Source organism: Companilactobacillus paralimentarius (genome assembly GCF_963227125.1).
Taxonomy (GTDB): Bacteria; Bacillota; Bacilli; order Lactobacillales; family Lactobacillaceae; genus Companilactobacillus; species Companilactobacillus paralimentarius.
Window position 1 is genome coordinate 2303493 of the sequence record NZ_OY724131.1, and the last position, 57671, is coordinate 2361163.

The 57671-nt window shown below is 34.5% G+C and carries 53 protein-coding genes (2 of these 53 cut by a window edge); 12 read left to right on the plus strand and 41 right to left on the minus strand.

Going from position 1 to position 57671, the window contains the following annotated elements; all coding sequences use genetic code 11:
* The 6 genes from ACI6PB_RS11390 to ACI6PB_RS11415 form a co-directional block, all read right to left on the minus strand.
* Nucleotides 1–463, minus strand: the 5' portion of a protein-coding gene (locus ACI6PB_RS11390; RefSeq protein ID WP_309510693.1) for an aldo/keto reductase. The gene continues 455 nt to the left of window position 1, outside the view; 463 of the gene's 918 nt are visible here — the first part of the coding sequence; its start codon is at nucleotides 461–463; the stop codon falls past the left edge of the window.
* A gap of 108 nt (nucleotides 464–571) precedes the next feature.
* Nucleotides 572–1678, minus strand: a complete 1107-nt coding sequence (locus ACI6PB_RS11395) for a DMT family transporter (protein WP_025085651.1) — start codon at nucleotides 1676–1678, stop codon at nucleotides 572–574.
* A 125-nt stretch (nucleotides 1679–1803) separates the two neighbouring features.
* The gene (locus ACI6PB_RS11400; RefSeq protein ID WP_309510692.1) at nucleotides 1804–3681 is read right to left on the minus strand and encodes an LTA synthase family protein; all 1878 of its coding nucleotides are present in this window, start codon (nucleotides 3679–3681) and stop codon (nucleotides 1804–1806) included.
* Between the two features lie 167 nt (nucleotides 3682–3848).
* Entirely contained in the window at nucleotides 3849–5726 is a 1878-nt protein-coding gene (locus ACI6PB_RS11405) for an LTA synthase family protein (protein ID WP_309510691.1), read from the minus strand.
* A gap of 196 nt (nucleotides 5727–5922) precedes the next feature.
* Nucleotides 5923–6510, minus strand: a complete 588-nt coding sequence (locus ACI6PB_RS11410) for an NAD(P)H-dependent oxidoreductase (protein WP_025085649.1) — start codon at nucleotides 6508–6510, stop codon at nucleotides 5923–5925.
* 104 nt (nucleotides 6511–6614) lie between these two features.
* Nucleotides 6615–7466 carry a YitT family protein gene (locus ACI6PB_RS11415; protein ID WP_025085648.1) on the minus strand — a complete coding sequence of 284 codons (852 nt, stop codon included), beginning with the start codon at nucleotides 7464–7466 and terminating at the stop codon, nucleotides 6615–6617.
* Between the two features lie 149 nt (nucleotides 7467–7615).
* On the opposite strand from ACI6PB_RS11415, the gene ACI6PB_RS11420 reads away from it, so the two are divergent.
* Entirely contained in the window at nucleotides 7616–8479 is an 864-nt protein-coding gene (locus ACI6PB_RS11420; protein ID WP_025085647.1) for an NAD(P)-dependent oxidoreductase, read from the plus strand.
* A 148-nt stretch (nucleotides 8480–8627) separates the two neighbouring features.
* Here the strand turns inward: ACI6PB_RS11420 and ACI6PB_RS11425 are convergent, their stop codons facing one another.
* From ACI6PB_RS11425 to ACI6PB_RS11435, 3 genes are read right to left on the minus strand one after another with little or no spacing between them, the layout of a single operon-like run.
* Nucleotides 8628–9542 carry a sce7725 family protein gene (locus ACI6PB_RS11425; protein ID WP_404327441.1) on the minus strand — a complete coding sequence of 305 codons (915 nt, stop codon included), beginning with the start codon at nucleotides 9540–9542 and terminating at the stop codon, nucleotides 8628–8630.
* Nucleotides 9539–10255 (minus strand): hypothetical protein, encoded by a 717-nt coding sequence (locus ACI6PB_RS11430; protein WP_025085645.1) that lies wholly within the window; start codon nucleotides 10253–10255, stop codon nucleotides 9539–9541. The genes ACI6PB_RS11425 and ACI6PB_RS11430 overlap by 4 nt, the downstream gene beginning before the upstream one ends.
* Nucleotides 10245–12614 carry an ATP-dependent DNA helicase gene (locus ACI6PB_RS11435; RefSeq protein ID WP_404327442.1) on the minus strand — a complete coding sequence of 790 codons (2370 nt, stop codon included), beginning with the start codon at nucleotides 12612–12614 and terminating at the stop codon, nucleotides 10245–10247. Before ACI6PB_RS11435 ends, ACI6PB_RS11430 begins: the two co-directional genes overlap by 11 nt.
* Nucleotides 12615–12779: 165 nt before the next feature.
* On the opposite strand from ACI6PB_RS11435, the gene ACI6PB_RS11440 reads away from it, so the two are divergent.
* Nucleotides 12780–13334: a TetR/AcrR family transcriptional regulator gene (locus ACI6PB_RS11440; RefSeq protein WP_404278433.1), complete on the plus strand. Its 555-nt coding sequence runs from the start codon at nucleotides 12780–12782 to the stop codon at nucleotides 13332–13334.
* A 132-nt stretch (nucleotides 13335–13466) separates the two neighbouring features.
* On the plus strand, nucleotides 13467–15266 hold the full coding sequence (locus ACI6PB_RS11445) for an oleate hydratase (RefSeq protein ID WP_404327443.1): 1800 nt from the start codon (nucleotides 13467–13469) through the stop codon (nucleotides 15264–15266).
* 102 nt (nucleotides 15267–15368) lie between these two features.
* Here the strand turns inward: ACI6PB_RS11445 and ACI6PB_RS11450 are convergent, their stop codons facing one another.
* The 7 genes from ACI6PB_RS11450 to ACI6PB_RS11480 all read right to left on the minus strand — a co-directional run bounded on the left by ACI6PB_RS11450 (nucleotide 15369) and on the right by ACI6PB_RS11480 (nucleotide 19929).
* A complete protein-coding gene (locus tag ACI6PB_RS11450; RefSeq protein WP_404327444.1) occupies nucleotides 15369–16199 on the minus strand; it encodes a methyltransferase domain-containing protein in 831 nt (276 codons plus the stop codon).
* A gap of 9 nt (nucleotides 16200–16208) precedes the next feature.
* Complete coding sequence (locus tag ACI6PB_RS11455; RefSeq protein ID WP_034544251.1) at nucleotides 16209–16775, minus strand: SOS response-associated peptidase family protein; 567 nt, start codon at nucleotides 16773–16775, stop codon at nucleotides 16209–16211.
* An 87-nt stretch (nucleotides 16776–16862) separates the two neighbouring features.
* Nucleotides 16863–17279, minus strand: a complete 417-nt coding sequence (locus ACI6PB_RS11460; protein ID WP_309510684.1) for a DUF805 domain-containing protein — start codon at nucleotides 17277–17279, stop codon at nucleotides 16863–16865.
* Between the two features lie 16 nt (nucleotides 17280–17295).
* Nucleotides 17296–17637: a CrcB family protein gene (locus ACI6PB_RS11465; RefSeq protein ID WP_025085802.1), complete on the minus strand. Its 342-nt coding sequence runs from the start codon at nucleotides 17635–17637 to the stop codon at nucleotides 17296–17298.
* Complete coding sequence (locus tag ACI6PB_RS11470) at nucleotides 17634–18050, minus strand: CrcB family protein (protein WP_034544312.1); 417 nt, start codon at nucleotides 18048–18050, stop codon at nucleotides 17634–17636. The genes ACI6PB_RS11465 and ACI6PB_RS11470 overlap by 4 nt, the downstream gene beginning before the upstream one ends.
* Before the next feature lie 279 nt (nucleotides 18051–18329).
* On the minus strand, nucleotides 18330–19229 hold the full coding sequence (gnd, locus tag ACI6PB_RS11475; protein ID WP_025085800.1) for a phosphogluconate dehydrogenase (NAD(+)-dependent, decarboxylating): 900 nt from the start codon (nucleotides 19227–19229) through the stop codon (nucleotides 18330–18332).
* Between the two features lie 121 nt (nucleotides 19230–19350).
* Nucleotides 19351–19929, minus strand: a complete 579-nt coding sequence (locus tag ACI6PB_RS11480) for a hypothetical protein (RefSeq protein WP_025085799.1) — start codon at nucleotides 19927–19929, stop codon at nucleotides 19351–19353.
* A gap of 225 nt (nucleotides 19930–20154) precedes the next feature.
* On the opposite strand from ACI6PB_RS11480, the gene ACI6PB_RS11485 reads away from it, so the two are divergent.
* Nucleotides 20155–21543 (plus strand): hemolysin family protein, encoded by a 1389-nt coding sequence (locus ACI6PB_RS11485; RefSeq protein ID WP_025085798.1) that lies wholly within the window; start codon nucleotides 20155–20157, stop codon nucleotides 21541–21543.
* A gap of 84 nt (nucleotides 21544–21627) precedes the next feature.
* Here the strand turns inward: ACI6PB_RS11485 and ACI6PB_RS11490 are convergent, their stop codons facing one another.
* The 4 genes from ACI6PB_RS11490 to ACI6PB_RS11505 all read right to left on the minus strand — a co-directional run bounded on the left by ACI6PB_RS11490 (nucleotide 21628) and on the right by ACI6PB_RS11505 (nucleotide 25900).
* Complete coding sequence (locus ACI6PB_RS11490; RefSeq protein WP_404327445.1) at nucleotides 21628–21882, minus strand: methyltransferase; 255 nt, start codon at nucleotides 21880–21882, stop codon at nucleotides 21628–21630.
* Entirely contained in the window at nucleotides 21818–22369 is a 552-nt protein-coding gene (locus ACI6PB_RS11495; RefSeq protein ID WP_404327446.1) for a class I SAM-dependent methyltransferase, read from the minus strand. Before ACI6PB_RS11495 ends, ACI6PB_RS11490 begins: the two co-directional genes overlap by 65 nt.
* Nucleotides 22370–22473: 104 nt before the next feature.
* A complete protein-coding gene (locus ACI6PB_RS11500) occupies nucleotides 22474–24183 on the minus strand; it encodes a hypothetical protein (protein WP_404327447.1) in 1710 nt (569 codons plus the stop codon).
* A 76-nt stretch (nucleotides 24184–24259) separates the two neighbouring features.
* On the minus strand, nucleotides 24260–25900 hold the full coding sequence (locus tag ACI6PB_RS11505) for a hypothetical protein (protein WP_404327448.1): 1641 nt from the start codon (nucleotides 25898–25900) through the stop codon (nucleotides 24260–24262).
* Between the two features lie 218 nt (nucleotides 25901–26118).
* On the opposite strand from ACI6PB_RS11505, the gene ACI6PB_RS11510 reads away from it, so the two are divergent.
* Nucleotides 26119–27351, plus strand: a complete 1233-nt coding sequence (locus tag ACI6PB_RS11510; protein WP_227005137.1) for an ISL3 family transposase — start codon at nucleotides 26119–26121, stop codon at nucleotides 27349–27351.
* A 121-nt stretch (nucleotides 27352–27472) separates the two neighbouring features.
* Here the strand turns inward: ACI6PB_RS11510 and ACI6PB_RS11515 are convergent, their stop codons facing one another.
* The 3 genes from ACI6PB_RS11515 to ACI6PB_RS11525 are packed head-to-tail and all read right to left on the minus strand — an operon-like array spanning nucleotide 27473 to nucleotide 29309.
* Nucleotides 27473–27820 carry an iron-sulfur cluster biosynthesis family protein gene (locus ACI6PB_RS11515; protein ID WP_025085794.1) on the minus strand — a complete coding sequence of 116 codons (348 nt, stop codon included), beginning with the start codon at nucleotides 27818–27820 and terminating at the stop codon, nucleotides 27473–27475.
* Nucleotides 27821–27828: 8 nt separating this feature from the next.
* A complete protein-coding gene (locus tag ACI6PB_RS11520; RefSeq protein ID WP_025085793.1) occupies nucleotides 27829–28644 on the minus strand; it encodes a hypothetical protein in 816 nt (271 codons plus the stop codon).
* 2 nt (nucleotides 28645–28646) lie between these two features.
* The gene (locus tag ACI6PB_RS11525) at nucleotides 28647–29309 is read right to left on the minus strand and encodes an HAD hydrolase-like protein (protein ID WP_025085792.1); all 663 of its coding nucleotides are present in this window, start codon (nucleotides 29307–29309) and stop codon (nucleotides 28647–28649) included.
* 87 nt (nucleotides 29310–29396) lie between these two features.
* Here ACI6PB_RS11525 and ACI6PB_RS11530 point away from each other — a divergent pair, with 87 nt between their 5' ends.
* The gene (locus tag ACI6PB_RS11530; protein ID WP_056955881.1) at nucleotides 29397–31733 is read left to right on the plus strand and encodes an HAD-IC family P-type ATPase; all 2337 of its coding nucleotides are present in this window, start codon (nucleotides 29397–29399) and stop codon (nucleotides 31731–31733) included.
* 32 nt (nucleotides 31734–31765) lie between these two features.
* Here ACI6PB_RS11530 and ACI6PB_RS11535 read toward each other — a convergent pair whose 3' ends face one another.
* The 5 genes from ACI6PB_RS11535 to ACI6PB_RS11555 form a co-directional block, all read right to left on the minus strand.
* Nucleotides 31766–33988 (minus strand): SLAP domain-containing protein, encoded by a 2223-nt coding sequence (locus ACI6PB_RS11535; protein WP_404327449.1) that lies wholly within the window; start codon nucleotides 33986–33988, stop codon nucleotides 31766–31768.
* A 129-nt stretch (nucleotides 33989–34117) separates the two neighbouring features.
* Nucleotides 34118–34312: a hypothetical protein gene (locus ACI6PB_RS11540; protein ID WP_025086191.1), complete on the minus strand. Its 195-nt coding sequence runs from the start codon at nucleotides 34310–34312 to the stop codon at nucleotides 34118–34120.
* Nucleotides 34313–34384: 72 nt separating this feature from the next.
* A complete protein-coding gene (locus ACI6PB_RS11545; protein ID WP_025086192.1) occupies nucleotides 34385–35833 on the minus strand; it encodes a glycoside hydrolase family 1 protein in 1449 nt (482 codons plus the stop codon).
* Between the two features lie 64 nt (nucleotides 35834–35897).
* Nucleotides 35898–37901, minus strand: a complete 2004-nt coding sequence (locus ACI6PB_RS11550; RefSeq protein ID WP_404327450.1) for a beta-glucoside-specific PTS transporter subunit IIABC — start codon at nucleotides 37899–37901, stop codon at nucleotides 35898–35900.
* A gap of 114 nt (nucleotides 37902–38015) precedes the next feature.
* Complete coding sequence (locus ACI6PB_RS11555) at nucleotides 38016–38852, minus strand: PRD domain-containing protein (protein WP_025086194.1); 837 nt, start codon at nucleotides 38850–38852, stop codon at nucleotides 38016–38018.
* A gap of 435 nt (nucleotides 38853–39287) precedes the next feature.
* On the opposite strand from ACI6PB_RS11555, the gene ACI6PB_RS11560 reads away from it, so the two are divergent.
* Complete coding sequence (locus tag ACI6PB_RS11560) at nucleotides 39288–39650, plus strand: hypothetical protein (RefSeq protein WP_025086195.1); 363 nt, start codon at nucleotides 39288–39290, stop codon at nucleotides 39648–39650.
* Between the two features lie 50 nt (nucleotides 39651–39700).
* On the opposite strand, the gene ACI6PB_RS11565 is transcribed toward ACI6PB_RS11560, so the two are convergent.
* The 6 genes from ACI6PB_RS11565 to ACI6PB_RS11590 form a co-directional block, all read right to left on the minus strand.
* Nucleotides 39701–40342 (minus strand): SDR family oxidoreductase, encoded by a 642-nt coding sequence (locus tag ACI6PB_RS11565; RefSeq protein ID WP_025086196.1) that lies wholly within the window; start codon nucleotides 40340–40342, stop codon nucleotides 39701–39703.
* A 113-nt stretch (nucleotides 40343–40455) separates the two neighbouring features.
* The gene (locus ACI6PB_RS11570; RefSeq protein ID WP_025086289.1) at nucleotides 40456–42774 is read right to left on the minus strand and encodes a glycosyl hydrolase family 65 protein; all 2319 of its coding nucleotides are present in this window, start codon (nucleotides 42772–42774) and stop codon (nucleotides 40456–40458) included.
* Between the two features lie 10 nt (nucleotides 42775–42784).
* Nucleotides 42785–44302 (minus strand): PTS transporter subunit EIIC, encoded by a 1518-nt coding sequence (locus ACI6PB_RS11575; protein ID WP_309510676.1) that lies wholly within the window; start codon nucleotides 44300–44302, stop codon nucleotides 42785–42787.
* A 41-nt stretch (nucleotides 44303–44343) separates the two neighbouring features.
* On the minus strand, nucleotides 44344–45048 hold the full coding sequence (gene treR, locus ACI6PB_RS11580) for a trehalose operon repressor (RefSeq protein ID WP_025086287.1): 705 nt from the start codon (nucleotides 45046–45048) through the stop codon (nucleotides 44344–44346).
* Nucleotides 45049–45332: 284 nt separating this feature from the next.
* Nucleotides 45333–46313 (minus strand): ribose-phosphate pyrophosphokinase, encoded by a 981-nt coding sequence (locus ACI6PB_RS11585; RefSeq protein WP_054642828.1) that lies wholly within the window; start codon nucleotides 46311–46313, stop codon nucleotides 45333–45335.
* 17 nt (nucleotides 46314–46330) lie between these two features.
* On the minus strand, nucleotides 46331–46711 hold the full coding sequence (locus tag ACI6PB_RS11590) for a YueI family protein (RefSeq protein WP_025086316.1): 381 nt from the start codon (nucleotides 46709–46711) through the stop codon (nucleotides 46331–46333).
* Between the two features lie 117 nt (nucleotides 46712–46828).
* Here ACI6PB_RS11590 and ACI6PB_RS11595 point away from each other — a divergent pair, with 117 nt between their 5' ends.
* Nucleotides 46829–47068: a hypothetical protein gene (locus tag ACI6PB_RS11595; RefSeq protein WP_025086317.1), complete on the plus strand. Its 240-nt coding sequence runs from the start codon at nucleotides 46829–46831 to the stop codon at nucleotides 47066–47068.
* A gap of 42 nt (nucleotides 47069–47110) precedes the next feature.
* Here ACI6PB_RS11595 and ACI6PB_RS11600 read toward each other — a convergent pair whose 3' ends face one another.
* The gene (locus ACI6PB_RS11600; protein ID WP_404327451.1) at nucleotides 47111–47710 is read right to left on the minus strand and encodes an alpha/beta hydrolase; all 600 of its coding nucleotides are present in this window, start codon (nucleotides 47708–47710) and stop codon (nucleotides 47111–47113) included.
* Nucleotides 47711–47723: 13 nt separating this feature from the next.
* Nucleotides 47724–48389, minus strand: a complete 666-nt coding sequence (locus ACI6PB_RS11605; protein ID WP_404327452.1) for a type 1 glutamine amidotransferase — start codon at nucleotides 48387–48389, stop codon at nucleotides 47724–47726.
* A 213-nt stretch (nucleotides 48390–48602) separates the two neighbouring features.
* Between ACI6PB_RS11605 and ACI6PB_RS11610 the strand changes: the two genes are divergently transcribed.
* Nucleotides 48603–49187 carry a hypothetical protein gene (locus ACI6PB_RS11610; protein WP_025086320.1) on the plus strand — a complete coding sequence of 195 codons (585 nt, stop codon included), beginning with the start codon at nucleotides 48603–48605 and terminating at the stop codon, nucleotides 49185–49187.
* Nucleotides 49188–49289: 102 nt separating this feature from the next.
* On the opposite strand, the gene ACI6PB_RS11615 is transcribed toward ACI6PB_RS11610, so the two are convergent.
* From ACI6PB_RS11615 to ACI6PB_RS11625, 3 genes are all read right to left on the minus strand, one after another.
* Nucleotides 49290–50498: an oligosaccharide MFS transporter gene (locus ACI6PB_RS11615; RefSeq protein WP_404327453.1), complete on the minus strand. Its 1209-nt coding sequence runs from the start codon at nucleotides 50496–50498 to the stop codon at nucleotides 49290–49292.
* A 13-nt stretch (nucleotides 50499–50511) separates the two neighbouring features.
* Nucleotides 50512–51474 carry a helix-turn-helix transcriptional regulator gene (locus tag ACI6PB_RS11620; protein ID WP_404327454.1) on the minus strand — a complete coding sequence of 321 codons (963 nt, stop codon included), beginning with the start codon at nucleotides 51472–51474 and terminating at the stop codon, nucleotides 50512–50514.
* A 193-nt stretch (nucleotides 51475–51667) separates the two neighbouring features.
* The gene (locus ACI6PB_RS11625) at nucleotides 51668–52324 is read right to left on the minus strand and encodes a transcriptional regulator (RefSeq protein ID WP_404351078.1); all 657 of its coding nucleotides are present in this window, start codon (nucleotides 52322–52324) and stop codon (nucleotides 51668–51670) included.
* A 227-nt stretch (nucleotides 52325–52551) separates the two neighbouring features.
* On the opposite strand from ACI6PB_RS11625, the gene ACI6PB_RS11630 reads away from it, so the two are divergent.
* Nucleotides 52552–53586 (plus strand): IS30 family transposase, encoded by a 1035-nt coding sequence (locus tag ACI6PB_RS11630; protein WP_059075255.1) that lies wholly within the window; start codon nucleotides 52552–52554, stop codon nucleotides 53584–53586.
* Nucleotides 53587–53648: 62 nt separating this feature from the next.
* Here the strand turns inward: ACI6PB_RS11630 and ACI6PB_RS11635 are convergent, their stop codons facing one another.
* Nucleotides 53649–53825, minus strand: coding sequence for a hypothetical protein (locus ACI6PB_RS11635; RefSeq protein WP_404327456.1), 177 nt, complete (start codon nucleotides 53823–53825; stop codon nucleotides 53649–53651).
* 373 nt (nucleotides 53826–54198) lie between these two features.
* Between ACI6PB_RS11635 and ACI6PB_RS11640 the strand changes: the two genes are divergently transcribed.
* A complete protein-coding gene (locus ACI6PB_RS11640; RefSeq protein ID WP_404327457.1) occupies nucleotides 54199–56115 on the plus strand; it encodes an ATP-binding cassette domain-containing protein in 1917 nt (638 codons plus the stop codon).
* A 199-nt stretch (nucleotides 56116–56314) separates the two neighbouring features.
* Here the strand turns inward: ACI6PB_RS11640 and ACI6PB_RS11645 are convergent, their stop codons facing one another.
* Nucleotides 56315–57076 (minus strand): glycosyltransferase family 2 protein, encoded by a 762-nt coding sequence (locus ACI6PB_RS11645; RefSeq protein ID WP_025086084.1) that lies wholly within the window; start codon nucleotides 57074–57076, stop codon nucleotides 56315–56317.
* Nucleotides 57077–57146: 70 nt separating this feature from the next.
* Here ACI6PB_RS11645 and ACI6PB_RS11650 point away from each other — a divergent pair, with 70 nt between their 5' ends.
* On the plus strand, nucleotides 57147–57671 hold the 5' portion of the coding sequence (locus ACI6PB_RS11650; RefSeq protein ID WP_051564303.1) for a tyrosine-protein phosphatase. It continues 228 nt past the right edge of the window; the window shows 525 of its 753 coding nt (coding positions 1–525); the start codon lies at nucleotides 57147–57149; its stop codon lies off the right edge, out of view.

Genomic DNA, 57671 nt, shown 5'->3' on the forward strand with positions numbered 1-57671 from the left:
TAGAAACACCAATAGCTCTGATTTTGCCACTCTTTTTGAGCTCATTCAAAGCTCTTACAGCTTGATCCTTAGGTGTTTTCTCATCTGGAAAGTGAATATAAAAAATATCAATATAGTCTGTTTTCAATCGTTTTAATGCTTCATCGACAGACTTTTTCAAAAATTCTGGACTATTATCAACTTTATTATTGCTAGAATCTTGAGCTGCCTTTGTAGCGATAACTAATTTACTGCGGTCATAATCCTGAATAACATCGCCAATAATTTCCTCTGAACGTCCTAAACCATACATGTAGGCTGTATCCAAAGTAGTAATGCCACTTTCAATAGCTTCTTTAACTACCGCATAACCGTCTTCATCTTTTAAACCAGTAAAAATATTATGGCCACCGACTTTATTCGTCCCTAAGCCTAATTTTTTACTTACTACATCCGTGTTACCAATCTTTACTAAATCAGTCATACGTTCACCTCACTATTTTTGAAACCGTTACCTTTATAATAGCTCAATTATGACAAAAAAAATAAGATTACGTCTAATTCGTAATCTTAATTTTAATAAATAATTATTTTAATTTTCAGATGGTAATTCATGTGCTTGACGTTTTTCTTCAATCGATTGACGAACAGCTTCTTCAGTAGCACGTCCACGTTTAGCAAGTTCACCATTTTCAAGTTCTTCTTTAACTTTAGCTAACTCATCAACCTCTTGATGTGCTTCAGGGTTATTACGTCTAAAAATAGCCATAACACTGTAAGCAATTTTTTCACCCATAAGAGTGACGAATGAACCAAGTAGGATAACAACGATACCAATAATAGTGTTAACCTTCATAGCCTCGCCTAAAACAATCAAAGCCAAGACTGGAGCCAAAGCTGGTTTAACTAGGAAAATCAATGAAGCCTGAAGAATACCAACTTTCTCCATTGAAAGGAAGTACAATCCAAAGGCTACACCAGTAACCAAGACAGAAATGTAAAGAATCAATGGTAATGTTTGTAAGGTAATTCCCTTGAAGAAAGGAATATTAATAAATTCAGAATAGTTACTTGGAATATTTTGAGCAATTGGTAAGTGACTTAGACCCATCAAAACACCCAATTCAGCTGAACCAAACAAGAATGATAGACAAGTCATTGAAAGACCATTTAATCCAATTTTGCCACCATTAACACGTGACATAACACCATAAACACCGAAAAGAATTGATGAAAGCAATCCTAACATGATACCCATAGCACCACTCAAGTGGAACGGATTAATAATAATCAAAAGACCGATCAAAGTTAAAACTAGAGCCAAGACATTAGTTCTAGATAATTTTTCTTTTAAGAATACGAAACCAATAATTAAACCAAAGATAGGATTAGCACTCAACATAATAGCGATAACTGAAGCAGTAGCCATCCCGATAGATAATTGATACAACGTCATACTCAAAACCACGATAACAAAGCCGGTTAAAGCAATACGTCCAAAGTCAGATCTAGATAATCTGACACTGTGCTTTCTAATGTACATCATAGTGAAAGGCAAAAGAGCCAAACCACCAATCAAGAATCTGACAAAGTTCAATTCAATTGGATTAAATTGGCCACCAGCAATCTTCAAGGCAATTTCCATAGAACTGAAAAGAAACGTTGGTATCAATATATAAAAGAAACTCTTTAAATTCAAAACTTAATTTCATCCCCATTTTTTGTAAGTCAATATTCTTAGTGTACTCCTGATTTTGGGGTCTATTTGAATGAAAGTGTTTCCAATTTTAAAAAAGAGAAGTCCAAGACTTCCCCTCCTAAAAACTACTTATTAATAATATTTCGAGAATAACCCTTACCAGCAGTCAAATCATACTGAACCAGACGATAATCATGAATAATTTGTTTCTGCTTCTTATTTAATCTATCCGTGGAAACCTGTTTTTCCCTATTATTAACATAAAGATTTTCATTCCCACCAACACTATTACGAGCCATAGCGGGAACATCCTCTTGAACTCGTGTCAACAAAGCATAGTAAGGCGTAACCTGTTGCTTCATTTGTCTCAAAGCTAAAGGTATAAAACCATTTGGATCAGTTACCTTGGTAGACTTAGACAACTTCTTCGTCCCATAATTATGTTCCAAAGCATAACGATTACTGTAAACAAAGTAATCAGTTGCATGTTGTTGAACATTGTATTGTGACATCTTATTGCCATCATAAATTCCTGGTAAGTGATCACCATACCAAACAATCGTAATTGGTTTAGAAATCTTATCAATCTCATTTAAAAAGGTTTGAGTAGTTTCATCAGTCATATTTAACCCTTTGGAAAAATTAGCAACCTGTTGTAAGTTTTTACCCGCACCTTTACCAGTAGCCTTGAATTGATTACCAGCATAATTAGTCGTATAAGGCATGTGATTTTGCATCGTTACGAGATTAATGAATTGCCCACCCTTTCTTTGATTAATTTGCCATAGAACTTCTTTATAGGCTGAGTCGTCACTAATGTATTGACCTCCGTCAGCCGTTGCTGTGTAATGTAGTCCTAATTTACCGGAAGTATTAATATTTCTAAAAGTTTGCATACCAAATTTCTGATAAACCGTATTACGATCATAAAAATTACCATAATAAGGATGGATTGCTGCAGTAGTTTTGAAACTATTGGCAATATTGAGCGGATGTTTTTGTTTAATAACCAGCTGCGTAAATGGTGAATTCAAGGATTTCGAGAATTGATTATAAGCTAATCCCGTTAAAGTCATATATTCAATATTTGCAGTTCCTCCTCCATAACCAGAGCTCATCATCAAGCCTGAAGTATTATCCTGTTTAACTTTTTTAATATTAGGGATTACCTCTTGATTCAACTTAATATTGGGAACACGACTAGGATCAGAGAAACTCTCACTCAAAATAAAAATTAAGGTCTGTTTTTGTAAATTATTATTAGGACGATTCTGATTAATTTCATTTGCTTCGTTACGATATTTTGTAACGATACGTTGCATAGTAGTTTTATTGTAATCAGTTGGTTTATTCATAACGTCGATATGCATGTTAGTTAAAAACGTTAGTAGTGGGCCGTTACTATTAGCTGACCAATTAATATTAGCCGCAAAATCCGAGTACCCTGCTTTGTTGAGTACAAAGTGATTAAAAGTTCCTTCACGACTGGAAGTATAAAAGCTTCCCAAACTTAAAACCATTAACAACACCAATAGAAATCTAGAAATCGGTTTAAAATGTAGAAAATTGTTACTGTACTGCTTTTCTAAGACAAAACATAATGCGGCCAGAATTAGAATTATAGCAACGACCCAAACAATCAAACCGAGCTTAACCATTGAGAGTAATTCCTTAATATTACCTAAGAACATCAAGTCACTAGGCAAAATTGGTTCCGAGCGATACTGCACTTTTAGATGATCTGCTAATCCATAGATTCCAAAAAAAACATAAAAGATCATTGTCGAAACAAAGAAGTGATTCGTTAAACCATACAATCCCCAATAAACAATTAATAGCAGCACTACTGTTATCAAATAGACCGGAAGATTATCTTTAAAAACCATCTGAGCACTATAAGAAATTGATGTTAGTTGAGCATAATCTAATAAGTATCCCATCAAGAAAGCTGACAGAACAGTAAACAACCCTTGTCCTAAATAAACAACTCTTTTTCTCTGCATAATCAAAGCATCCTTTAGCATATATATCATTACATTAATAATAACTCTTTTGTTTTTTTAGAAAGTAAAAAAATAATGTTCATATCAACTAATATATATCGTTAATATGAACACTTTTTTCATTTTGATAAGATTATATAATTTAGAGTAAAAATTTAAAGACATTTTTACTTATTGATTGTTGCTTTCGAATATCCTTTACCAGCAGTCAAATCATACTGAACCATCCGATAATCATCAATAATCTGCTGTTGTTTCTTAGTTAGTTTGTCAACACTCTTGCTATCTTGATTTACATACAAGTTATTAGTACCCTCATCAATACTCTTAGCCATAGCTGGAGCATCTTGTTGAACTTTAGTTAACAGTGCATAGTAAGGCGTTACCTTTTGATCCATTTGTTCCAACGCCAATGGAATAAATCCATTAGGATCAGTTACTTTTGTAGCATTATTTAGCTTAGTTGTGCCTTCACCATGATCTCTGGCGTACTTATTACTGTAAATAAAGTAATCTGTTTGATGTTCCTCAACATTATATTTATAAATATCAACGCCATCGTATATACCTGGCAAATGATCACCATACCAAACAACTGTAATTGGTTTATTTACTTTATCCAACTCTGCTAAAAACTCTTTAGTTGAATTATCAGTGGTATTAATACTTTTAGCAAAGTTTTCAATTTGTGTACGTGAACTATCAGTAACACCTGAACCACTAGCTTTGAATGGATTATTGGTGTAATTATTGGTATAAGGCATATGATTTTGCATTGTGACTAAATTGATAAATTGGCCACCTTTAGCCTGATTAATTTGCCACAAAGTATCCTTATAAGCTGATTCATCACTGACATATTCCATTTCTGGCAATGTGTCAGCATATTTCAAAGGTTCCGTCTTAGATGTGTCGAGGTTTCTGAATGTCTGAATTCCAAAGTTCTTGTAAACTGAATTACGATTATAAAAGTTCCCATGGAATGGATGAATGGCGGCACTCGTCTTAAAGCTGTTGGAAATGTTGATTGGATCTTCTTGCTTATTAACTAGCTGCGTATAAGGTGATTGCAAAGAATCGGAGAATTGGTTCATGGCTAGACCGGTTAAGGTCATATATTCCATATTGGCAGTTCCCCCACCATAGCCAGAACTCATCATCAAACCAGAAGTAGTGTTCTCTTTGATTTTTTCAATGCTAGGAATTGGATCTTGATTGAGCTTTACACCAGGAACTCTATTTGGATTAGAGAAACTCTCACTCAAAACGAAAATCAAAGTTTGCTTGCTCAAGTTATTATTAGAACGATCTTGGTTAATATCGTCAGCGACGCCTTGATATTTTTTAACCAATTTTTCCATTTTTTGTTTACTATAGCCCTTGGGCTTATCCATCACGTCAACGTACATATTACCTAAGAAGGTCAGCATTGGACCGTTACTATTTGCTGATTGATTGATATTAGAAGCATAGTTAGTATAACCAGCTTTAGCCAAAACTTTATAAGTAAAAGAATTGTTATCACTGGCTGTGTAGAAACTACCAATGCTAATAACTGCTAGAGCAATAAAAATCAATCTAACAATGTAATTAAGGTGCAATGCATATTTGCCAAAAAAATGTTCTAGTAGGATAGCTGCTGCTATCAAAATTATTAGTAGAACTACCATAAAAATAACTATTTTTGGTGTAACCATTGACAAAAGTCCCTTAACATTCTTCAAAAGGCTCAAATCACTAGGTAAGATCGGTTCTGACCGATAATTAACCTTCAAACGATCGGCGACCGCGTAAATAGCAAAAAATACGTAGAAAATTGCCGAAGCGTAGAAAAAGCGGTTACATAAACCGTACAAGCCTAAATAGATCAAAAGTAGGATCAACACCGTCAATAAATAAGTGTTCAAATTTGATTGAAAAACAATCTGTTTGGAAAAGACAATATCGCCTGTTTGAGCGTAATTCAAAATAAAGCCGACTAAAAAAGCCGATGCAATAATGAAAATGAATTGCACTATCCTCAATATTTTAATTTTTTTTTGCATTAGTAAAACGTCCTCATTAATATCCCTTAATATAATTAATATATTAAACCAAATTCCGTTAATATCTAGTTTTATCGTAGATTAATTTTGGAAAAAGTTTATTAGTCATAGTTTTTCCTCTTTATTTGGTTTAATAATTAAGCATAATCTTAAAATCAAATTAGGATTATTTGATACAAAAAGTACAAATTCATTTTTATGAATTTGTGCTTTCGTATTCTTTAATCAAATCAATCAAAAATTTTTGACGATTCTCATCGGTTGTTACATTAACCTGCCCAAAATGAATCCAGGTCGTATTTTTAGGATTTAAGCCAATATCAGCCAAAGTACGATCAATGAAAACTGATTGGATGGGGTCTCCACAATTATTCACTAAATAATCTTTCGTTGTCGTTGAAGTAGTTACAACTGTGACCTTTTTTATTTGTGTTAATAGACCCTTCCAACCGTCACTTTCATCATAAGCAAAACCACTTAGTAAGACACGATCGAAGAATCCCTTTAACATAGCTGGTAAATTGTGCCACCAAATCGGAAAGATAAAAATCAATTCATCAGAATTGTTTATTCGACGTTGATATTTTCTTACCAACTCGTCACTAGTTCGTCCTTGACTGTATACCTTCAATTCCTTTGCCGAAAGAACCGGGTTGAAATTATCCGCATACAAATTGATCACTTCAAATTCCTCATCATTTCGATTAAAATAGTTCGACAATGTATTTAGAATCTCATGATTGAAACTACTGGTATTGGGATGAGTATAAATAATTGTTTTCATATCTAGAATCTCCTCGTGAATCATTGGCTTTAGTATATTATCTTTGAGGAAATTTTTGACATCAATATGTGCTTAATTTTATTTTCTAATTTGATTTAGGATATTTAATTGTCGTTAAACTTACCAGCAATTGACATTGTAGGTTGAATATTAATAAAAGCACTAGGATCAACATCTAAAATAATCTTTTTGGCAAAGAATAATTGATACTTGGTTAAGACCATCGTGATTGATCCAATCTCTTCTCCAGAATAAGCACCCTTCAAATGATAATCCAATGTCAAACCACGATTGAGTGATTTGAGTAATTCCTGAGAAATCTGATCAATTTTATGTGTATAAACTGTGACAGTAATCTTCTGTTGTTGAATATACATTTTATCAATCACCATATTGGTAATATAAATTGAAATAATTGTATACAGAGCTAATTCCCAGCCAAAGGTAAAGCCAGCAATCGTAATGATAATCGCATTAACCGCAAAGCTAACTTGTCCAACGGTTCTACCCGTACTTCTTTGCACGATCAAGGCAATAATATCAGTTCCACCAGTTGAAAAACCGTAACGGAAACAAAGTCCAATACCTGATCCAGACAAGATACCACCAAAGACAGCTGACAACAATGGATCTTTGGTCAACGGATGCAATGGAACAATTAAAATAAATAACGATGCTGAAACGATAGAAATAATCGACAGAATCGTAAACTTCTTGCCTAACTTAAACCAGGCTAAAATTACCAATGGTAAATTTAATAATGCATACCAGAAGTAAACTGGTGTACTCGTTTGTGCAAATTCATTGAGCAAGTTAACGATCAACTGTGCCGCACCAGTCACACCACTGGTATAAAGCTTTGCCGGCTGTAGCAATAATTGAATTCCTAGAGCCGAGGTTATTCCATAGAAAAGAGCTGCAAAAATACTTTTATAATAGTCTCTAATAAATTTCATGAAATCGCCCCTCCTTTTACTGTAAATATATATTCATATCATATGAATTATAGCAAACCTCATCATATATAAAACAGTTCAAATGTATCATTACTGACAAATTTTTTGTATATATTATAATTAAACCAATGATTGGAGGATATTTAATGATGCAAAAAATTGGTTTCATCGGTACTGGCGTCATGGGCAGTGGCGTTATAAACAATTTATTAAAAGCGGGTTATGCTGTTGATATCTACACAAGAACAGAATCAAAAGCTGAACCGCTAATTAATCAAGGTGCTAAATGGTACGCTGACCCTAAAGATGTGGCTGAAAGTGCCGATATAATCTTTTCAATGGTCGGTTTTCCACAGGATGTTGAAGATGTCTACTTCAAAGATAATGGTATCTTTGCCGGTCTATCAGCTGGTAAAATTATCGTTGATATGACAACTAGCACACCCACACTTGCTAAAAAGATTGGTCAAAAAGCTGAAACAATTGGCGTTCAATCTTTAGACGCCCCTGTTTCTGGTGGTGATGTTGGTGCTCGTGATGGTAAATTAACTATCATGGTCGGTGGTTCCAAAGAAGCCTACCAAGCACTTCTTCCCATTTTTGAAATTATCGGTAAAGCCAATCACTACTTCGGATCTTACGGTGCTGGTCAACATGCCAAAATGGCTAATCAAATCATGATTGCCGGTACGATGACTGGTCTAACAGAAATGTTCGTTTATGCTAAGGCTGCCGGTCTCGATTTACAATCAGTCTTAGAAACTGTTGAAGGTGGTAGTGGTGACAACTGGAGTTTAGAAAACTATGGACCTCGTATTTTAAACGGTGACTTCAAACCAGGTTTCTATTCCAAACATTTCCTTAAAGACTTACGCATTGCACTTGATGAAAGCGAAAAAATGAACCTTGACCTTCCTGCTACTAAACAAGCTAAGAAATTATATGAAACATTAGTCGATGATAAAGGTTTGGGCAACGATGGTACTCAAGGACTTATCAAACTTTGGTGGTAATATGTCACTAAAGTTTGATGGAGTGAAAGATACCCTCTTTTTTCCTTAAACAATAACTCAAAAATCTAAAACAGTACCTATTTAGGATTACCGTACATTACGGATATTCAAATAGGTACTGTTTTTTAATTTAAAAATCAAAAGGCGACTATTTATACTCAGACAAACGACTCATCAACTCCAAATGATGTTTAATTGAGAGTTTTTTTACGACTCCTAAACCAGGAAACTTATCCCCATGACCATATTCTAATAGTGTTTCTAATGCGGGAGTTAGATTAAGCCCATTAATATTTTTATGAACCCAAGGTGCCAATTTGTTCATAGCTTCAAAGAATTTTTGCTTTTGTCCACGCATAGACTCATTACTGTCAGAAACAAAATGATGCACACGTAAACTACCATCCGCAGTCACATAGATAATATGAATTGCAATTGCCCTTGATGGCATACCTTTATCAAAATAAATATGACCTAACATTGAATAATCACCGAAGCCACTGAATCCATCAACTTGTCGATACCAATCTGGACCCTCAAAAAATTCATCATCTAATTGAGCGTAGTCTTCTACATGGTGATGAAATGAGAACGGATCAGTCAAACTAGCAGCTTTAATTCCAATTAACTTATGCATCCTGGCGACATTTGGAATTAACAATTTATTCACTTTTTTCAAAACGGTAGTATCACGGTATGCTTTAAGCAGTTCATAATTGTTTACAATTAAAATCGACTTTTGTTGCGGTAAGGTTCTTAAGAAATCACTTCGAAAATCAGCCGTCAAAATAGCACTTGGCACGTAAAAATCTAAGTTATACACATCCGGTAGTGGATAAAGTTTCGTATCATTCAAACCATATACGCTGACCTGTGGATTAGCAATTACACTGAACGGCTGCTTTTTATCGACAAAAGTTTGAACCGTTCTTTGCAACTCCTTAGAATCACGAACTGGTTCAATTATTGGAATAATCTGTGAATTAAACCAGCCTTCTTCACATAATTCCTTCAATGCCAATAAATCGTACATTCGTCCACGAAAATAAGGATAATAGATCATATTTTATCCTCCAAATTGGGTTGTTGTAATCTCTGCAGCTGTAACTTCAATTCTTGATATTCGGCATTTCTGGCATCTAATTCATCCTGTAACGCTGTTATAGCATCATTTTGCGTTTCTTCAATAAAACGATCATAAAGATTATTGTCAGGATTATAAACATCGTAACCAGCTTTTTGGCGTTTCTTCAGTTCTTTAAAGAGCCTATCTTCAGAATATAGCTGCAAACCTTTCTCAACTTTCTTGGCTTTATCAACTTCTCTAAAGAGTGAGGCTACAAAATGACTTGTTAACTGTTTTTCATCAACCTGAAGTTCTTGAAATTGAGCTTTTTTAGCGATAGTTAAAAATCCTGGTGCGACTAATGTCTGCGGTGAAGCTTCCATTGCTTTTTTATCAAAAGCTCGATAAATCAAAACACCAATATGACTAGGAATTTCATCAGCCACTTCTTCGAACAGTTTCTGTGGCAAGACGAAGTAATTGTAATTACCAATAAAAGACAATTTGGCCTTAGAGTGAAAATCTGATTTTGTTACTTTCAATTCATAGCAACGCCATTCAATTTGATCATTTCGTAATTGCTGGTAACTCAGCGTATCAACAATTCCTTTATCATCTGGCATTGAAACCTCTTCAACAACATACGATCCCTGTTCTTTACAATATTGATAAAGTGTACTCTCTAGATTCTTAGTTAACTTAGTTTTCATCTTGTTCCTTCCAAAAGTTATCCACCGTGCCTGTTAATTGTTGTAGCGATGAAATACGACGATAATTCTGCCAATGTTGTGGAAAAAGTCTGGTATAACGCATACTGCCAAAACGCTGATCCACTAATAAAACAATTCCCTTATCGTGACTGCTTCTGATCAAACGCCCTGCGGCCTGTAAAACGTTATTCATTCCTGGCATTTGATAAGCATATTCAAATCCATGTCCATTTTTATTATCATAATAATCTCGAATCAAATTATTCTCGGCACTCAATCCTGGTAACCCAACACTAACGATAGCGACACCAATTAATTTATCACCTCTTAAATCAATTCCTTCGGAGAAAATACCACCTAAAACACAAAAGCCAACTAGCGTTTCCTCACTATCATTGTCGAATCGATCCAAGAATTCTTGTCGAGTCACACTGTCCATCTCAGATGTCTGAGTAATTGTATTAACATGTGGATAACTTTTTTCAAAACTAGTTTTTACTTGTTCTAAATACCCATATGACGGAAAAAAGAATAAATAATTACCTTTTTTACTATCGATTAAAGTTTTTAAGCTCTTAACAATCTTTTCTTGATTAAATTCTCGTTGTCGATAAGTTGTTTGAATATACTGTGTTATCAAAATGGCTTGATGATTAATTGGGAATGGTGATGGTAATTGATACGCCAAACTATTAGCGCTCCCACCTAAAACGCTTTGGTAATAATCCATCGGCGACAAAGTGGCTGAAAATAACACTGCTCCTAAGCCAAGATCCAATGACTGATCAATAAAATGACTGGGATCGAGACATAGCTGTTTAACAATAAGATGTTTATTATCTATAACAATCCGGGTCTTGTACGTATCGTTATACAACGCTCCAATTTTGACAAAAGTCAGACAATCGAAGAAATAGTCTTTGGCACTATCCAAAAAGTCGGATGGCTTTTGATCTTGCATCCATTCACCCATAAAGTCATCAAACTTACCTAAAATTTTCAAAAGTTCATCAGGTGCATCTGAAGTTATCTTTTCTTCTAAATCATCGGTCTGTAGTTGTTTCTTTATTTGATTGAAGACGCGTCGAACTTTTTTCAACTGTTTCTGAAAATCTTTACTTGTTTTAGTTTCAATCTTTTTAGCCATCTTCAATAATGAAGTAATCTTAAAATCACTTATTTCCGCTGAATACATTGACCGTGAACGACTGACCAAATTATGAGCCTCATCAATTAGGAAAAAATTATCCGTATCTTTTTCGACAAAAAAGCGTTGTAAATAGACTAGCGGATCAAACAAATAATTGTAATCACAAATAATAACATCACAAAATAATGATGCATCCAGTGAAAACTCAAAGGGATCAACGGTATGCTTCCTTGCATATTTCTCTACAATTTCACGCGTAATGGCATCCTCATTAGTTAATAAATCAGCTAAGGCTGGCTTCAACCGATCATAATAACCAATCATGTATGGATCTTTTTCTGGTGGCACATCTTGTTCTTTAAAACGTATTTTATCTTTAGCCGTCAAGGTAATACTCTTCAACTGGAGTCCTTTTTTTGACATCAAATCAATTGTTTCTTCAGCAACTCGCCTGGTACTCTGTTTGGCGGTTAAATAGAATAATCGTTGAATTCTTTCCTCTCCCATTGATTTAATGGCCGGAAACAAAGTTGAGATAGTCTTGCCAGTTCCAGTTGGTGCTTCGACAAAAAGACGCTTTTGATAGTAAACCGTTTTGTAAACAGCCGCCGCCAACTCATGTTGACCAGTTCGAAATTTATCAAACGGAAAAGATAATTGTTGAATCGATTGATTACGAGTTTTTCGTAATTTAGCTCTTAGAACTAACCAATACTCGTATTCTTCTATTAAATTTTGAAAAAAATCATTCAATTGATCACGTTCAAAAGTTTTGTCATCGCTTGTTATTGTTTCAGTACTGACTTGAAAATAGGTCAGTCGTAAATCAACGTGTTTTAACTCTGGATGTTCCTTCAAAATAATATAACCATAAACCTTAACCTGTCCCCAATAGAGTTCCAATGTGTTGTCACTTAATTCGTCGAAGGGTTGGTCCGAAGTTTTGATCTCTTCTATTAGAATACTTTTATCTGTCGTAGTTATTCCATCGGCACGTCCTGAAATGACGTACTCAGTATCGTTCATGGTTACTTCAGTCTTTAGATAGACTTCACTTTCGTAATCGGTATTCTTTGAACGTGTTTTTTGTAGTCTACGATGGATTCGGGAACCGTTTTGAGCCGTATTTTGACTATTCTTATTTTCCATTAAGTCACCGCTACGCAGTACAAACTCAACTAACTGTCGAATTCCAATTTTAGTTGCCATAGACTACCTCCTCAAATTACTATTTAACATTGTAAAACATACGTTCGATTTTGTCTGTAGACAATTTATTGTAAAAGTTAGTTCAATCCTACTCATTTCTCAGCTACTTTTTATAATAAAAAAACCATATAATTAATATTATTAATTCAGTTAGGGATGTATTTCATGCAGATTAGTACCGAGGATGTTTTAATCGATTCACTAAATAAGCTTTTAGAACGCAAATCAGTTGATAAAATCACCGTTAAGGATATCGTCTCTGAATGTGATCTAACTAGACAAACATTTTACAATCATTTCTCCGATATTTATGCACTGGTGGAATACTCTGCCTGCCAAAACGCTAAAAAATATTTGGATGACGCTTCTGACTATGACAATTGGCAAGAAGGTTTTTACAATATCATGGTCAAAATAAAAGAAAATAAGACCATTGCTCAAAATGTTTATCATTCCATTTATCGTGACTTAATGGAAAAATATATCTATGACGTACTTTACGGTTATATCATTCAAATCGTCGAAAAACAGGCCGAAGGTATGTCCGTTTCACAAAATCATAAAGATTTCATTGCTCATTTCTATAGTCTTGCTTTCATCGCCGTTATTTTCGAATGGATCAGTGACGATATGAAGGGTGATCCTGAGGAAATTGTCGAGCAAATTGGCGTTTTAATCCATGGTGATTTCAAAAAGGCTTTAAATAAATACGCTAAATAATTTTACAGATATTGGGAAGTGTAAATAATATTTACACTTCTATTTTTTTGTCAATTGTTCATTACTGGAGTTTATTTTATCTTGAATGCAAGGACAAAGTTCCTTTGACATTTTCGAAAGAAGGCAACAACAATGAACATTTATAAAACAATGTATCATCCCCACAAACCAGCCGGTATTGATGACCGCAAAGCCAATATTATTGGTGGAGGAATCGCCGGATTGGCAACGGCAGCATTCTTAATTGATGATGCTAAAATGCCTTCTCGTAATATTACTATTTACGAGAAGAAGCCTGTTATGGGTGGTTCTATGGACGGAACTAAAGGTAATGAAGGTTATCTTTGCCGTGCTGAACGTGAACTAGAACCTTATATGGAATGTCTCTGGTATCTCTGCAGCAAGATCCCTTCACTTGAAAATGAAGGCAGAACTGTACTTGATGATGTCGTTGACTTCAACCGTGATGAACCAATTCACACTGAGGCCAGAGTTATCGTTAACCAAGGAGAAATTGACGGACAATATCATAATTATAAGATGCCTCAACGTTATGTTACCGCTATGGCTAAAATTGTTTCTTCAACTGAAGAAGAATTAGCTGACAAACGCATCGATGAATTTTTTGACAAAGATTTCTTCAAAACTAATTTCTGGACTTGCTTCCACAGTCAACTAGCCTTCAAACACTACCACAGTGCCATCGAATGTCGTCGTTACTGGCAAAGATTTACTTTCATCAACCGTCATGAATACCTTGAAGGTTTCATTCATACTAAATATAACGAATATGATGCAATTATTTTACCTATCGAAAGATGGTTGATTGATCATGGAGTTCACTTCGTTAACAACTTCTCAGTTTACGACCTAACTCTTGATACAAAGAACGACACTGTTGAAGCAATTCTTGCCCACCAAAACGGTCAAGATGTCACTATTCCCGTAAGCAATAAAGATTTAGTCTTCGTTACTAGCGGTTCAATCAGTGAAAATAGTTGCTTTGGTGATAACCACACTGTTGCTAAGACTAATACTGATACTGAAGATATGGGTACTTTCACCATTTGGAAGAACATAGCCAAGAAGGATGACAAATTTGGACATCCCGATAAATTCTTGGGCCAAATCGACCAAACAAAGTGGATTTCCTTCTTCCCTACTGTCAAAGGCTATCCTGAATTCTTCAGACGTATCGAAGAATTATCCGGAAGTAAAGCCGGTACTGGTGGTTTAATGACTTTCAAGGATTCAAATTGGGATATGTCATTTGAAATTCACCACAAACCATTCTTCCCTTATCAAGCTGACGATGAAGAAGTTGGTTGGGGATATGGTCTTTACGGCGAAAACGTTGGTAACTATATTAAGAAACGTATGTGGGATTGTACCGGTGACGAAATTATGACTGAACTTCTTTATCATTTAGGTATGTTGGACATCAAAGATGAAGTTCTAAAACATACTTACATGTCAACAGCCATGATGCCTTACGCAACCAGCCAATTCATGCCTCGTAAATTAGGCGATCGTCCTAAAGTAGTTCCCGACGGCTGTACTAACCTAGCTTTCTTAGGTCAATTCGTTGAAGTCGATGACGATGTTGTCTTCACTGTTGAAACTTCAGTTAGAACTGGTTTGGAAAGTGTCTATGAATTACTTGATGTCGATAAAGATGTTCTTGAAGTTAACCCTTCAAGATACGATATCAGATACTTGTTAGAAAGAGTTAAACGTTTCAACGGTATCAAGGGTAAGATTACACCTGATATGTTGCCACAATTAACTCCGGATCAACTCCCTGCTGTGACTCAAGAACTATTGCACTACGTAAATAATATTCCACCATATTATACGATGTACCTTGGACGCGACAAGACTGTTCCATACAAGGAATCAATCTTGCATCCCAAAGCACCACACAGTAAATAAACTCTAACAAGCAAATAGCCAGTAACTCGATTTTGAGTTGCTGGCTATTTTTAATATCTATTGAAATTTAAATTAGATTAAACCGCCTTCGACGTCTTTACTTTATTTAATTTGTCCAACTAAAATTGTTGATCCAACTGTTATTTGCTTTACTTGGTTCCAATCTATCAAACTACTATCAATATTGAACAATAACGGCGTCATATTGATAAAAGCACTCCGTTCTTCTTCAGAGACGTTATACGTCCTTGTAGCGTCGATTTGATCCACTAGCGTACAATGTTCCTCAAAGTAATCTAAAACCTTCTGATTGGAGTATTTCTCCTGCTTCAATTGGTCTTTAGCTTGCTGACGTAATTCCTGAACGTGATACTCATTGGGAATAACCTTCAAAACATATCCTGCTGGCTTTAAAATCCTACTAAACTCACCATAGTTAGCGGGAGAAAAGATATCAATGATTCCATCGATCCTTTGAGCTTGTATTGGTAAATGGGCTAAATCTCCGATAAACCATTCAACTGGAGTGTTAGGTCCCTTAGCTGCTAATTGAATCGAATCTTTAGAAATATCAAAAGCAAAGACATCCTTATTTTCTAATTCAGCAATTTTTTTCGAATAGTAACCTTCACCACAACCAACATCGAGTGTACTTTGAATATTAAGATCCTGAATCAATTTCACAATTTTATCGGCAATATGATCGTACATTCCATGCTCCAAAATCAAATGACGATTTTCAAAAGATTCCAAATCATAATTTTTCTGTTGTTTACTATTTAACACAAAATCGACGAAACCCTTTTTGGAAATATCGAAGGTATGATTTTGATTACAAGTTAAACTGTTCCCTACTAAATTCAATTTTTCTCCACAAATCGGACATTGAAAATATTCACCGCTGTTATTAAATTTTTGAATCTTATTATTCATTAAAAGCACCTATTCTTCTGCTTTTGATATCAACTGAGGCATCGCACTGTCTAAAAATTTTTGTGCAAAATCATCGTCATATATCCAAGCATTAATTTGATTTTTAGCTAAGATCAACGGCATTCGATCATGAATTTTGACCATTGATTCATTCGGTTTGGTGGTAAAAAGAATGCTTTGAGCCACACCATCAAACTGATTGTAACAACCAGCAATAAAGAGTGTCTCGGGATCATTACTGAAATTAAATTTATATTTCTGTTTTGTTTTATTCCACTCAAAGAAACCAGTTGTTGGATAAACGCAGCGGCGTTTTTTAAATGATTCCGCAAACATTTGTTTTTGTTGAACCGTCTCCGAACGAGCATTGATGATTGATTGTCCCGTTTTAAAACCTGGGAATCCCCATTTCATGCCCACAACTTGTACCATTTTTTCTCCAGCAATAATCAGTGCTGTCTCATCAGTTGGAAAGACTTCACCAACTTTAGGATTGTAACCTGCATCGACTGCCAATTGATAAATTCGTTTTATTTCAGGATTCTGATCTGGTTGAAACATATAACGTCCACACATAATTATCCTCCCGCTTTCACTTATAATTAATTATGCAATAAAAAAAATTCAATTCCAATTAGAATTGAATTTTATATTGAAAGCAAATTAAATATTTTTAGGCCAAGAATTTCCAAAGTCTTTTTGTGGCAAGCACAATAAAACTAGTAACGCTATATCACCTAAGAACGGAATTATCGGTAACAACACCCACCAGCCGTGCATTTTTCTATCGTGCAATCTTCTAATAATGGCCGTAAAAACAGAAATTATATAATATCCGAATGCTATTGCCAAAGCTACGCCAACAATTGAACTCCAATAAAAATCAGTTATAGGCATTTTAGTAATCACGAATCCTAAAATTCCCATGATAATTCCGGCTACAATAGTCATTCCTAAAAAGCCCCACCAGAAATCCTTACGACTCATTCTCTTAGCGCCTACAAATAAATCTTGAAAATATAATTTTGTGGAAGAAATGATTCCTGGATGAAAACTTTCATTCCATACTTGTTCTTTCATTTGCATTTGATTTCTCCTAAATGTGAATTCCAATAATGAATCCTAAAATACCAAAAATGTAAGTTAAAACAAAGTATAACAGACATCTCCATAAGCGGTGTTGGAACCACAACTGACTTAACTCCATACTAAAGGTACCAAAGGTGGTAAAGCCTCCACAGAATCCTGTACCTAATAGTAATAATATCGCACCATTATGAATTTGTGCAGTGAATATTCCCAGCAGCAAGGCACCAAAAATATTGATCAGTAAGGTTATAACGGGAAAATCAACTGGAATCTTGGATTGTAATAAAGTTAGCTCATTTCTTATAAAGGCACCAATAGCAGCACCAAAACCTACAATTAAAAAATTCATTTGTGCTTGCTCCTTATATAGTCATTAAATGCCTGACCAGCTGCCCAATAATTACCCAATAGGGCTAACAAGAAGCCACCGACAAGTGTGAACGTCAGATATATCAGTAAAGATTGCCATTGACCGTTTTCATATAACCGATAAGTATCGGCTGTAAATGTTGAAAAAGTCGTATAGGAACCTAATAGACCTGTACTCAAGGTCAAAACTACTTGCGAGGATAAGTTATATCGATCCTGTAAATAATGAATCAAAAATGGCAATAACAAAGCTCCACTCAAATTGGCTATTAGTGTCCCCAGAGGAAATCCATTACTTGTTTTGAAAATTAAACTCTCGCCATAACGAAGATTACTACCGATAAATGCTCCAATTAAAAGAAGCAAAAATACTTTACCCTTTTCCTTCAACATAAAAAAATCACCCTCAAAAACAAAAGAATTGGATACAATATCCTTTATCATTCACTTCAAATAACCCAGAAATTTAAAACAGCACCTATTTAAAAACGTAATGCATTACGCTTATTCTAAATAGATGCTGTTATTTTTATTTCAAAAATTTAGAAAGAGAACAATAAACGGAATCTTTTACTAGTCTGGAATAAAAGTTAAAAATGCGGTTAGTTTCAAGTTACATCCAGAATATTTTCAACTTCTATGAAAGACAGAATCCAAACTCTTTTTTAATCATTATTTTTTATCAACATCATGTCCACCGAATTCATTTCTCAAGGCAGCCACAACTTTACCGGTAAAAGTATCATCTTCTAAAGAACGATAACGCATCATCAATGATGCTGCAATAACTGGTGTTGGTACTTGTAATTTCAGAGCTTCTTCCAAAGTCCACTTACCTTCACCAGAGGAATGCATTACCCCTTTTATTTCATTCAAATTAGGATCTTTTGAAAATGCTGATTGTGTCAATTCCATCAACCAACTACGAATAACTGATCCGTGTTCCCAAACTTTAGCAACAGCTTCATTATCATAATCAAATTGACTGTGAGACAAGACATCGAATCCTTCAGCAATTGCTTGCATCATTCCGTATTCAATGCCATTGTGAACCATCTTTAGATAATGACCACTACCGGCCTTTCCAGTATACAAGTATCCGTCTGTTTGAGCAATTCCTTTGAAAATTGGTTCAATATATTCAAAAGTTTTTTCATCATCGCCACCAATCATGAAGTTACCATCACGATTAGCACCACTCATACCGCCAGAAGTACCGACATCAAAGAATTTAATTTCTTTATCTTTCAAGATTTGGTTATGTTTCAATGAATTCTCGAAAAATGAATTGCCACCATCAATTACAATATCATTGGGATCAAGAATTTCGCTAAGCTTATCAATTGTTTCATTTGTAGGATTTCCTGCTGGTAACATTACCCAGACAATACGTGGAGCTTGTAATTGCTTAACAGCGTCCTCCAAGGTTTGTTCTACTTGTGCACCTAGTGTTGAGGCATCATTTCTGGCAGCATCGTTTAAATCAAACGCAACTACCTCGTTTCCATTACGAATCAAATTCTCAGTCAAATTGATTCCCATCTTGCCTAACCCAATCATTGCTAATTTCAAAATTAATCCTCCTAAATTGTTATCACAAGGATTAATTATACATAAAAAAACCGCACCAAAAACAACATTTTGGTACGACCCGATTGCTTAAAAGGTTGATATCATCGACTTAATTGGCTGCTTAGCCCATAAATTTGTTCCACCAATGACCCTTTTTATCATTATTAACCTTTTCGTTAACACGTTCTTTGATCTCTTCATTGTCATTGCCACTGTTACTAGAATCCTTACTTTGAACTTTTTCCTCTGCTTGTTGCTTCAAGGTATCTAGTTCAACTTGTAATTCTTCTTTAGCCTTTTGAGCGTCATTAAGTTCATCTTGCAATTCTTTGATTGTAAGTTCGCGCTTTTTGTTTTCAGACTCTAATTTAGCAACGGTTACTTGTAATTCTTTAACCTTTGCTTCTTGTTGTCCATCCTCAGTTTTATCCTTTTTCACTTCAGAAGTTGGATAAATTTGCATTGCGGATGTTTCCAGAGTCATTTTAGGTCCATGGCTCAATTTAACCATTTCTCTAAAATCTTCAATATTTTTTTGCGTGTATAAACGATTATTTTGACTATTACGTTCAAAATATTTACTATTCTCAGTCGTGCGTTCAACGATCAAAGAATATTTACGCAGTGTAGCTACACTTATCCTTAAATCTTTGGCAGCTTGTGCAGGAGTTAATAAATTGTTGCTTTTTACTTTAGTCAAAAGGATTCCCCCAAGGTTGTTTCATTCTCTTCATTATAAAAATAATAATTGTGAAGTTCAACTACAAAATCAATGTAGTCTAAATTAAAATCATCCTTGCTATATTTTAACCTTCAAATTGGATATACTAAAGATGTATTAATAAAATATTTACTCTTAGCCGACACAGTCGGTTTTTCTTTGGTGTATAATTCATCTTACAAGAACAGAAGGGGAAATCATATATTGTCAAGTTCTACAATTACAACAAATTTCATTATCATTTTACTTACTTTCATTTTTGCTTTCTTCTTTGTTGCTGCTGAGTTTGCTTTAGTACAAACCAGGTCCAGTCAACTAGAAGATGCAATTTCAAAGGGTAATGGTAATACAAAAAAATTAAAACGTGCTCTTATGATGGTCAATAACCTCAACGAGTACTTATCAACAACACAAGTCGGTACTAGTATTGCTGGTATCATCTTAGGTTGGATCGGTGAAAGTACAATTGAGTACCTATTAGTAGAAGTGTTGGGTGTTGCTCATATCTCTGCTGGTGGTAGTAGCGGTTTACATGCCGTCAGTTCCATTGTTGGTGTGCTTTTACTAACATACCTTGAAGTTGTTTTGACGGAAATTGTTCCTAAAAACATCTCAATTGATATGCCAATGACGATGTTAATGCTTGTCGTTACACCGTTGCGATTCTTCCATATTGCCGTTTATCCATTCGTTTGGTTATTAAACGTGTCTGCTTCAGGTATCGTTCGTTTAATGGGAATGAAGCCTGCCGATTCAGAAAATGAAGTTTTCTCTCAATCAGAAATCCTTAGACTTTCTAAATCATCTATTAAGGGTGGTGATATGGAACCTGATGATGTTATCTTCATGCAACGTGCTTTTGAATTAAACGATAAAGTTGCTAAAGATATTATGGTTGATAGAACTAGTCTTTACGTTGTCGATATTACCGATAAAGTTAAGGACGTTATCAAAGATTATTTACAACAAGGTTTCTCAAGATTCCCTGTTGTTGCCGATAACGATAAGGATAAAGTTTTAGGTTATGTATATGCCTATGATATTGTTCGTCAAAACCAAGTCGATGGTAATGTTGGCATCAGCCGCATCTTGAGATCTGTTAACACGGTTCCTGAAACAATGCCTATCCAAGATATTTTATCTAAGATGATCAAAAAACAAACACCTATCGTTATTGTCGTTGATGAATACGGTGGGACAAGTGGTATCGTTACTGATAAAGATATTTACGAAGAATTATTTGGTACCGTTAAAGACGAAATCGACGATGTTTCCGATGAATATATTGTTAAGAATCCTGATGGTTCTTATAATGTTTCTGGTAAAACCACACTTTATGATTTCGAACGTTACTTCAAATCCGATATTCCTGAATTTCAAGATTCTGATATTATCACTGTTGGTGGTTATATCATTGAAAAGTATCCTAACATTCAAAAGGATTTTGAGTTCGAGATGGATAACTTTAAGTTTAAGGTCGCTGAATTCGACCACGGATTCGTTAACTGGTTCAAAGTTACAGTTGATAAGACAGCTGTTACTAAACAAGATAACTTAGCATCACTTACTGATGTTGATGATTTAAAAGATTAAAACTAAGCAAATAGCCAATAACTCGTAATTGAGTTATTGGCTATTTGTTTGACTAAAATGAAATGTATTCATTATTAAACTCTTTTATTTTTTCACAGAGTAGCTAGCCCAAAATGTCGGAACGTTGAAATCATGAAGTTTACCTTCACTATTAGTATCTTCATATAAATCAACAATTTGAAAACCAACCTTGATTTGACTACGCAATTGCTCATCCAACGTATGTGAGAACTGAACTCCATCTTCCTCTAAAGGAAATTCTTCTTTAATTTTATCATCCTGTAAAGGATTGTAAGGTAAAGCATGATTCTGTCTTATCGAAGATATAGTTGATACCATTATCCATGCCTACCAGTAAGCGACCACCTTTTTTCAAAATACGATGGCTCTCTTTCCAAACATGTTGAACATCCTCAATATAACAATTAGCAACTGGTTGAATGATCAACTCAAAACTATCATCTGCAAATGGCAAAGGCTTAGTCATATCGCCACGAATAATTTCAATATCATATCCTTCACGTTTAGCAACTAACTCTTCAGCGTCTAATTGTTTTTGCGAATAATCAAAGACTGTACATTCGGCACCCAAAGCAGCTAGTATTGGCATCTGTTGACCACCGCCTGAAGCTAAACCTAAAACCTTTTTACCAGCTAAAGATTCTGGGAACCAATCACGGGGAATTTCACGATTAGGTGTCAAAACCATTCTAAATTCACCTTTTTGTGCCTTAACGTATTCTTCGTGAGAGATAGGTTTTCCCCATTCCCAACCTTCTTCGACCCAATGGTCAATAACTTTAGAATTAAATTTTGTATAATCCATTAGCTTTCCTCATTTGTAAAATTTCTATAATTATAGAATTAATATTCTTCTATAACAACAAAAATAACCACCCAACTAAAAGTTGACTGGTTATTTGTTGAATATCATTTTTCTTTACTACTCTTTAAGCCTTCAATTTTACTGAAGTCAATTAAATTTAATTTGTTAATAAACAGTACTGCGATAATAACTAATAATGATAAGAATGAAGTACGACGAGCTAACTTTTGCGTTGTTGTTTCAAAGTAATCGACCACTACTTTACCTTTGCCATGAATGGTTACTTGCGCCAAGTTATTATTAGTTTTATCTACATGCAATTCGGATACTTTTCCCTTCGATTGCGTGCTTTGGAAACCATAATAACCGATAATCGGCAAATCAACTTTGGCATGCTCAGCGTTCTTAAAATTGAAACTTAAACGTGTGCCATATTGCTTGAAATTAGTAATCTTAGCTTTTCCTTTAGTTACTTGAGGCTTATGTTTGCTTCTCTGTAACTTGCTCAAGTTAGTTCCTATAGGAAGATACTCTTGACCTGCACCAATACTATAAGGTTCTGACTTACTGTAAGCCTCATAAGTATTTCTCTGAAGTGGTGAATCAGTTACCAAACGATATTCTGCAGAAATTGCTGTCAACATGACAAGTACTATCAACATGGTTTTCATCGTTCTCTTTTTGAATATTCCTAATGGATCAGCGGCAATAAAGACCGCCAACAATAATGAAGCAATCATGTAAAAGCGCCATGGAAATTGAATCATCTTAATTGGTGTCTTATTCAAAAGTTCCCAAGGGAACAATTTAGTACTGCAGAGTAACATCACTGCTCCAATTAATGAAAAATCACGGACAGCCTTGTTCTCAACTTTAGTCAAAGAGATAAAGACGACTATTGCTGCAAATAACATCAGAATTCCGGGATTAGCCTGATTATAAACATTATTTAGACTCGCATGAGCCATATCAGAAAAATCAGCTGCAGCCGCAACTAAATTAGAATTCGATTGAGTCAAAACAAACTTAGTATGTTTTACCTGCTCCAACATCGGTAGGAAATAAGCTGCCGTTAGAAGTAAGGAACAAATCGTTGCCCAACAAAGAGATAATAATCGAGTTGGTGTTTTTTTCAGTTCACCAATCTGACAAACTGCTACTGCAACAATCACAATAGCCATCAATATTGGTGTAATTGCATGTGAATAAATAATTCCAATCATACCAAAAGTTAGATACAACCAATTTTTATGTTCACCGTAAAAAATTTCATAAATACCTAATAACGCTATTGGTAAAAAAATGAATGCTCCCACTTCACCTAAATCGTGACGATATAGGACATCATACATTCGATATGTTGATAGCGTGTAAACGAAACTGAAGACCAAACTGTTCCAATATTCCTTCTTGATCTTAAAGAAACAAAGGAAAGAAACTCCCATTGTCAAAAATGTTAATAGAATATTCAATCCGACAATTGCTTGAGCACTGGAGTAACCCATTAAGCGTAAGAAAGCAGCTGGGTAAAGTAGAAAATCAGAATAAAAGATATTAACAATATATCCGAAACCATCCATAAATGACATGTTGATAAACGGGAAATACTGGTGACGCAACAATGAATGATATAGTCCCTCAATTCTCATATTGTGGAACCGATCATCACTCGTACCTAAGAATGACCAAATCTTACCTTGGAAAATCTGTGCTTGATAGACAGCCAAAATGCTGACCAGTAGAAAAAGCGCAATTGTAAAAACAATAATTGCAACTTTTTTCCAATTCTTTTTATTCAAAAATGTTAATTGCATAACAAAATACCTTTCTTAGTGATAAACACAATACGTTTATTATACTAACTAGCTTCTTGTAAAAGATACCTATTTCTCACTCTTTTTTCCTAATGTAACAAGTAATCAACAAGATCAATAAACTAGATATCGAAACAATTCTACTACACTTTTGAATCCATGTTTGAACATATTCAACCCTAACAATCCCCTGGCCATTTAGAGTCACTTGGCCTAAGCCCGTTTTCAAATTCATTTTCAATGGTGACACATTGCCAAGTGATTTTCTAGATGAATATCCATAATAACCAATAATTGGTAAATTGATTTTGGCTCCTTTAGCGTTAGTAAAATTAAAACTTAACTGTGATCCATTCTGCTCAAAGTCAGTAATCTTAATGGTGCCCTTTGCCACCGTAGGAACATGCGGAGTTAATCGTAATCTAGCTAGGTTGGCATTTCTGGGCAAATATTCCTCCCCACTACCAATACTGTAAGAATCTAAATGGTCAAAAGTAGTATAAGTATCATATTCATTAGAATAATTTTTAATTAGTATTGCTTCCGAAGTTAAAGTAAGCATGACTACTAAACCCAGAAAGATAATTTGTAATTGTCTCTTTTCAAAAAGATGTAACGGATCAGCGACTAGAAAGATACTGAAAAGAATTGTAATCAACATGTTCAATCGCCAGGGAAATTGGATTATCTTCAATGGCGTATTTTCTAATATTTTCCAAGGAAAAAATTTAGTTGTCATTATTAAAAAAATTTCACCAATCACTGCAAAATCACGCACTGCCACATTCTTTTCTTTCCAAATGGCGAAGGGAATAATTAAACCAATGGCAATACAAACCAACCCGATACCTTCTTGATAAAGATTGTTTGTAAAACTCCAAACCAGGATATCTTTAAACGAATTGCTTCTTTGAGCAATATCAATTAATGGAGAGGTCAATTTAAATTCTGTCTGATGCAGCTGTTCAAACATTGGCAAAAAATAGGCTAAACTCAAGGCTCCAGCGAGTAAGCCCGCATAAATCAATTTAATAATTCGTTGTGGCTCTTTAAACAAATTTTTGAGCCTAAATAAAATTACGAAAAATATGAAAATTCCAATCAAAATTGGTGACAGTGCATGAGCATAAATCACCATTACCATTCCAAAAGCTAAAATTTTCCATTTGTCAGCATCCGCATAAAAAATCTCATAAATGCCCAAGATAACAATTGGTAAAAAAGTCAGTGTTAATGTCTCACCTATATCAAATCTACGTACCATATCAAAAATGCGATAAGCACTTAAAGTGTAAACAAAGCTAAATAGTAAGCTTTTGGCATCGTTATGACTGACATAACGGTAGGTATAGAAGGCTATCAAAAAAGTACTAAAATTCAGAATGACATAATAAGTCACAAAAGCTTGCGCTGTGGTCAAACCAAATAGCCTTAGAATAGCTGCTGGATAGAGCCAAAGATCCGCATAAAAAATATTGGCGATATATCCAAATCCATTCATAAATGACATATTTACAACTGGGAAAAATTGACCATGCTTTAGAGATTGATATAAACCCTCAATTCTTAGCACATGAAAGCGGCCATCGGTATCAAGATCCAAGTAAGACCAAATATGACCGTTTGCTAAATCTGTTATATAAATAATGGCGACACTCATAACAAGAAACAGTAACCAGATGAAAAGTATTTTGTGTTGAACAAACATTTTTTTCATAATTTCTACCTAGTAGTAAAAAAGGGCTGTACGATAAATAGAGTTGATAGGCATTTTGCCATCAACTCTATTTTTGTATACCATTTATTAATAAAACTATTTTAGAACATCAAAAAGACACCATCCATACCTTTAGATGTTCTACCCTCTACAGCTTCACAATGAAAGGAATTTGAATGATGTCCCTAAGTAATAAGTCTATACGAAACGCTCTTGAAATGAAAGATGAGAATATTATCTTTACTGAAGACTCAAAATTTATGTTAGTTAATGGCATCAAGTCCTTAGTCTATTTTGCAATGCTAACTAAACAGATTGACCGTTGTCTTAACTGTGGCCTTGCAGGCCACTTAGTTAAGAATGGATTTAATAAAAATATGATAGTCGCTCCATCATTATCATTACGTCCAACGTATATAAGTCTGAAACGTCAAAAGTATAAATGTAAATCTTGTAACTCTATCTTTGTAGCCAAAACTAGTTATGTTTGGGAATATTGTCAAATCGCACAACCTGTTAGACAAATGATCTTATCAGAAACTGCTTTTAATACATCATTGAAGGATATCGGCAGACGTTTTAACGTCTCCGATAAGACCGTTCAACGTATCATCGATGAAGAAGCCAAGATGCACAAGAAATCACTTCCTGAACATCTTCCTAAGCACTTGGCATTTGATGAATTTATGTCTACTGACAAGATGAGCTTTATTTGGTTAGATAGCGATAATCATCGTACGGGTGATATCTTGCCCAGAAGAACTTCATATCAAATCAGTAAATACTTCAGTCGATTTCCTTTGAAAGTCAGAAGACAGGTAAAAACTATTTCTTTGGATTTAAATGCCGGATACATTAATTTAGTACCAAAGTTGTTTCCAAAGGCCAAAGTCGTTGTTGATAGATTTCATATCGTTCAGATGATGAATCGTTCTCTCAATTCAACTAGAATACAGGTAATGAAACGAATGCCTAAAAGAAGTAAAGAATACTTGTTCATGAAGAGAGATTGGAAAAAATTCTTGGAATCATTCGATTCCATCGAAAAGATAAACCCTAAGTATCAGTACAGTGTTGGTTATTATGAAACGGATCTAAATTTAATCACAAAGTGTTTAGATTTGGACGAAGGTTTCGCCAAGTCCTACGAAGTATATCAAGATATTTTAAAGGCTATTAGAACAGGCGATACTGATACAATGAATCAGATACTACTCAATTATCATCCACTCAATACCGCTATGGATCAAACAATGACATCATTAAGAAAATATCGTAAACAAGTATTAAATGCACTGAAGCTTAAATATTCCAACGGATTTTTAGAGGGAATCATTGGAAGAATAAAAAAGATAAAAAGTAGTGCCTATGGATATCGTAGTTGGAACAACTTTACTGAACGTATAAATATTCAAATGTTTTGGCTTCGAGCAAGCTCATCAGCCAAATAAAAAAACAGCTAGACCATTTATGGTCTAACTGTTAACTTGAACCGCCATCAACTTGATTTGACGAACAGCCTAAAAAAGGAGTTTGAAGACATGCGTCTTCAAACTCCCTCAAGATATTTTTCTATTTTATTTTAATAATATTGACACTTTTATCAATTAGTTCTTTTGAATTACTAAAAATCAGTAACTGTGTTTTAGGATCAACTTTCAATTTCAAATGATCATCCAAAAAATCTTTTGCACTATCTTTGAAATAGATTATTCCCAAATTACTGTCTAAATGTACCGTATAATCTGTCAAATCTGCTGTTGGATCAACCACAATAATTCGAAATTTCGTCAAAAGCGCGCAAGTACCCTCATCCGAAAAACGACCAAAGCCATCGTCCAAATCTAAGAGCAATTTCTTACCTGCATCAACGTATTTTTGTAGCTTGATCTGAGCCTCATTGCTTATTTCAATTTTCATTATCGACCTCAATATTTATACTTCATGGTACTACCCCAATCAATTAAACTGACAATAAATACCATAAATATAATTGTTATATAACTCAGGAATATCCCATTGAGAACATTGTATAATACATCCCTGACATTGTAGTCGATATTGCTTACAATAACATCTTGCAATGGATAGTAAACACACCCTAATACGATTGCTAATAAAATTGAAGTACAAATACCAACCGTACCCAAGTGATGGAAGAATAACATATTAGAACCAACTTTGGAACGCAAACGGATTGCTAGTAAAATAAAGATTCCGGCTGCCGCAACCATGATCGTCTTAATCAACTTTTTAATAGTTTGAATCTTAACAATCACCGTTTCGATCGGTCCTAAATCATTATCCACGATCTGGTTCATCAAATCTTCATTACTTTTAATAACAGTATCGATTTCATTATCAATATTTAATCCATAATTCTTGGCTTCAGCTTTTAATTTAGTACTAATAGTCGCTAAAATGGCACTACCAATAGTTAATTGCGAGTCATCACTATACACTTCATCCACGGAAGTATTGATTATCTTTTTGACATCCTTATTAGTTAAGTTAACGGATGATAAATTAGTCGAAATGGAATAACTATTAACCAGCCTTCCCAATCTTTGATTGGTATAATTCTTGATCAAAGTTACATTTGTTTCACTGCTGACCACTTTTTTCACGTAATTACTATTTAGAACCGTAGACAGAGTGATTCCCAAAAAGACGATTACCATCAAACAAATTGATAACAAAATTAATGTAAAACCGTGTCTATTGTAAGACAATGACTTGCTCATAATTATTTCTCCATAGCTAGATTAACAATCTCTTGAGGCTTGTTGACGATCCACTCAGAATTGGCAGCTTTTAATTCCTTATAGTCACCAAAACCGTATGTCACCCCAATGGCCTTCAAATTGTTTTTATGTGCCCCTACAATATCACTGCTACGATCCCCAACCATAACAAGATTTTTTGTATCTAATTCAACGGAAGTTTTATCAATTCCATAAGAAATGACATCTTCTTTTAATGAACGAACTGACTCATCTTCGGCCGCACCGAAGACATGTCTGACGTATTCTTTCATATTTAACTGGTCAATAATTCTTTTAGCAAAAATTTCCGGTTTAGATGTGGCAATAAATAATTGCTTATCAGCCTCTTTCAATTCTTGAAACATTTCTAGAACACCATCATAAACAGTGTACTCCATCCAACCTTCGTCTTGATAATATTCCCTAAAGGCGTTTATACTTTGATTAATCAACGGATCATCTGGCGCTAAATGATCGTATTTTTGAAGTGAGGCACCTATAGTAGGTCCAATGAAAGTATGCAAAGTCGCATCATCATGAGGAATATATCCCAAGGTATGTTGGTACATATATCTCAAACTTTTCATAATTCCTGTTTCAGAATTAATAATGGTTCCATCCAGATCAAAAAATAAATTGTTCAAATTAAATTCATCCTTTTATGTTAAATTTAAGTTATGTAAAGATTATATAGCATTCAATTAAAAATAACTAACAGTCGTAGGTAGAGTATGGTAAAAATAAAAAAACCGAAAACATATACCAGCCTCGAAGATGGACTAACGAGTCAGCAGGTTGCTACTCAAGTTCAAAAGGGACTGACAAATGTACAAATAAAGAAGTTATCGCGTCCAATACCAAAGATTTTGGCCGATAATCTATTCACACTATTTAATCTTCTAAACTTGATCATCGCTATCTTAATTTTCTGGACTGGATCCTATCGAAACTTGTTCTTCTTAGGACCAGTGATTGCCAATATTATCATTGGTAGTTATCAGGAAATTAGAGCTAAAATCACCGTCGATAAAATTAGTCTGGTCAACACTCAAAACTTTACCGTTATTCGTGATAAACGTAAACAAGAAATTCCAATTGATCAATTAGTCGAAGACGATATCGTTATGGTCAAACGTGGCGATACAATTCCCGCCGATGGGATTGTTCGTTATTCTAATGGCCTACAAATCAACGAATCCAGTATTACTGGTGAATCTGATACTATCACCAAACAAATTGATAATGAAGTTTTCTCTGGTAGTTTTGCCATCGCCGGACAAGCTCAGATCCAACTGACTCAAGTCGGTCATGAGAGTTTTGTCTCTAAATTGTCTTCAGCTGTTGGTAAAGAAAAACGATCCGTTAGCGTTTTAATGAAAATAATTAATAACATCATTAAAATTTTAACATATACCATCATTCCAATTGGACTTCTTTTATTTTTCCGTTCATTCTTAAAAAATGGTGATGTGGCCCAATCCATTTTGGGTACTTCTGCTTCCGTTATTGGAATGATTCCAGAAGGTTTAGTTCTATTAACTGCTGTGGCTCTAGCTACTGGTTCTTATAATTTATCGAAACGTAACATTCTAGTTCGTTCGCTGAGTGCTATCGAAACACTAGCTCGGGTTGATACTTTGTGCCTTGATAAGACTGGTACGATCACTACTGGTAAACTAACAGTTAAGAAAACTCTTACTTATGGAAATATGGATACTAAAGAAGTTCAAGCCATCGCTACTAAAATTGTTGAAGCCACACAGGAAACTAATGCGACTGCTTTAGCTATTAAAAAATTAGACGCTCAAGTCCTTCAAACTAATGTTCAAAAGGTCATTCCGTTTTCATCCGAAACCAAATATTCAGGGTTTATAGATGAAGAAAATGTTCGTTATATTATGGGTGCTCCTGAATTCATTATCAAGAATCCTGCTTCTGAAATTACTCAGACAGTCGAACATGCGGCCGAGAAAGGGTTCCGTGTTATTGCTATTCTTAAAGAAGACTCTCAGCAGACTCTTTTAGGCTTGTTACTGATTTCTGATGAAGTTAGACCGCAGGCTCCTTCCACTTTCTCATATTTAAAAAATCAAGGAATCGATTTAAAAATCATTTCTGGTGATAATCCCGTCACCGTCGCTAATGTTGCAGCACAAGCCGGTATCGCAACTGGTAAGAGTTATATCGATATGAGTAGTGTCAATGATGATCAAGATTATCATGAATTAGTGAAAGAGTACAAAGTCTTTGGTCGAGTTCGTCCTAGTCAAAAGGCTGACTTGATTAAGGCTATGCAAGATAATGGTCTGACCGTTGGTATGACTGGGGATGGTGTCAATGATGTTTTGGCCATGCGTCAATCTGACTGTAGTGTTGCCATTGCAGGTGAAAGTGATGCGGCCGAAGCTTCAGCCGATTTTGTCCTTTTGAATCGTAATTTTGATTCAATGATTTTTATGCTCAATGAGGGCCGACGTGTTATCAATAATGTTGAAAGAGTAGCGTCTCTATTCTTGATCAAAACGATTTATTCCGTTGTTTTGTCGATTTTCTTCATTATTTTGGGAACTGGCTATCCCTTCCAACCATCCCAATTAACACCAATCAACGCTTTAACAGTTGGTATTCCAACATTTATCTTAGCTTTGGAACCAAACTATACTCCACCAGCTGGCCGTTTCATGCGTAACGTTATGGAGATTGCTTTACCATCGGCTATCTGCAATATCATCTTTATCATAGCCATCTCAATTCTGGGTCGACATTTTAATTATAATTTTGCAACAACCTCAACTCTATCTGTCTTTACAATCGGTATTATTGGTTACTGTGCACTGATTTCCATCAGTAATCCGTTGATTGTCAGAAAGCAAGTTATGATTGGTATCTCGTTTGCCTTATTTATCATTACCTTTATCTTTGGAAATAAAGCTTTCGGATTACAAAGTATTTTGACATTACAGTATACATACCTCTTCGTTGCTATCTTCTTAACTGCCTGGCCACTCTTCATGTTCATGCGTGAAGTTTTAGGTCGTAGAGTATTCTCTAAAATTAATTGGAAATAAAAAACTCAATCCGTTTTGGATTGAGTTTTTTTTCAATATTTCAAATGTATTTCACTAGCTTTAACCCACATATTAGTAGCGACTCGATACATTTTAATTCCATTTATTTTAGCAATCCTGTCAGTGTACCAAGGTGTATTTTTAGCTAACACTTTTTCAGTATTTATTTTACCTTTTGAATCATATACTGGTGTCTCTTTTAAAGTCGTAACTACATTGCTAAATGATACGTACTTATAGGCTTTATCAGTTCTAATATACTTATCAGTTGCGACCCGATAATATTCAACGCCATTAATAGTCTTTAATTGGTCGGTTACCCAATTGCTGGCTTGTCCCAATTCGATATTCAAAGGCTTACCATTAACGTCATAAACTTGAACCGTTCCGCCATCAGGATAAGTTGAAACTAATCCCAATTCGTCGCTATCAGTAGCTTTTCTCACAGAAATTTTGATGTTCTTATTACCACTGTCAATTTGATAAATGGCGTCATCAGCATTGACTAAAGCGTAGCCTGCTGGAACTTTCAAATTAATCTTCGAACCATTGGCACCCTTACCTGTTTGAGATCCTACTTCTTTATTAGTAGTCTCATCAATATACGAAATACTATATGACGTATCAGCCTTGGTTACATAGCTGGTAAAGGTCATATTATTTTTATTAAGTAAAAATCCATACGAAGATAGGTCAGCTAAACTGTAGCCGTCGGGAGCTTGAGCATTGATATAATCACCCAAATTACCTTGTGAAGTAGTTTTATCTACCACTTCATTAGTGGAAGCATCTTTATATTGAATCGTATAATTCAATCTTTCAACTGGAATACTAGAAGTTGCCTTTTTAATTAAATAAATAGTTTTCTGTGGTGCCTGACTATCTAAAGTCAATATCATATCCGAAGTATCTGCAAATTCATACCCACTTGGTGCTTGTAAAACAATTGAACTGCCTTCGTCACCAGCCCCGGTTATATCTTTACCTATTTGTTGATTAGTATCTTTATCCAAATATTTAATATCATAATTAACGCTCTTAGCTATTTCAATTGTCTTAGTTGGATTCTTAGCGTCTACTTTAAAAGTTTTTTGAGTGTCACTTAGCGCATAACCACTGGGAAGCTTAGATGTATCAATCATAACAGTTGAGCCATCTACTGCTTGTCCTGATTGCGTATCAATAACATTACCAGTCTTCTTGTTTTTGATAATAAAATTATAATTTACTTGTGTCTTATCGCCTGAAACAGTTATCAATTGATTGCGCTTAGTATAAACAATCTTATTACCAGCAACGTGACTTCCTTCATCAATAACTGGAGTTCCGCTATCATCAATACCAATAGCTTCATAAGTTACTTTATATTGACCAGGTTTAGTAATATCAATCGCATTAGAATTCATAGTAACAGAATATTTATTACCATTAGAATCGGTAATCGTAACTGGCTTACTTAATCCATTTTTATCATTTAATTGTAAAGTTCGATTAGCTAGTTGATTCCAATCTGGCTCCTGGAAAATCTTTACGTGTCGAATTAAAGAATTCCCCTTTATACCATAAGTTACATCAGTAGGAGTAAATTCAATTTCTCCACCCTTAGTGTCTATATTGGAACTCATATGAGTTATTTCAGTTTCAACATCAACCTTATGTCCATTTAAATCAGTTCCATTATGTGATGATTTGGGCACATTAGTACTAGCATTGTTCAAATTCTTTCCACTAGTAATTGTATCCATAAAATCACTTGGTAAACTGTCGCCCTTATAATTCATTGGATCCTGTCGTTCTGAAGTCAATTCAGGTTTGAAATAATTATATTCTAGATTAATAGTCTTAGTTTGCTTACCATCTTTATAACTAACTTTTGTAGCAAAATTTGTTTGCTTGTCACGCTGCTCAATTGTCATTGCCAACGAATTCCCTTTATCATCAACAATACCCAATTTATTTTGTAACAGGGCTGCGTACCCTTCACGACTACTATCTACGTCCTCTTGAAAAATTGGTGAAATTTTTAGTGTTTGATCATTCTTTAAATCAGAAAACTTTTGTTTACCAACCATTCCTGAATCATTGGTTGAATTAGCACTAGTGCTTGTTGCTTGAATCACTGGCGCCCGTTTCAATTCATTTTTAACACGAATTTCCCTTGATTTAGTTGCAGCTTCAATAACTGAAGTATTAGCACCTAAAATTGTGGTTGATAGCAATACCCCAGCTAAAGCTACCATTCTATATTTTTTCATAAAAACATATCTCCCTGATATTTTATATGAACCTACATCTCTAGAATAGCAGTTATGACGGCAAAAGGGAGACACATTTTCAGAAAAGTGTCTCCCTTTTAATTCTCTATTATTAAATGAATCTATTCATTATTCACGTTTATGATGTTGCATAAACTCTTCATGATTTTTTTCCATACCGATTAAATAAACAATCGATAGTACTATCACTGCAAACATTGCCAAAATGGCATGTGGTTGTTTCATAATTAGTAACAAAATTGTTATCAATACTAAAACTAATATCGAAATTCTTAAAGTAACTTTGGGAACTTTATCTTTCATAATAACTACCTCTTTTTGAACTTCTAAGTTAATTATGAAAGCAAATTCCCCGTTACGCAATTAAGACGCTTATTAATTTTTCAAATCTTCACCATTTGATTCGATAACTTTCTTATACCAGTAGTAACTCTTCTTTGGTGTACGACTAAAGTCACCTTCTTGATTATCATCACGGTTAACGTAAACGAAACCATAACGTTTTGCCATTTGACCAGTACCTGCAGATACTAAGTCAATACAACCCCAAGGAGTGTAACCGATCAAATCAACACCGTCTTTGATGGCTTCTTTCATTTGTTCGATGTGACCTTGTAGATATTCAATACGATAGTCATCATTGATTGAGCCATCTTTTTCAACAGTATCACGGGCACCTAAGCCATTTTCAACGACCATAACAGGGATTCCATAACGTCCATAAACGTCATTTAGATACCAACGAAGTCCTTTAGGATCCATTGCCCAGCCCCATTCACTGTATTTAAGGTAAGGGTTCTTAACACCAGTTGAGAAGTTACCTGCAGCTTCAGCTTTACTTGGATCTGATGTCAAAGCATTTGATGAGTAGTAACTGAATGTGTAGTAATCAACAGTTCCTTCTTTAAGAACTTCAGCATCTTCAGCTGTGATATTCAATTTAACATTGTGTTCATCCCAGAAACGTTGTGCAAAGTGTGGATAAGCACCACGAACTTGAACGTCACCACAATAGTAGTTGTTAATTTCATTAGCATGTTGAGCTTTCAAAATATCATCAGGATTTGATGTCAATGGATAGTTAACATTACCAGCAATCATACAACCAATCATATTTTTAGCATTGATCTTGTGACCAATTTTAACTGCCAAAGCACTGGCAACGAATTGATGATGTAAACCTTGAAGATTGTTTTGAATATCTTCATCAGTCATTTCACCATTAAATGGAGCAGCACCGTCTTTAACTGGTAGTCCTAATGACATGTAGCCACCGAACATCATACCGATATTAATTTCGTTAAATGTTAACCAGTAGTGAACTAAATCCTTGTATTCTGTAAACAAAGTCTTGGCATATTTAACATAGAAATCAATGACCTTGCGACTTCCCCAGCCACCATAAGCTTCTGTTAAATGATAAGGCATTTCGTAATGTGAAATTGTAACTAATGGTTCAATTCCATATTTGCGACATTCTTCGAAAACATTACGATAGAATTCCAAACCTTTTTGATTAGGTTCAGCATCGTCACCATTAGGGAAAATTCTTGTCCAGGCGACTGACATACGATAAGTTTTATAGCCCATACCGGCTAATAGTTTGATATCTTCTTTATAATGATGATAGAAATCACTACCTTCGTGTGATGGATAATAGCCATCAGGTTTCAAATCCTTAGTAAATACACGTGGCTTATCATAAGTTCCACCTAGCAAAAGGTCAGCTGTACTTGTCCCCTTGCCATCAACATCCCAGGCACCTTCATATTGATTGGCGGCAGTAGCTCCACCCCACAAAAAGTTCTTTGGAAATTCTGTCATAGTCTCTACTCCTTCATTTTCTTTATATTTATATGTTAACGCTTTCTGGCATAAAAATTAAAGCTTATTTTAAATCAATAATACTGTCACCAGGTTCAACATGACCATCAGCCAAGACATCAATATCGTTATAGTTCTTTGAATTAGTAACAATAATCGGCGTTGTAACGTCATACCCTTGATTAGTAATTCCATCAACGTCGAATTCCGTTAAGAGTTCACCTTGATGAACCTCTTGACCTTGTTCAACATGACTAGTGAATCCTTTACCTTCTAGTTGAACCGTGTCCATACCGATATGAATCAACAACTCGGCTCCATTTTTAGAATTGATACCAATGGCATGCTTTGTTGGGAAGACAACTGTAATTGTCCCGTCAAATGGTGAATAAACTTTTCCTTCATCGGGAAGTATAGCAACACCTTTACCAAGTGCTTCTGAAGCAAAAACGTCATCTTTAACATCGCTCAATGGAACGGTTGATCCTTTAATAGGACTGATAATTGTTTCAGGTGTAACTTTTTCTTTTTCAACTGTTTCTGGAGCAGCAGTTGTTGTAGCTGTAGCTGAACTAACCATAGCTGTAGCTAATTGTGGTTCTGCATTATTTGAAACTGGTTCTTTAACGGCATTTTCGTTCTTAAGATCTTCTTTACTAAAACCAAAGACTAGTGAAAGTCCTAGTGCAACAGCAAAAGCAACAACCCATGAAATAAGAGCACCGTAAACTGACATATCCATACCACTAGCACCAATATAACTAGGGAATAAGAAGACACCAAGTCCTCCGACCATGTAGGCCTTAGTACCGAATAATCCCATCAAAGCACCACCGATACCAGCACCAATACAACTCATCGCGAAGACTTTCTTACGAGGTAAGGTAATACCATAAATAGCTGGTTCTGTAATTCCAAAAATACCAGATAAGAATGCTGACCAACCTAGGCCTTGAACTTTCTTACTTTTAACTTTCATAATGACTGCTAGAACAGCACCGATTTGGGCAAAAGATGCGGCACCAGTTAAAACAAGAATTGGATCATAATGAAGATTTTGAATATTTAACATTCCCAATGGAACAAGTCCCCAGTGTAAACCGAAGATAACAAGGATTTGCCACAAACCACCAATAACGGCACCCGTAACAATTGGACTTAAGTTGTAAAGAGCCGAAGCACCGGCAGCTAATCCATCACTGATCCATGATGTAACAGGTCCAACAACTAGTAGAGTTAATGGAACAACAACTATCAAAGTAAAGAATGGAACTAAGAAAGTCTTAACAACACTTGGAATAACCTTCTTCAAGTATCTTTCAATCTTAGAAGCAATCCACATAGCCACGATAATAGGAATAACGGATGAAGTGTAGTTCATCATAATTACCGGAATTTTCAAAAAGGTAATGTGAATTGGTGAAGATAATGCTGTATTAGCAAACAAAGTGAATAGTGGTTTACCGGTTACAGCAGTCGGATTCAAAGCAACGATTGTTGGATAAACTAACGCTGCACCAATTGATAATCCAATAAATTGATCAACGCCAAATTTCTTAGCGGCCGACAATCCTAAAATAATTGGTAGGAAGTAGAAGAAAGCATCCCCAATTGCGTAAAGTATAACGTATGTACCAGAAGTCTTAGTTACCAATCCTGTTGTTACCAGAATTGTTGCCAAACCTTTGATCATACCAGTTGCAGCCAAGCAACCCAATGCTGGAGCAAAAATTCCGGAAATCAAATCAATGAATTTATCTAGTAAACTAGTTTTTTCATCATCTTCGCCATAATCATCAGGAACAGTTCCACCATCTGGGAAACCACCGACTTTGACAACGTGATCATAAACGTCAGCGACTTCATTACCAATAACGACTTGATATTGGCCACCACTTTGAACAACTGTTACGACTCCTTCAGTATCTTTTAATTCTTCAGTATTAGCTTTCTTTTCATCTCTTAATTTAAAACGTAATCTTGTGGCACAATGAACGACACTTTTAACGTTATCTTTGCCACCGACTAATTTAACAATTTTCTTAGCTAAACTATCGTAGTCTTTCATAATATTTCCTCCTTTAGCAGGCAAACAAAAAAGCTCAAGAGGTTACACCACTATTCACCAATAGTAATGTAATTTTCTTGAGCTAATGCCTGCCGAACAGTAACACGCTAGTATTTAATTTTCACGATGAGTTACTCGCCAAACATGTAAGATCAAATACATTTGATCATTTGACGACAACGCCCATCCTTTAGTATTTCGTAAAAATGTAGAAATCTTTTGAACAGTTTGATTCTCTTGAGGATATTTAGCAATCATTAATTTCAATAAACTAGGGTCCAATTGTTCACCAGCAGGCTTATTGGATTTGATTTTCTTAATTAAAAAATATCTCAAATGTGAAACCAATCGACTGTAACTGAATGATTCATCATCCAAAGTCTTATGGTAACTGATTTGAATAATATTGATGATATCGGAAATTATCTTGGAAACTTGGATCGTGTCCTGAAGGGATTCTTTTTCATTCTCCAAATTAACAAAATGATACGTCAAGAAAACTAATTCATCCTTAGTAAAATTAACCTTCAAATCCTTATCGATGATTTTAATTGCCCTTAATGATGCTTGATATTCTTTAGGAAATAATTTTTTTACTTCCCAATTAACTGCTCTATCAGTAAACTCAATGTGTTCTTTTGCTCGTTCGTAAGCAAAATTGATGTGATCAGCCAAAATTAAATATTGATAATCATTAAATTTAACTTTTAAAAAAGATTCGACATCGTTAACTATATCAGAAGTTACATCAATGATAGATTTATCATATTCCCCTAAATTATCAATGTTTGCTGTATTCTCTGACTTGAAACGTTGGGTAATTTTTGATGCGTCCACCAAATCACCCGTTTTCTTGCCAAATCCGATGCCTTTTCCAACAACTACCCATTCAACATGATGGTCATCAACTACAAGGGCTGCATTATTATTATAATTTCTTACAAATTTCAATGACTTACCCCCTAAAAAAAATACCCACTAATTGCACACTAAAATATGCACAATATTAGTAGGTTTATGCCTGATCGAATCAGTAACACACATCGTTTACAGGAACCATGATAGCGGTTTCTAAATAATACGTCAAGTATCTTTACTAAATTAAACTATAAAAGTAGCAATTTTTATTACAAAAAGTGAATATTTTAAGGTTCATTTATTTTTATTTTGGTTAGATAATCTTGATCAAAAAATTGATCAAATATAATGTAAACGTTGTCAATTAAGAAGTATTAAATAAACGCTACAAATTGTCTATATACTTCGTTATACTTGACCTAACAAGGTTTTGAACATTATATCTGTAAGCAGAAAAATCGTTTTTTATTAATATATTTTTTATCATGATATTATGCTAATAATTAAACTTGCTAAGGAGTCTTGCATATGCCAAAAAAAATTGCTGTCGTAGCCATGAATACCAAGAAGATTCCCTATGTCGGTGGTAACGAACTTATCATCACACTCGATAATCAAAAGGTTTGGTACACTGCTAATACTAAACAGATCAGAATCCCCTTCTTCACTAATGTTCTCAATTCAATGATGAATAATTTTTTCGATACTTTTATGAAACGTTCTAATAAGCATAACGTTGTTAAAGCTAATTATTTCTCTAAACAAGTTGCCCGCTACTTACTCAAAAATAATTATGATCAAGTTGTTTTTGAGAATGAACAACTCAGAAAGAATATTTCACGTCGTCTTGAAAAAAAAACGGCTACCGTCCCAGAAACCTTGCTTGCCTAGGACACATAAATAAGGTTCAGAAATCTTAATCGACTTCTGGACCTTATTTTTTATCTAATTGCCTTAACAATATCTTCATCACCAGTGACAAAGTTAATATCTTTCTTAATTGTAGAAGGTGTCTCCAACGCTTGGGCAATAACCTTAGCTACGTCAGCTCTTGGAACACTGCCACCTTCATAGTTGCTTTGAATATTGATTTTTCCTACGGCATCATCATTCGTTAACATTCCTGGGTGTACGATTGTGTAATCCAAGTTTGTACTACGAAGATATTTATCAGCATAGTGTTTTGCAATATAATATGGTCTGATTCCTGAAGCTTCCCACTTGCTACGATCATCACTATAAACAGCACTAACCATAATATAGCGTTTGATACCTAAGATTTGGGCGATATCCATTGTCTTAATAGCACCATCCAAATCAATTTCCATAGTCAAATCATAACCAGCTCCACCAGCACCGGCTGTGAAGACTAATGTATCAGCTCCAGAAGCCTCAATTGAGTTCTTTATTTCAGATATTGGTGCAGTCAAATCAATGTATTGTGTTGGAATATTCTCCGCTTGGTAAGCCTTGATTTGTTCCTCACTACGTAATCCTGCAGCAAAATCAATTTGCTTATTTTGAAGTTCATCAACTAACAAACGTCCCACTTTACCATGGGCACCAATAATAAGTACTTTCATTAAAAATACCTCCTTGAGTAACTTCACTTTAACAACAAGTATTTAATTTTGCTATTATTATGTATTTTACCTAAAAATGTCCAGAAATTATTTGATTAATTTCTGGACATTTTTTAATAGCTGATTTCCTTATTAGCTTCCAATTGATATTCGTGTCCGTGTACTTTTATAACACAGCCATGATCAGCTTTAACCTTTATTTCATTATCCTCAAAAGTTAGACGGTATCTAACACCACAATACTTTTGTGTAAATGACAATCTTTGCCACTTACTTGGTAATTGTGGATCAATATTCAATTTACCATCTACGAATTTTACACCCGCAAAGTCACGCATGATAACAGTCAATACTGCACCCATAACGCCGGTATGAATACCATCAGCAGTTGTTCCTCCTTGAATATCGTCATAATCAGAGCGGATAGCTACTTGTAACTTTTGCCAAGCCTTATCAACATCACCTAAAGCAATATCAACACTAGCATAAACAGGTCTAGAAACGGTTGATCCATGTACAGTTCTGGCTAAATAGTAATCGCGATTCTTTTTCAACCAATCTTTTGGCAAATTATTACCCAACTGTTTTACGGTTTCTTCCATCACTCGTGGCCCCAAGTTGTAAATCATCATCAATGAATCAGCTTGTTTATCAACTTGATAATCATTAGCAGACTTGTTTTCAGCTGTTAAGATACGATCGATTCGATGAATATCACCATACTTTTTTTCATAGTCAACTAAATTCAGATCTTTCAATTCAAAGTAGTGATTGTATTGCTCAATAATCCCCTGATCATTGATATAAACTTTTAACTTATGAGCCATTTCATCAGCCTTACGAATTAACGTTTCATCAAAGTCTGATTCTTCACAGGCTTTAGCAAAAGTTTCTGGCATTTTCTTACGTAATTTCAATAGCCAAGACAATGACCAAGCTACCATCATATTAGTATAAGCGTTGTCTGACAAACCGCCTTGATTCGTATTCGGATAAGCTTCATGGAATTCATCTGGACCCATAACACCAGATAGATGATAGTTTTCACCATCATATTCCGCCTTTTCTAGCCAAAACTTACTTGTCTGTAAAAGAACGTTTAGGCCACCTTGTTTCAATAAACTATTGTCACCTGTCATCTGTGTGTAACTCCAAATATCATAAACAACGGCTAAAGAAACATGACGTTGAAGACGTGAATTATCTGGATACCATTCATTGGTCATTGGATTTAAATGAATCAACTGAGCTTGTTCGTCACCAATACTAGCTGATTGCCAAGGATACATAGCACCATGTTCTCGTTGCAACTCCGCATTCCTTCTAGCAGCTGGCAAGCGTTTAATTCGATATTTCATTAAAGCTCTGGCCGTCTCTGGTTCAATAGCTGTGTAGTAAGGAACAAAGAAGAGTGCATCCCAGAAAATGTGACCACGGTAACCTTCACCTGTCAATCCACGCGAACCAACTGAGGCATCTAAGTCCGGATTAGCTAATTTTTGTGCAGCTTGATGTAATTGGAAAATATTCAAACGAATCAATTTTTGAATATCCTTGTCATCGCTAGTTATTTCAACATCAGCAACTTTCCAAAAGTCAGACCAATGTTGTAAATTGCTTTGATAAATTTCTTCAAAGGTACCTTCATCAAGAGCCATTTTAACAATCTTTAGATAATTTGGATCTTCATAATCAGTAGCCACTGCCATGACTCGTTTAATATCCAAGACCTGTTTAGCAGCTAACTTAATTGTTGTGTGATCCACAATTGAATCTTGATTATAACTTGTTTCAAAGTTAGCCTCTGAACTAGTTGTTTTAGCTCCTACGGCAAAGTTAATATTTGATTGTAGAGTCTTCCCTTGCAAAATATGATCAGCCGTTTGAGTTACTTTGAATTCCTGACTATTGAATTTACGATAACGTGCCACATTCTGATTTTTAATCTTACCGTCAATTATCATTTCAACACCGACTTGAGCTGAGAAATCTAAAGATAACTCTACCTTTAAAGCCAAGCGATGATAAGATACTGGATCACAAACTTTAGTTGTTTTGACGAATAAATGCCCTGCATCAACTGGGTAAACTAACTCTTCTGTTAGCTTGCCTTTGTGCATATCCAGAGTGGCTTTTCGTTGATCATAAGGAACTGTAATTTCAGTTTCGTTAATTTTGATCTTTAATAATTGAGGATTGGGAAAATTAACCGGATCCTCGTTTACAATATCTCGAGAATTAACTTTGGTCGTTGTTTGATTGAAAATTCCGGCAACATATAAGCCAGGATAATGGTCAGCGTTATAACGACTCATCAACGGTGCACCTCGCCAACCGAGGTATCCATTACCTAAAGTTAACAAAGCTTCTTGACTGTAGGATTTAACACCTCTTGGCGTATCCCGATAAACTATTTGCCAATTTTCTGTCATAATGATCTCCTTATTTTACAGCATCTTTAAAGACGTTCTTCTGTTGAGCAGATTTAACTTTAGTTAAGTCAGCATCACTGAAGCCCCATAGGTAAACACAAACGAATGAGATAACAATTGTTACGACACTAGCGATAACGAAAGCCCAAATATTGTTAGGATTTGTCTTGGAGAAGAATGATGGGAAACCAATCAATGAACCTGTGAAACCAAACATATCGATCTTCATTAATCCGGCAAGGAAACCACCAACGGCACCACCAATATTAGACATCCAGAAAACACGTCCATATTTCAAATTGATACCATACATGGCAGGTTCAGTAACACCGGCATAACCTGATAGCGCTCCAGCTAATGATAAGCCTTTAACACTAGCATTCTTTGTCTTAGCCCAAACGGCTAAAGCACCTGTACCTTGAGCAATCATTGTAAAGTTGATCAAAGCATTCAAAACTGAATGACCAGTCATAGCGATATCGTTTGAAACAATAGGAACAACCATCCAATGCAAACCGAAAATTACTAAGACTTGATACAAACCACCAATTACTAATCCAGCAACAGCCTCATTAGCAGTTACTAACATGTTGATTAAGGCGGCTAATCCACTTGAAATTAGGGAAATAACAGGTCCCATGATAACTAGAACAGCAGCAGAAACAATAAATAGCGTAAATAATGGTTGGAAAATTGAACGTAAACTCAGTGGTAAAACTTTTTTAAGCCAATTACCAACTGGTCTTGCTAACCAAGCAGCAAAGATAATTGGGAAAATTGAATATGTGTACTGTGGAATATGAATAGGCATACCGAAGAATTCAGCGTTCATTGGAATCCCCAAGAAAGTAGACATACCCTTAGTTGGTGCTGCCCATAAAGCAGCAATAGTTGGGTGAACTAAAACACCAGCAATAGCAGCCACAACAATTGGATCAGAACGTAACTGTTTGGCAGCCGTATATCCAACTAAAATTGGTAAGAAATAAAAGGCTGAATCGCCCATAGCATTAATAATGATGTAAGTTGTTGATTTAGTATCAATTAAATTCAAATTAAATGTAAAGAGTGTTAAGAATCCTTTTAAAATACCAGAAGCAGCAAGCAATCCGATAATAGGAATCATTGAACCAGTAATAGTTCCAATTAATAATTGAAATCCTTTAGAAATCCAACCCCATAGATTTGTAGGTCTTTGTTGAGTTTCAGTTTGTTTGTTAGTTTCTTTGACCGCTGACTCGGTGGCCTCTTCGTCAGAAAAGTCCTCACCCAATTGGGCAATTACTTGATCATAAACATCAGTAACCGCTGGTCCAATGACAACTTGATATTGACCTAAACCGGCATTGTACAAAGCCCCAGCAACACCATCTAGGCTGGTAATCTTTTCTGTTTGAGCTTTCTTTTCATCTTTTAAATAAAATCTCAAACGTGAAATACAATGAATAACTTTATTAATATTTTCAGGTCCACCGACATAAGAAATAATCTGCGATGCTAACTCTGAATAATCTTTACTCTTTGCCATTATTCTCAATCCCCCATATTACTAATATTTATTTTTGGTACTTAATGATGACGTCTGGCAAATTCAACACTACTAAATTTGTCTGCTCGATGTCTTGACTCGGTATATGATAAGATTCGGCTATCAGTGAGATGTGTTTCACTTCGCACAACGACCATTGGAACTGATGATGAAATCCCTAATTGATTGCAGTCTTCATACTCAGGATTTTCAATCGTTAAATGCTTAATAGCATAATCAATTGTTAATCCTAAATTATGTTCAAAGTAGTGAAACAATGAATTCTCAGCCTCTTCCGCAGGAATATCTTTGACAATATCTTCATTCACGTAATCATAATCTAAAATGGTTGGTATCCCATTAACGATTCTTTCTCGTACGATTAGTTGTGCGTAAATTTGGTCAGATCCAAAAAGTAGATTTTCTGGCACTAAAACATGATCTTGAATTTTGATCACTTTATTTTTTGAATCCATACCGTTTTCTTTAACTATTTCTTTATAACTTTTTATTGATGAGACTGGGAATGAAAATCGCTTTGTGCTTAAAACTAAGCTTCCTTTGCCTCGTATGGTTTGAATATATCCCTCATCCGCTAGCAACTGCATTGACTTACGCACCGTTTCCCGGGATACGTGGTAACGCATTACCAATTGCTGATTGCTAGGAAGAAGTTCTCCTGATTGATATTTCTGTGTTTGAATACCACTTAATAAATCATGGTAGATTACCAAGTACTTTTTCATATGACCTCCAACGACCTAAGATTAGCATAAATAAAAAGCGCTTACATCAACGTTTTAACAGCCTTAACGGAAAAACCTAGACAAGTTGATTACAAACGCCGGAAGAATTACCAAACTAAAACTAGACAAGTTTTTTCATCTTTATTTATTATTTTATGCCGATTGTATTTATTTAATATTTAAATCATAATTTTTTATTTATTTAATAGCAATTCTATTCAAAAAAAAGCAGGCCTAATCGCTCATCACAATTAAGTCTGCTTTTAATTTATATATATATTAGTCTATTTAATTTCTGTATAGCTATCACGAACAGTAAACAAAGAATCAATCGATTCATTCAATTCTGTCATTTTAATAGCGTCACCAACAAGGTCTGTTACAGAAAGAATTCTTAATTTATCAAACTTGCATTCATCAGGTACTACAATCGAGTCTGATACTAGAACTTGCATAAGATCTGAGGCCTCAAGTCTCTTAGCAGCATCTTTTGAAAAGATTGGGTGTGTAGCAACAGCTGAAATTGTTTTGGCACCGGCAACTTTAACAGCTTCGGCACTATTGATCATTCTTGTACCAGTATCGATCAAATCATCAACGATAACACATTGTTTACCGTCAACATCACCGATAATGTCAGGAACAACGTTACTATCTTCAGTTGATCTTTGATCAACGATAGCAATTTGTGAACCGAAGACTTCAGCCAAGGCACGAGCACGTTTAGTTGAGTTATGATCTGGAGCAACGAAGACAAAATCGTCAGGATTCTTGATCTTCTTTTCAAAATAGCTGGCAAAAATAGGCATAGCACGTAAATGATCAACAGGAATATCAAAGAATCCTTGAATTTGGTCAGCATGCATATCAAGGGCGATCACACGATCAACCTTGCCTAATTCCAACATGTTTGCAAACAACTTAGCAGAGATAGGTTCTCTTGAACGAGATTTTCTATCTGAACGAGTATATGCAAAGTAAGGCAATACACAATTAATGTTTTGTGCACTTGCACGTCTAAGAGCATCTACAGCAATCATCAATTCCATGAAATTATCATTTACAGGGTCTGAAACTGAATGAATAATGTAAACATCTTTTCCACGAATACTTTCATTAATTTGAATGTTAATTTCACCGTCACTGAAGTGTGAAACACTTGCATCCAATAATGGAATACCCATGTAGTCAGAAATTCTCTTAGCTAATGGCTTATTACCATTTAAAGAAAGTAAAGCAACGTTATCTAATGTACTATTAGACATATTTGTCCTCCAAAAAATTATATAAGTACTGGTCTACCAACAGGTTTACTCTCATCGGCAATCACCAAGCCCATGTCATTCTCTGACAATGATTTGTTTTTAGTTCTAACTCCCGATTGTGAAACTATTGTAAACTTATACTTTAATTTTACACTCAATTGTAGATAATTATCCAGTAAATATGAATCTATTTTTCCATTTAAATACAAATGATACTCCGGGTACTTTTTCATTACGTTTTCAACAATCTTTACATTATCCGGATTTTTTACTTGTGAAACGGTTAAAGCAATCGCTACCCTCTCAGCAAAGTTTCCCAAAAATTTATTTTTCTCATCAGGCTTTAACTGTGGCTTGCCAAAAATATTCTTTTTTATATAATCTTCAACGTTAGTCATATTAACCCTCCATATGTCATAGTATAGCTGAGAAAGTAATAATATAAAAGAATGATAATTGTTCCTTACCGCTCAAGTAAAATTGTATAATGTGAGTAAAGAAAGGATGTGTTACTTATGGATGAGATGGTATTTTTTAACCCCGGCGATGCCATTGCCAACTCTAAAGACTTTGGTGAGGCTGTCCGTGGAGCACAAATTTACAAAGCTAAAGATCCTTATGAATCATCCCTTATCGTTGCTGAGGATGTCAGCGATAAAAAATCTTTTGTTGTATACTTTGCAAAAGACGAAAAATCAGACGTTAAAGACTCTGATAAGAGTGTAGTTCCCTATCATTTGAAGAAAAAAATTTAATTATTAAAAAATGACTTGAATTTAAATAAATTCAAGTCATTTTTATTTTTCCAATTTTTCTTGAAGCCAGCTATCGAGAAAAGCTAATTGTGATCTGGTATGAAAGCGATGTTGACCGTCTTTTATCACCGTTACATCAGCGTTATGATCTTTTACAAAGTCTTTCAATATTGATTTAGAGGTGTGATCATCATGTTCACCATAAAGGATTTCAGTTGGAACTTGCCAATCAATCGGATTATCTCGGACATACTGTAAAGTCTGCCAGGAGAAAATTTCTTGACCAATAATTATTTTGCCCTTATCCCTTAATTCAGTTTCAGTAATATTATTCTTCCTCAGTGAGGTTAATAAATACTGCTCCATATTTAATAATGGAGAGATGAATAAAGCCTTGGTTATCGTCATATCTTTCGTCAACATTGAAAAGTATGCTCCGATACTATTAGCCAATATCAAAACCTGATCATATTGCTGATTTATTTGATCATATGTATCTTTGATTTGCTTTTCCACAATCCAAGGCAAGTATTCTTTGTAATCAATCCCAACAATATCATAATCAGGGCAAATTCTTTTAAAACGTTCAACTTCAGCAGCACTGCCACCTTTCCCGTGAACATACAGGATAACTTTTTTCAAAATCTCAACTCCATTAAAGTGCAATATAATCTAGCAGTTTGAATAGAACATCTTGATTCTCAATTGGAACAGGCATTTGTAAAATATCATCAGCTGTCTGATTCAAAACTGAACCTTCAATATATGGAAAATCATTTATCACCATCTCGCGGACATTATCTGCCTTTGGTTCAAAATGAAATTGTAAACCGATAATACGATGGTTCATTACGAAACCTTGATTCTTAACCTTATCACTGGAGAACAATAATTCAGCTCTATCGGGAACTTCAAACATTTCTTCATGCCAATGCAAGACGTTCATCTGTTCAGGTAAATCAGGAATTACTTGTGATTGCAAATATACTGGTGCCCAACCAACTTCTTTCGCTGGTGCCTTAGTAATATTGTAACCAAGTTGTTTGGCAATCTGTTGAGCCCCAAAACAAGCACCAAAAATTGGCTTATCTTGTTCAATCATTTTTACAATCAATTCACGCTCTTGTTTGATCCAAGGTAAGTCATCATTAGGACTCATTGGACCTCCTAAAATAATCAACATGTCAGTCTTATCAGCAGTTGGTAAGTAGCCAAACTGATATGGATGATAAATATACATCTCATGTCCATGTGCTTGTGACCAATCCTGAATCATTCCTGGACCTTCATTTGGAGTGTGTTGCAAAACATTTATTCGCATATAAATCCTTTCACTCAACGGCAATGTTTAATTGGGTATCGCCTGCAACTGCCCAAGATGAAAATATTATAGCATGGTATTCTTTCCTATTAATAAAAATGCATTTTATTTTCAAAATATAAATAGTGACATATTATGACAATCACCAATGTTATTCTTTATTTATCAACGATAGTTGAGGTTCTAAATAAATTACTTATAGGAGACATTAATATGAAAAACCCAAAATTTAATTCTATGGATAGTTGGGCAATTTGGGATATTCCAGATACTGATCTTACAAATAAAACGCCTGAAGAGCGTCAAAAATTTTTTGGAGATAACTACCGACCTAATCATTTTCCATCAGAGAAATTAACTAAGGATTTAGACGCAAAACTAGAATCTTTAAAATACGTTATTGCTGGAATGAATCCTGGTAATGCGGCTATTGACCAAGTGAACGAACCCTTTCTAAATTTTCATGGTGCTAAAAAGAGTGCCGATTATCGCTTAGCTGCCGCCCTTTATGGTACTGAAATTTGGGGATCATTTATGACTGATGTTTCTTCTACAATAGAGAGTAAAAGTAATAAAATAAAAATAACCCAAGACGACGTTGAAAAATTTGAAAAACATCTTGATGAATTGGGGATTTCTAAAGATGTTACTATAATTGCATTGGGTACAAAAACGTTTGCTGCCCTTAAAAAATTTGCTAATCGCGATGTTAAAAAAATCTACCATTACTCAAGATCAAATGGTTGGTGGAAAGCCGAAAAAGTTCACGGTCAGATCGAAGATATCCTAAATAAGTAAAAAATCGTTTGGAAATTATAAAACGCAACACAAAAGTTAGACAAATTCGAATATTGTTAAGCCATTAAGACATGTTCCTTGTATTCACAGGGAGTCATGTCTTTAATTATTTTCCAAAGATACGCCGGAGTCTTTGCTCAGAGTAAGAAAACCAATCAAAACAAAGAAAAGAATAATTATTCCCAAATACATATATGTCGGTCTATAACCTATTGTGTCATACATCCTGCCAATAGGTGTCGATACTCCGATAACTCCGATCTGGCTAAAAAATTGATACCCAATTAAATAAAGAATTGATGATAACCTTGATTCAAAATTAATATTTATATATTTAAATATCGCTATATATAACAATGGGAAATCAAAGGCTTGTATTAATTTAACTACTGAAATCAAAATTGGACCTGAAACTATACCCGTTAAGACGACTCTTACTGCAACCAAGAACCCCATTAATAGCATAGGATTTCGAGCTCCCAATTTATTAACAATTTTGGGCGTTACAAACATCATTCCAGCTTCCAAAAAAGTTTGCAAAGAATTCAAGTAGCCATACATCTGATTGCCGGCCTTAATCGTGGCAAATTGTTCTGCAAAGTACCTTGGAAATTGTTGATCATAGATTGTATACATTGAAGCAACACCAATTATAAAAACAACAAATATCCAAAACTTTTTCAGTTTGAAGAGTTCAAACACATCTTTCACTCTAACCGATTTCGAATCTTTTATTTCCACATCGGTTATATTAATTTTAGTCGTACACAGAATTATGAGTATAAATATTGCGGCAATTGATCCAATCCAAAAATTATAATTTGAATTAATATTAAAAATACTGCCTGCAAAAAATGCGGCTATAGCGGTACCTAATGAACTCCACATTCTGACATGGCCATATTCAAATTTGTACTTTCTACTGGCTTTTTCCATGTAAGATTCGACTGCTCCCATAGAGGCAAGATAACTTCCACTCAAAAAGATACCTCCCAAAATTATTCCTAACGGGAAATTCTTTTGTAAAAGTGGACCATAAATATAAATAAAAAAAGGACCCATCAAAACTAAAATACCGCTCAAGAAAAATAGAATACTCTTACGCATTCCTAATCTATCTAAAAAATACCCATATAATGGTTGCAAGAGCAACGTAAAAATCCCATTAACACTATATAAGAAGCCTATTTTAACTCCACTTAAATGCAACACTTGTCCCATCCAAATGGAAATTAATGTATAACTTGCAGCCCAACTTAAAAAGAAAAAGAAAAAAATAGCACTGAATCTAATATAAATATTCTTGTGCATCAAAAAAATCCCCCTATTTGTACTGATTCAATGTCTTTAATAATTCCGTTTTAACTTCCTTTATCAAAGATTGTGGTTCCAAAACTTTTACATAATCACCTTGTCCTAATATCCAGTGTTTTAATCCTTGTACATAAAGATATCCCTCTATTATTACGCTGCCATCAGACTCATGACTGACTATTCTAGAATTAGGTAACCTGTCTAAAGCCGTCCATGGGTAACCTCTATATTTTATTTTGAAATAACTCTTACGACCACCATTTAGTAAATAAGTAAAGTTGCGGATCGAAGTACCATCTTCCCATTTCTCACGAGGAACATTGACCGATTTATTCGTTAACTCATAGGAAAGAATTCGATCTAATCGGTATACTCTTGAACCTTTCTCCTCAGAAAAAATCAAAACGTAAAAATAAAGATCTGAGAAATATAGACTAATAGGAATCCCGCGACGCAGCCTCTTCGTATCACTATTAGGAAGGCTGCCTTGATAGGTAAATTCGATTTCACTTTGAAATTCAATAAATTTGGTAAACATTTCAATATAATCCAGTAATTTCCCATTAGTTTTAACAGGTAAATAATTGATCTTCAAGAATTTATCAATTTTATATTGATCCTCGGAAACCACTACTCTTCGCAAATCTTTGATAATTGAATCAATTTCATTTTTAGAAAGAGATCTCGTACCGATAATTATTTGTATAATCGCTAAAACTTCTTTGGTACTGATTTTCTCGTCATTAATTACAAATCGATTCTTTTCCAGCCGATCAAATTGAATCCGATAATGTGCGTTGAAAACAGGATTTTCTTTAATAATTTGTAAATCTCGATATATTGTTCGTTGATTAACCTTATAGGTTTGAGCGGCGTCATCTGAATTGATTCTTTCTCCCTGTAATAAGCGCATCAAAATATCGATTATTCGAATTAAACTCTTCGGTAATTTTTTTTCGCTATCCCCAGCCATAATCTCTCCCCATTAATCTAAAACCCAAAGTAAGGTACATCTTACCTTACTGTTAATGACAAAGATAATATGTTTTGATAGCAGGTATTAATCATTTTTTATAGCAAAAAAGCAGCATCTACTTTAAAAGATGCCGCTAGCCTTTCTTGATTCCAATTATTAGGTGAAAATAATTTTAATTCCCCATAAACTACTAGTAACTTTTGACATTAGATTCACTTACTATTTGAAATTCCAACCATAGGTACTCAGACCCACCACGATTCGTTAAAACGGAATTAGTATTCATCTGCCACATATCGGCAGTAACTATTATTTTATTCTTAGAACAGAAGCTCTTTAACTCATCTAATCCCTGACAAACACCAGTTGTACTATTTTCCACTTTTATAACCGCATAATCCCCCGATGGTTTTTCAATCTTAGGCATTGCTTTACCACTATTATTGGTAGTAGATTCTTTGATCACGCGAAACGAAGCATCAGGATAGGCTTTAGAATCGAGATTAGGTAAATCAGTTAGATATCCAGACTGATTACCATCCATCAAAGCTAATTTATCTAATTGTTGATAAAATTCACCGAAAAGTTCTGCAATTTCTTCCTCCGTACAAGAAACGGCTTGCCTAGAACACCAAAAAGTTGTTTTAGGACGTTTAAACACTACTGGCTGATGTGGTTCTACTTTTAATTCTGAAGTTTCAACGACTTTTTTCATAATTACAGATTGTATTTTATTTAATTCATTTATTTTATTATCGATTTTCCCTTGAACATCAATTAAATCATTCATCATTTGAACACTATTTTTCCCTTGCAAATCACGAATATGATCCAAAGATAGTCCCAAACTCTTCATCCCTAATATAAATAGTAAGTCGTATAACTGGTCATAATCATAAATATGAGTATTGATAAATCAATATATAATAATTCAGCCTAATTAACAATCTTTTGTTTTGGCGAATTTTATAATCAAGTTAGCCACTTTAGAAAAATGACAAAATAAAAACACCAAGACGTAAAAATCAGGTATCATTGGAGTTCTCACACAAACAATGAAAGAGGTTTTTCGTCTTGGTGCTAGAACAGAATATCATAAATCGTCCTAAAGGACATCATTTAACTGAAATTGAACGTGGAAAGATTGCTTCCTTTCATTCAATTGGCTACTCGAATCGCCAGATAGCTAAAGCTATCGGCGTTTCACCTCAGACTATTAATAATGAAATTAACAGAGGTACTGTTGAGCAGATCAAGAAAGTTAATGGTAAAGTTCAACACTTGAATTGCTACTTTCCTGACACTGCACATCAAAAGTATGTAAAGAACCGTAAGCTTTGCCATCGTCCTTCTAAATTCGACCAAGTCACAGCCTTTTTAGGCTTCTTTGTAAGCCAGTTCATAGATAATGGATGGTCACCTGATACGGCCGTTGGACGAGCTAAGAACGAAGAATTATTCTTAGTAGATGAAATGGTTTGTACTACTACACTTTACAAATATATTGATGAACAACGACTTGAAATCCGGAATATTGATCTGGTAGAAAAGTCAACTAGACCGACTAAGCAACATACTTCAAAAAAGCATAAGCGTCTACTTGGTCGTAGTATTGAGAAACGCCCTAAAAGTGTTGATAGCAGAGAATCCTTTGGGGACTTTGAGATAGACACGATTGTGGGCAAAAGAAATGGCCATGAGAGTGTCGTCTTAACGCTCATAGAGCGTAAGACACGCTTTGAAATAATGAGACTTATTGACGGTAGAGATGCCGACTCTGTAGATTATGCTATGAAAGAGATCATAAAGAACTATGGTGATCTTATCAATTCAATCACTGCAGACAATGGCCCTGAGTTCTCTAATCTATCATCTGATATGGCTGGCGTTGCGGATGTTTACTTCACACACCCATATACATCTTGTGAACGTGGAACAAATGAAGTACATAATCGAATGATACGTCGTGACTTGCCCAAAGGGCTGTCACTGGATACAGTCAGCCCAAAAGTAATAAGAGACATAGAATTTAAGCTCAACAATATGCCTAGAAAGTTATTGAACTATAAAACGCCACAAGAACTCTTTGCTAGTTCCTGTGGCGCTTAAAGACATATTTATAAACTTCAAATACTGATATCACTTGGATTCAATTTATTTTGTCCAAGTGGCTAACTTGTTATTGAAATTTTCGAATCTTTTGTTTTGAAACAAAAGCCTGAATCGTAAATGCTATTATTTTCAGAATTTTCTTCAACCTTTTCACCACTATCGGTCATATCGGGTAAAATTGTCAAAATAATATTTGTACTCTTCTCTTCAGTTTCTACCATTGCTTGTTTTTTCATAGTTATATCTCATTTTAATTTTTCTTTAATTTTTAAAACAGATATTTTCTTCCTTTATTTTCACATCCCGTTGATTTATCAACTATTATAAACAAAAATAATTAAAAATAAAGTCTTTTTTAATTATTTTCTAATATAACATTGAATATAATTAAAAAAATAAAATTGAATTTACACGGAGAAATTTATGAAAACTATATAAAACACAAAATATATCTCAAAAACTAATAACTATTAAAAATGCTTTTACATTTATTCGTTTTCCCGAAAGAAAACTACTATCAGATTTTTGGAAGATACATATTTCCTGTATCCATGAGAAATACTCACAACTATTAGATATAGTTATTCCTTATTTAATTCAAGGGAAGTATTGAAACAATTCGTACAATCGATAGATTCTCCTTATTGTAAAACGGGAGAATTTTGGGAAAGAATGGGAGGAATTGCTCTTACAAATATAATGTTAACAATCAGCACCAATAATATGTTTAAAAATACAATGTACTCCGCTAAAGAACAATTACGAAATTCAATCCAATATTTGGTCATTAAAGATGGCAAAGAATTGTCCATTCAATTTAGCTCAAGAAAAATGTTTAGCGACGGAATTAATGGTCCAGATTCATTATTCAATGTCATTGACATATTTTTAGAATTGCAGAGGAATAAAAATTATTATGATAAAAAAATAGTTAAAAAGCATCCCATTCTAATGCTCCTGGTTACTCTTCTGACTGCATCCACAAATGCACTTGAAACAGTAGCAAATTTAATTTTAATATTTGCTATCAATGCTATCGTTGCACGTAAAGTAACACTATTTATTATACTTTTAAGTACTATGATATTAGGGTATTTGATTCACTGGATTACCGGTTACTATACCAATATTCTTGAAGAGAAATTGATTCAAAGAGAAAACCATGACATCCGTAAAAAATACATAGAAAATCAAATGTCAAGAGCTCTAAAAACTAAGTTAGATCCGGACAATATAATCAATGTTGTTACAAATGACATTCTTTTGTTTAACCAGCAATATTTAAAGGGGTTTTACAAATTATTCAATTGTATATTTGGAATAATATTTGCATCTATTGCCCTGATTTCTTTACATTGGTCCCTTTTCCTATTATCAATTATACTGACTGTCCTCTTAATGCTTTTACCAAAATTAGTTGGAAAAAGCTTACGAACCACAACAAGTAATATTTCGAATAGCAACGATGAACTTTTAAAGAAATTAAACGATTGGACCAAAGGATATTCTGATTTGCTCTGGAATAACTCACTCTCACAACTTTGGAATCAAACTCGTGATTCTTTTCATACGCTAGAAGATTCATATGTTGATCAACGAAAAGCACAACAAACGGCTATTCAATTTGGTGCATTCATGAATATCGCCGCACAAGCAATTATTATTGCCCTAGCGGGTTACTTAGCCATCAAAAATATCGTTTCAATTGGTGTTGTTATGAGTGCGGGAAATCTTGCTTTCCAATTATTTGGAGCCGTCTCAGTTTCCACAGATAGCATCATACTATTACAATCTGGTTCTTCTATTAATGATAAGCTTGTATCCTTAACTAAAAACATTTCTGTTGATAGTTCTGAAAAATACTCAGATACACTAACTAACATCAAAAGCATCGAATTACATGATTTATCATATACTTACAAGAACGGTACAGAAATAAAATATCCTAATATAACTGTTAATAAGGGTGACAAGGTATTAATTACCGGTCCAAGTGGAAGTGGCAAGGCCACCCTGATAAATCTTTTGAATGGTAGATTGAGTAACTATAATGGTTCAATAAAGTTAAATAATATAGAATATTCCTTATTTAATAACATTTCGTTCTTAAATATCTTTAGTTTACAACCGCAGAATTACCATATTTTTAACGATACCATTTCCAAAAATATCACCTTGTACAACGATAACTATAATTCGGAACAAATTGATTTAGCCATAAAAAAGGCACAATTATCAGAGAAAGTTGCATCACTTCCAGAGGGAATAAATACTCAAATCGGTTCAGAAAACGAGGTTTTTTCAGGAGGAGAACTGCAAAGAATCTCTCTGGCACGCTTCTTTATAAGAAAGCGTCCTATTCTTATAGTAGATGAAGAAACATCTGCACTAGATAAAAATAACGCTTATAAAGTAATGAATCTCTTAACTCAAGATAAGAATCTAACTCTGTTCGTCATCACCCACAGTATTGATAACGATGTATTAGATATGTTTAACAAGCACATTAGCCTTTCCCAACAATAAAACTAAGAAACTTTTAATCTGAAAAAGCACCCAATTCTTTTCTAAGGAATCGAGTGTTTTTGTATGTACTAGTAAATCACTACAATCAGTTATTTATTACTTATAGAGAGATAAATTTGCAAAGTAATACATACTAAAATCAATAAAGTGCTATTCTTTAATTGTAATTCAGGCACAAAAAAAGCCGAGCTAAGCCCGACTACTCCATTTGATCTTTTTCTTTTCGAGTGCTGTCTCGAATTGCTTTGTAAACTTTCATTCTAGCGACTCCAACGTCACGCACATTCTCCATGGCAAAACGTTTAGTTATACTGTCTTTCCTAGAAATGTAATGATATAAAGGAAGATTATCTAAATAAAATTGACGTGCGACAGTCGCATATTCAACGTTAAAAACTTGATCTTCCATTAAATCTAAGTCTGTTTGGAATCTTAAATTATTATCAGTAATAATCGAACGAATGTAGGCCTTGTTCCAAGTGTATCCCATCACAGTACCTGTCATTCTGATTATTTGCTTGATTGCTTCATCTCGACCAACAATTGAAGTTTGTCGACTTGAAACTTTATTTTTTACTTTGCCATTTTCGCCTTCATTAAAGAATCCGCAAGTAACCATATCTACATCGTAATCTTCAAATTTGGAGAGAAAGTGTTCTACATAATCAGGTTCAACCCAATCATCTCCATCGATGAACGTTACTAAGTCACCGTCGGCACTGGCTAATCCAGTATTGCGGGCAGCTGAAACACCTGCATTTTGTTTGTGGCAAACAACAGAGATCCAATCATACTTTTCTTCATAGGAGCGAATTATCTTCTGAGTTTGATCTGTAGAGCAATCGTCCACAATGATTAAGTCAAAATTACGATTAGTCTGAGCGATTACCGATTCAATCGAGCTAGAAATGTAGCTAGCTACGTTATAAGCCGTCATAATAATTGAAAGTTTATTTTTCACCATAAGTCACCTTAAATATTATTTTACTTCTAATGACCCAAAATACGCAACAAGACAGGGGAGGATAAAAATGAAACGTATCTTAAATCTTGAAGGTGCCATAAATTTACGTGAACTTGGTGGATATCCCACTAAGGATAGTACGACAATTAAATATAATAAGCTTCTTCGTTCAGGGGATATAAGTAATTTAACAACCAATTCTTTAAACTACCTTAAAAAGTATGGTTTAAAATATGTTATCGACTTTAGATCTAATCAGGAACAACAAACCTGGTCTGATGTTACTTCCAATTTCTATCGCATCTATTCTGACCCCGTCTACCCTTTGACTGGTAATGGAGATAAGCTGGCTGGGGCTATCAATCATGGCGACTATTCCTATCTAGGATTAATTTACCAAAGTGTTGTTTTAGACAAACACGGTCAAGAAGCTTACAGATTTCTTTTCGACCGCCTGCTCAATAATAAGCAAGATCATCAATCATTACTCTTTCACTGTGCCGCTGGTAAAGATAGAACTGGTATTGGTGCCCTTTTAATTCTGAAAGCTTTAGGCGTTGATGACGAAATAATTACTAAAGACTACCTATTA

Bases quoted from the DNA above. Each gene is read 5' to 3' on its own strand.
- ACI6PB_RS11490 (WP_404327445.1), bottom strand. From the start codon at position 21,882: ATGGTATCAACTATATCTTCGATAAGACAGAATCATGCTTTACCTTAC.
- ACI6PB_RS11585 (WP_054642828.1), bottom strand. From the start codon at position 46,313: ATGTCTAATAGTACATTAGATAACGTTGCTTTACTTTCTTTAAATGGT.
- ACI6PB_RS11615 (WP_404327453.1), bottom strand. From the start codon at position 50,498: ATGCACAAGAATATTTATATTAGATTCAGTGCTATTTTTTTCTTTTTC.
- ACI6PB_RS11460 (WP_309510684.1), bottom strand. From the start codon at position 17,279: ATGAAAGAACAAGTATGGAATGAAAGTTTTCATCCAGGAATCATTTCT.
- ACI6PB_RS11540 (WP_025086191.1), bottom strand. From the start codon at position 34,312: ATGAAAGATAAAGTTCCCAAAGTTACTTTAAGAATTTCGATATTAGTT.
- ACI6PB_RS11505 (WP_404327448.1), bottom strand. From the start codon at position 25,900: ATGAAAAAAATGTTTGTTCAACACAAAATACTTTTCATCTGGTTACTG.
- ACI6PB_RS11535 (WP_404327449.1), bottom strand. From the start codon at position 33,988: ATGAAAAAATATAGAATGGTAGCTTTAGCTGGGGTATTGCTATCAACC.
- ACI6PB_RS11605 (WP_404327452.1), bottom strand. From the start codon at position 48,389: ATGCGAATAAATGTTTTGCAACACACTCCAAATGAAGGTCCAGGAATG.
- ACI6PB_RS11450 (WP_404327444.1), bottom strand. From the start codon at position 16,199: ATGAATAATAAGATTCAAAAATTTAATAACAGCGGTGAATATTTTCAA.
- ACI6PB_RS11445 (WP_404327443.1), top strand. From the start codon at position 13,467: ATGAACATTTATAAAACAATGTATCATCCCCACAAACCAGCCGGTATT.
- ACI6PB_RS11410 (WP_025085649.1), bottom strand. From the start codon at position 6,510: ATGAAAACAATTATTTATACTCATCCCAATACCAGTAGTTTCAATCAT.
- ACI6PB_RS11610 (WP_025086320.1), top strand. From the start codon at position 48,603: ATGAAAAACCCAAAATTTAATTCTATGGATAGTTGGGCAATTTGGGAT.
- treR (WP_025086287.1), bottom strand. From the start codon at position 45,048: ATGAAAAAGTACTTGGTAATCTACCATGATTTATTAAGTGGTATTCAA.
- ACI6PB_RS11405 (WP_309510691.1), bottom strand. From the start codon at position 5,726: ATGCAAAAAAAAATTAAAATATTGAGGATAGTGCAATTCATTTTCATT.
- ACI6PB_RS11515 (WP_025085794.1), bottom strand. From the start codon at position 27,820: ATGAAAATTGAAATAAGCAATGAGGCTCAGATCAAGCTACAAAAATAC.
- ACI6PB_RS11550 (WP_404327450.1), bottom strand. From the start codon at position 37,901: ATGAAAGACTACGATAGTTTAGCTAAGAAAATTGTTAAATTAGTCGGT.
- ACI6PB_RS11455 (WP_034544251.1), bottom strand. From the start codon at position 16,775: ATGTGTGGACGTTATATGTTTCAACCAGATCAGAATCCTGAAATAAAA.
- ACI6PB_RS11570 (WP_025086289.1), bottom strand. From the start codon at position 42,774: ATGACAGAAAATTGGCAAATAGTTTATCGGGATACGCCAAGAGGTGTT.
- ACI6PB_RS11400 (WP_309510692.1), bottom strand. From the start codon at position 3,681: ATGCAGAGAAAAAGAGTTGTTTATTTAGGACAAGGGTTGTTTACTGTT.
- ACI6PB_RS11495 (WP_404327446.1), bottom strand. From the start codon at position 22,369: ATGGATTATACAAAATTTAATTCTAAAGTTATTGACCATTGGGTCGAA.
- ACI6PB_RS11465 (WP_025085802.1), bottom strand. From the start codon at position 17,637: ATGAATTTTTTAATTGTAGGTTTTGGTGCTGCTATTGGTGCCTTTATA.
- ACI6PB_RS11500 (WP_404327447.1), bottom strand. From the start codon at position 24,183: ATGCAATTAACATTTTTGAATAAAAAGAATTGGAAAAAAGTTGCAATT.
- ACI6PB_RS11545 (WP_025086192.1), bottom strand. From the start codon at position 35,833: ATGACAGAATTTCCAAAGAACTTTTTGTGGGGTGGAGCTACTGCCGCC.
- ACI6PB_RS11520 (WP_025085793.1), bottom strand. From the start codon at position 28,644: ATGAGCAAGTCATTGTCTTACAATAGACACGGTTTTACATTAATTTTG.
- ACI6PB_RS11530 (WP_056955881.1), top strand. From the start codon at position 29,397: ATGGTAAAAATAAAAAAACCGAAAACATATACCAGCCTCGAAGATGGA.
- ACI6PB_RS11430 (WP_025085645.1), bottom strand. From the start codon at position 10,255: ATGAAAACTAAGTTAACTAAGAATCTAGAGAGTACACTTTATCAATAT.
- ACI6PB_RS11425 (WP_404327441.1), bottom strand. From the start codon at position 9,542: ATGATCTATTATCCTTATTTTCGTGGACGAATGTACGATTTATTGGCA.
- ACI6PB_RS11635 (WP_404327456.1), bottom strand. From the start codon at position 53,825: ATGAAAAAACAAGCAATGGTAGAAACTGAAGAGAAGAGTACAAATATT.
- ACI6PB_RS11595 (WP_025086317.1), top strand. From the start codon at position 46,829: ATGGATGAGATGGTATTTTTTAACCCCGGCGATGCCATTGCCAACTCT.
- ACI6PB_RS11470 (WP_034544312.1), bottom strand. From the start codon at position 18,050: ATGTTGAAGGAAAAGGGTAAAGTATTTTTGCTTCTTTTAATTGGAGCA.
- ACI6PB_RS11435 (WP_404327442.1), bottom strand. From the start codon at position 12,614: ATGGCAACTAAAATTGGAATTCGACAGTTAGTTGAGTTTGTACTGCGT.
- ACI6PB_RS11415 (WP_025085648.1), bottom strand. From the start codon at position 7,466: ATGAAATTTATTAGAGACTATTATAAAAGTATTTTTGCAGCTCTTTTC.
- ACI6PB_RS11440 (WP_404278433.1), top strand. From the start codon at position 12,780: ATGCAGATTAGTACCGAGGATGTTTTAATCGATTCACTAAATAAGCTT.
- ACI6PB_RS11420 (WP_025085647.1), top strand. From the start codon at position 7,616: ATGCAAAAAATTGGTTTCATCGGTACTGGCGTCATGGGCAGTGGCGTT.
- ACI6PB_RS11565 (WP_025086196.1), bottom strand. From the start codon at position 40,342: ATGAAAGTACTTATTATTGGTGCCCATGGTAAAGTGGGACGTTTGTTA.
- ACI6PB_RS11620 (WP_404327454.1), bottom strand. From the start codon at position 51,474: ATGGCTGGGGATAGCGAAAAAAAATTACCGAAGAGTTTAATTCGAATA.
- ACI6PB_RS11510 (WP_227005137.1), top strand. From the start codon at position 26,119: ATGAAAGATGAGAATATTATCTTTACTGAAGACTCAAAATTTATGTTA.
- ACI6PB_RS11575 (WP_309510676.1), bottom strand. From the start codon at position 44,302: ATGGCAAAGAGTAAAGATTATTCAGAGTTAGCATCGCAGATTATTTCT.
- ACI6PB_RS11590 (WP_025086316.1), bottom strand. From the start codon at position 46,711: ATGACTAACGTTGAAGATTATATAAAAAAGAATATTTTTGGCAAGCCA.
- ACI6PB_RS11560 (WP_025086195.1), top strand. From the start codon at position 39,288: ATGCCAAAAAAAATTGCTGTCGTAGCCATGAATACCAAGAAGATTCCC.